Origin of the sequence: Marinomonas sp. UCMA 3892 (genome assembly GCF_012726345.1) — a bacterium.
Classification (GTDB): domain Bacteria; phylum Pseudomonadota; class Gammaproteobacteria; order Pseudomonadales; family Marinomonadaceae; genus Marinomonas.
On record NZ_PTXN01000008.1, the window covers coordinates 115,343 to 170,936 of the forward strand.

The following is a 55,594-nucleotide window of genomic DNA, read 5'->3' on the forward strand; positions in this document are numbered from 1 at the left end:
GCTTTGGTGGCACAAGGCGATCATGTGTCACTTAAAATGTTTGATGATCAGAACACCGCGCTGGAAACCCATCGAAAAGGGGTGGTCACTTTGCTTAAACTTACATTGAGCAAAGAAATGCGTTATCTACAAAAGAACCTACCGCATCTTAAAGAATCTATGCTAATTTTTTCGCCATTAGGTCAAAAAGAAACCTTATTGGATGATTTGCTCAATGCGGTCTTAGACAAGGTTTTCTTGGATGGGCGTGCTTTGCCCCGCACAAAAGCAGAGTTTGAAAGTTGCCTAGTGAAAAATAAACCGCAATTGGTGAGCGTGGCGAACGATATGGCAGGACAGCTTTATCGCGTATTGTCATCTTATCAAGGTGTGGCAAAAAGGATGAAAGGCAGTATTCCTCTGCCTTGGACACGAATTTACGGTGATATTAAAGTCCAACTAGAGCAGCTTATTTACCCTGGTTTTATTGGTAATACACCCTTGTTTTGGTTAGGGCAATTACCGCGTTATTTTAAAGGTATTGAAGTGCGTTTAGAGCGCTTTCAAAATCATCTGAACAAAGAAAACCAATATGTGTCTGAATTAGAAATCCTTTGGCAAACTTATTTTAGACAGAAAAAAGCCCATGACGAAAAAGCCTTATATGATCCCGAGTTGATCAAATACCGTTGGATGTTAGAGGAATATCGTATTTCTTTGTTTGCTCAGTCGGTTGGCACGTTAGAGCCTATTTCAGAGAAGCGCTTAAATAAGCAATGGCAAGAAGTTAAAAAATTGGTTTGATTTTATAAATAAGGTTTTTTAGTCAGACGCTGGGCGTGAAGTCTAACAAGTTAAGGATAGTGAAAATGTTTAAAGCAATCGGCACTTTACTTTTTGGCTCTTTGTTGTTGCTTGTGCAATCTTGTGCACAGGTGCCAGTAGAAACCAAAGAAGATCCATGGGAGGGCTTTAACCGTTCTATGTTTATCTTTAATGATGCGGTTGATGGTGCCATTTTAAAGCCTGTTGCTGAGGGATATAAGGCTATTACGCCTAACCCCGTACAGAGAGGTGTGAGCAACTTTTTCTCTAACCTTGGAGAAATCGGCAATATAACCAACAATCTATTGCAAGGGAAATGGGATGCAACAGCGTCGTCAACATTCCGCTTTCTGATCAATAGTACCGCTGGCTGGTTGGGTCTTTTTGATGTGGCTAGCGAAATGGGGCTAAAAAAATACGATGAAGACTTTGGCCAAACGCTTGGCTATTGGGGTGTGTCATCTGGCCCTTATTTGGTATTACCATTTCTTGGTCCTTCTACTGTGCGTGATGGTTCAGGTTTGGCCATTAAATATGCGTACCTTGATGAAACAAGCATTCTCGACTTAAATGATGATGAGGAGCTTGGTTTATTAGCCTTAGACGTTGTGGAAACAAGAGCACGTTACCTCAATGCAGAAGGCATGATTGTTGGGGACAGGTACAGCTTTATCCGAGATGTGTATTTACAAAATAGAGCATATGAAGTTTACGATGGAAATCCACCAAAGAAACAAACTATCAAAAATACTGATTCAGCAGACGATAGTTGGGGTGATGAAACTGAAAACGATAGCTGGGGTGATGATTCTGCGAGTGATAGCTGGGGGGATGAAGCTGAAGTCGATAGTTGGGGCGATGACTCTGCCGCAACAACGGATGGCAATATTTCGGTAGAGGGTGATATCACCGCAGACAGTAGTTGGTCCGAATAATCGAATTGATATGAATGAATAAGCGGCTGTCGACATCCCATTGGTTTAATGAAAGCCTTTTTAATGAAGCGCTAGTAAAAGGTTTTTTGCTAGTGATAGGCAGTTCTTGCCTTGTGCTGATAGTGCTTAATGTAATGGCGGCAAAGTATCAAGTCGCATTGGCAGAAGCTATTCTGCTAATGCTGACCATCTGTGTATGGTTTTGCCCTATACAGTGGCGTCATTACAAGTGGGTTGTTTCGCTTTATGTAGCGTTTATCTTTGCCTGTATTTTAATCGGAATCAGCTTTTCTCCTTTGTATTCTGGTCGACAGGTTTGGGTGCTTATTTTCCCCATGACCTCCTATCTTATGTTGGGTAAACGCACAGGCTTTTGGTTGAGTGCTGTTTGCCTTTGTCTGGTTAGCACCATTCTATTTTTGCGCTTTTATGATGATTTTAAAGGCGGGCTAATTAGTATTGTCGTGAACTTGTTTCTAGCCTATGTCTTCTTATGGGGGCTAACTCACGGTGCCGAGCGAGTTCACAAGAAAATGTTATATGCTTTAAAGAAAATAGCTTCCACCGACCCTCTAACAGTGCTTGCCAATCGCCGTAATGTTAGTCAAAACTCGCAATATCAACTTCAGCAAGTTACTGGGATGGGGGATGAATTAGCACTTTTTTTGATGGATCTAGATAATTTCAAAAAAATAAATGATATACATGGACATGAAGTTGGTGACGCGGTGCTGGTGGACTTTGCTGAGCGATTAAGGGCGCATTTTGCTAGTATGTAGATGACTCTCTATTTTATTTTGATGAGCTGGAAATTCATTATACTGTGAGTATTGGCGTGTCTTGTAGTCAGAAAGGGCGTGGTGATTTTAAGCATTTATACAAAATTGCCGACCAGCAGTTATGCAAAGCAAAAAGCCTTGATCGGAATTGTGTTGTTTTAATGAATTAAGAGTTTAGGTGTTTTTGATGAGTTCATTTAATGAATCATTAGACGCTAGTAATAGATTGAGCCCAACATGAAGGAGCATTGTTAATGCTCCTTAGCTTGCTTTCTTGAGACCACTATCTATTGCTAATGTGATCTTTAATAGTTTTCCAGAGTCCGTACCAATGTACAGCACACCCGCTGAATCCTGAGCAATTGAGCGAAGACGTTCATCCAAATGTTCTAGGTAACGAGTTTCAGTTGTCTTGCCATTCTTATCAATTTTGATCTTGTTTAAATGTCTCAAAGCGAGCGCGGTAGAGAGGAAATCCCCGTTCCAGTTCGAAAATAACATGCCTTTGTAGCGCAGTAAGCTGCTTGGCGCGATGGAAGGAATAAACACCTTAATAGGATTATCTATACCATCCTTTTCGATACCATCCCCTACGCTAACAGGTCCCCAATACTCTTTCCCATGGGACACGATTGGCCAGCCGTAATTCGCACCTGGGCGTATTAGATTTATTTCATCTCCGCCTCTTGGGCCATGTTCATTTGACCATAACGTATGGGTATCTGTGTCGTAAAAAAGGCCTTGAGGATTGCGATGTCCGTAACTCCATATCTCATTACGAATGTTGGCATGAGTCACAAAAGGGTTGTCCCTTGGTACACTTCCATCTAAATTTAAACGAATAACGCTGCCCGCATGGTTTGTTAAATCTTGAGCATTCTCACGAACACCACGATCACCAACCGAGAAAAAGACATGCTCTTGGTTATCAAAGGCAATACGTCCACCATAGTGCTTAGTTTCGCTTGTCGCTGAGTCTGTGACCAATAAATCATGCCATTCAGTTAGCTTGTTGTCAGCTAGTTTGGCTCTGGCTAATGTGGTTTTTGCACCATCATCGGTTGGTTTTGAATAAGTGAAATATAACCAACCTTGTTTTTTAAACTGCGGGGATTTTGCCACGTCTAGCAGGCCGCCTTGGCCTCGGTTATCCACTTCTGGAAGTCCTGTAAGGGCCTGCTTTTTACCCGTAGTTAAATCGACTTTATAGGCAGAACCTTTTTTGATTGTGACAATAGCTTCTTGATCATTAATTATGGCAATGCCCCAAGGTATGCCATCAAATTGAGTGATCTGATCAATGTTTAGTGAATCGTCAACGATAGCATCCGAGGCGCTAACATTTAGCGCCATCAGGCCTGCTAAAAATAGAATCCAAGTTTTCATAAAGGCGACCTCTTACCGCGAATTTCAGTGAAGTATATAGAAAATAGTCGCAAGATGAGGGTTTTGGAAGGCATTTCCTTAACAATTGCCGATTGCTTGCCTAGTTGGATAAAGTATTCAGCGAAGCGTTAATTAAGGTCTTAAAGCATGTTTTTTGATGGGATCATGCAAATAGTAGCTACTTAAAGTAACTATCTAAATTGAAGATCTAAAGTGACGATCCGAAGTAGCGTTCGTTTTCAGCAACATGTCGAGTCACCACTGCATTAGCGGCAATAATGGCATTATTGCCAATTTCAATACCGGGTAGGATTTTGGCTCCGCCGCCAATCCAGACTTTATTGCCAATAGTAATAGGACGAGCAAAGCATTCGCCAGAGGCCCGTAAGTCAGCATCCCTAGGATGATCAACCGTATAAAAGTGAACGCCGGGACCGATTAAGACATCGTCACCGATATGAATTTTAGCGCTGTCTAAAAAAATACATTGGAAATTAATGAACACTCGTTCACCAAGATGAATTTGCGAACCATAATCACATTGAAAGCCCGGTTCAATCACCACACTACCAAATTCTGCAAACAAACGCGTAACATGACGAAGATTACCCTTACTTGGGTGCGCATTGAATTTAGCACAGGCAAGACGAGCCGCTTCCCGTCGTAATCTAAGATCAAGGTCGATCCCATTGAAGGATTCACCTTGAACCATCTTTTCAAATTCTGTCTGCTTGTTCATCGATTCACTGTCTAAAAGTATGTAAAAGCCTACAAAAAACGCGACCTAAGTCGCGTTTTTAAAGAGCGCCGAAACGCAGTCGTGCTGATTAAAGCATAGAACGTAGTGTTTCTTCTAGCTTACGCTGATCGGCAGCGAAGTTACGAATGCCTTCAGACAATTTCTCAGTCGCCATCGCATCTTCGTTCATTGCCCAACGGAATGCCGCTTCTGTGATTGCTGCAGGCGCTGCTTTCACGTCTGTAGTTGGCACTAATTTACGCTCAAGTTTGCCTTCGTCTTTTTTCAACTCTTCAAGCAGGTTAGGGCTGATAGTCAAACGGTCACAGCCAGCAAGTTGCTCGATTTCACCGATGTTACGGAAGCTCGCGCCCATTACTACAGTTTGGTAGCCGTGCTGCTTGTAGTAGTTGTAGATTTCAGTCACAGATACAACACCTGGATCAGTCTCAGCTGTGTACTCTTGGCCAGTCGATTTTTTGTACCAATCAAGGATACGACCAACGAATGGAGAAATCAGGTAAACGCCAGCTTCAGCACAGGCTTGCGCTTGAGCAAAAGAGAAAAGCAAAGTCAGGTTACAGTTGATGCCTTCTTTTTCTAGCTCTTCTGCTGCCTTGATGCCTTCCCAGGTAGACGCGGCTTTAATCAACACGCGGTCACGTGATACGCCAGCTTCTTCATATAGTGCAATCAGTTTACGTGCTTTCGCTAGTGTCGCTTCTTTGTCAAAAGACAAACGTGCATCTACTTCTGTAGAAATACGGCCAGGAACGTATTTTAGAATTTCAGTACCAACAATAACGGCAAGTTTGTCACCTGCGTCTAGAACTTGTTGATCTTTATCGTTGCTTTGTGTTTTTGCCCAAGCAACCGCTTGATCTAGGAAAGGGGCATACTCTGGAATTTGTGCAGCTTTAAGCATCAAAGACGGATTTGTTGTCGCATCTTGTGGTAAAAAATCTTTGATTGCCGTGATATCACCGGTGTCGGCCACAATGGTCGTGAACTCTTTTAACTGAGATAACTTATTGCTCATTGCTCTTATCCTTTGCGTTGATGATTTTTGACCAATTCAATGGCCTCTAATAATACATTTACCTGTGCGTCAGCTTTATGACCATTTTCAGACAAGTAGCGACGGAACTGTTTGCCGCCGGCTTCACCCTGAAAAATACCCAAAATGTGTCGGGTTAGGTGCATCAAGCGTTCGCCTTCTTGCAGCTTGCGTTCAACATAAGGAACGAAAGCTTCTAGTGCCTCGTAGCGATCATTAACCAAAGCTTGACCGCCAAATAATACTTCGTCGACTTGGCTTAAAATCCATGGATTATGGTATGCCTCACGGCCAACCATAACGCCATCTACGTGCGCTAACTGTTCTTTGCATTCATCTAATGTTTTTATGCCACCGTTTATAATGATTTCAAGGTCTGGGAAATCTTTCTTTAACTGATGCACATAATGATATTTGAGCGGCGGTACTTCGCGGTTTTCTTTCGGGCTCAAGCCTTCCAAAATTGCATTGCGGGCATGGACAATAAAAGTCGTCACGCCAGTAGTGGCGACATCGCCAACAAAATCTCGTACTACGCTGTAATCTTCCTGATCATCCAAACCAATGCGATGTTTGATCGTCACTGGAATAGAGCAGTTGTCCTGCATGGCGCGCATGGCATCTTTTACCTTATCAGGGTAAGCCATTAAACAGGCACCGATTAAACTATTTTGCACTCTATCGCTTGGGCAACCGACATTAAGATTAACCTCATCAAAGCCAGCTTGCTGCGCCATTTTTGCGCATTTACCCAACGCAACAGCGTCAGATCCACCTAATTGCAGCGCAATAGGGTGCTCACACTCATCATAACGTAAGAATCTTTCAGGATGATTGCCCTGAAGCAGCGCGCCAGTGGTCACCATCTCAGTATAAAGCAAGGTATTCTTGCTCAAAGTTCTCGTAAAAACTCGGTAATCGGACGTAGTCCAATCCATCATCGGGGCAATGGAAAAGCGACGATCAAGCTTATTGCTTGGGTTTACTGGGGTTGCCCCGTTATCTAGTGACATGCTTCTACTATCGAATTAATTCAAAAAAGCGCCGCAACCTAGGGAAATGCCCCCAGCGACTGATGAGTCACATTATGTCATAAAATTACAAGATATCTAAGAGTCTAAGGGAAACATTGAGGTTTAAAAGGTGAAAGTGGCATGAAAGGCAACTGGTCCATCGACAACGCCACCGCACGAGCCGACAGCAAAGTAGGGTATAGGTGTGTTGAGGTGGTTTGGGTTTAATATTTTGGGGATTTAAATGAAAAATAGCTTAATTTTTATCTGATCCCAATAGATTCGATATAAACTAATACTTTTCCCGAAATCTCTTAGCGGCGGCAATCATGTTGCTTTGAATAATCGCATCATTGAGCTTGTCATGAGCTGGTGGGTCTTCAACAGCTAAGATGCAAAAATAATTTTGATTAAATAAACCTCTGCAATAGATTATAAAGCGATCACTAGTGCGAAACTCTTGGGCTTTATTGCGCCAGTTTTTGTGATTTAGTTCAGTGCTGGTAGTAGCTATATGGATATGCCAAATATCTGAATAAACTGCTTCATCAGGCCTATCGTTCGGCTTGTCTTTGCCAAAGTAGGGTATATCAAGTGGGTAAGAGGTTAAGTTATGTTCGGCTATTAGATTTGGTTTTGCTATTTTATTAGCTACCTCACGAACTAGGCGATCTAGCTTGTACGCTTTGAGATCTAACTGAAACTTATTAAGTTGTTCACGGGCTGTATAATAATGCTCTAAAGACGGGTAGTTATCGGGCTCGTTTAGTTCTGGGAACAAAAATACTTTTACTTCCATGTACTTTAATTAAGAAGTTAAACGAAACTCCAATCCTCATCTTTGTAATCCGAATTAGGCTTTTGGCTGTAAGCTTTTATGCTAGCTTCAGCTAAGATACGAACTGACTCATCAGATGGCATATAAGCTCTAGTAGATTCGTTACGCGCAGAAACGCCCCCTGTTATTTCAGGGCTAACTTTTGGTGCTGAACGACGAGAAAGCCCTTTCATACGATGAAATCCTCTTTTTTGTTCAGCTTTAACAAAGTTAAATGTTGTAGCGCTCATAGTCATCACCATTGTGTTAATACATCTACAAGTATCGTATTAATATAATCAAAGTGCAAATTTACCAGAAGGCTAAATTGTGTTCAATTGAAACAATGTGCAAGCAGTAAAGATTGATATTTTCCATCTTGCTTTTCCTGATCTACTATCCGTTTTGAGGCGTCGAAGCCTCTTTGCACAAGTCGGTAAGCCCCAACCCCGTTAGCGTTGGTTTTTCTGTGTCTGCAATTTATGCAGTTGCAAAGGCGCATTATTGCGTTGGGAGGGCGAGGAATAAAATACCCGCAAGGGAAATAACTTCGCCTGGACTTGTGCAGGTTTTGAATCTCCCGACACCCTTCTTCGAAAGAGGGTGAAATTCGAAATAAACACAAGGAGTCCAGACATTGCTACGGACATTATCTCAAGCATTGACGCACCCGTTGTACAAATCATCAATAAACAAATCACCACGACTTCAACTGATCTCGCCAAATGCTTTGGCAAACACCATAGAAACGTTTTACGCAAAATAGAAAGCCTTGAATGCAGTGCAGAATTCAGCGAACGCAATTTTGCGTTGGCTGAATACAAAGATGAACAAGACAAGACTCGCCCTATGTATCGCATCACCCGCGACGGCTTCGTCTTCTTGGCCATGGGCTTCACCGGCACCAAAGCCGCCCAATTCAAAGAAGCCTACATCAACGCCTTCAACCAAATGGAAAAGCAGCTCAACGAGCAAAAACACCTTCCCGCCACCACAGACAACCTAGCCCTAGCGGAAAAGGACAAGTACCAACTGCTCAACAACATCGTCAAATCCATGCAGATACAAAGCGACCCCGTCGTCGTTCCATCAAAAGAACTCATCGACCTAATCCAAGCCGTCCGCATGTACCAACAGCAAATAGCACGACTCCAAACACCAGACTGGGTAAACGACAACATCACCCGCGTCAAAGACTACGCCCAACGCAACTTTGTAGACTTCTAAGCCGCAAGCAACTAAAGCCCCGATGTGGGCTTTAGTTGTTGTTTGGGCTGGTGATAGCCTAAAAAGCGTTCTAGTATGAACGGGTAACTTTTTAAAACATTAATCTATATAAGGAAATTAAAATGAGCGATAAAACATCTAATGCTTATAGCAACTCCACTGGCCTTAAATCAAATAAGGGAGCAACGGCTGCGGCAGTAGATATGATAACTGCTGCATGTGGTGCAGGGGATGACACTGCTAAACAAGAAATTTTGAATTGGGCTGCTGAAGGGGATAACCTTAAAAACCTTCGAGATAAGATTAAAGAAGCGGCGGCAGAAGAGTAAATACTGCTTCTATACTAAGAAGCCCACGATTGTGGGCTTTTTGTTGTCTGATCTAGTTTAGAGACACAAAGCCATCAATGGCTTTACTGAGTTCGATGATTTCTTTGGCAACTCGGAGTTGTTCTTTCGTTTCAGATTCATTCACTGAAATAAGTAATTTGTAATCCGCTTTCGTTCGGGATTTTTTCGCTTGTGCTAGAAGTTGGGCTAAGAGTCTTAGCTGTTCTTTTTGCTCAGGGTTGTAGTTTGTAGCCGCTTCTTTAAAAGTGTTAATGACGGTCTGGTGAACTCCAGACTTTCTAGCTGGCTCAGGAAGCTTTGAAGCAATGGGTTGGCAAGTGTTGTAAGCCGCGTAGTAGGCTTTATGCAGGCTGGTTCTTAAATACTGATTGCTATGTACGCCTGAATTTGTATGTTGATCAAGTGCGTATTCAGAGAAAGAAAGTAGTTCAGTGATCGCCGCATCCATGTGGTGGCTTCCTTAGTAAATGCTGGTGACAAAATGGTCAAAGGCTTTATCTGAAATATCGCTTTTAGCTAATAGCTTTAATAACCCCATGTTCATTGAATGGATCTGATCTGAGCTTAAATCATCCTGAATATGAAATTCAGTCGAAATCCAGTTTTCACCTTCATCATCCTCCATTATGCTGCGCGAAAATTGGTATTCTTTTATGCGGTTAGAGTGAAAAAAATTATTTACAAGAGTGAAATAGTATTCAGACTCTTCTTGGGTAATACCATGTTCTGTAAGATATTCATCGAACCCGATAGTAATTGGTAGGTGAGCATCGATTTTAGAATCTTTAAGTTTAGAATAGGTTTTCATGAGTTTTGCGTCCTCTGAAAATAAACCAATAGCTCTATAAAGCACGCTCAATAACCAAATGATTTTCAAAGAAGGGCTATTGGTTTCTAGGTATGTTTCTAGTGCTTGTATCGCCTTTTTTGTGTGTCCTATTAAGTTTAGCCGACCAGCATAATTAAGATAAACAGCTTGCTCATCAATGTAGTTAAGTGATTGATTGTGGGCACTAGTCATTGCTTTCTCGTTGCCTAATGATGCTTCTAAACACATCATAGCTGCATGGCCAAGCCCTTTAGACAGCTTGCTTAAGTCATCAATCTTGACTCGTATGTCTCGCTCAATACGGGCTTTTTCAAATTCGCCTAAACCACTAAATGGTCCCAATTTAAAATAAAATCGCTCGCATTGAACCATTATATCATCCATGAGGGCGTTTGCTGCTAATTCGGGCTGTGCCATTGTTCTTCCTGAGTTGTTTGTTTTCTAATCATTAATAATAGTCTGATACTAACAAATATGGGCTTGCCCATACTATAGCTAGTTACAAAAAACCTAATTCAAGCCCATCCCTGATGGGCTTTTTCGTTTCTGTCCTTCCATTTTTATCTAAGGAGTATTTATGCGTCAGATGATGTCGCTCGGTGGTTTTGTGTTTTCGCTGAGCGAAGGCACGCCATACGAGGGTTTGCAGCGCACTAGCGACGGCGGTTGGGTCGCGGTGGCGCGTTACGGTCAAAAGCCCATGAGCCAAAACACGGGCCAACAATTGGAAAACATCACCGTCACAGGCACATGGTTTCAAGGTGATGGCATGGCGAATCTCAACGCTTTACGCGCCTTACAAAACCAGCGAGCGCCCTTGGTGCTGGCCGATGGCTACGGCAATAACTTAGGCCAGTGGACCATCAAACGCTTGCAAGAGAAGCAAGACAAGATCATCGACGACGGCACGGCCTTCGTCCTCGCTTTCACCCTAGAGCTAGAAGAGTACGCCAATGACAACCATCCGTAGCCGCGACGGCGACACCATATCCAACATTCTGTGGATCGCCCTAAAACGCAACGACGACCAAGCGGAAGAAGCCTTGTTTGAACTCAACCCCCGGCTTAGAAGCCTACGGGCCAGTGCTTCCCGCTGGCGTTGTTATTGAAATCCCCACCTTGCCAAACAAAGCAGCCGAGACGGTAACCAACCTATGGGACTAGACAATCCATCCAACTACTTGCCAAGAGTGCGCGTGAGCGGAGCAGGCGAGCGCATCATCAATAACCGCCTGACCTCGTGGGAGCGCATCGACGCCGCAGGGACGCAAAGCGACCAACTCACCTTGCACATCGACACCACAGGGCAAACAGGCTTGCCGAAAGAGGGCGCGGTGCTAATGTGGCAAGAAGGCTACGGCGACAACCTCATCGACAAAGGCCAGTTCAAAATCACCCGCATCGTGCCGAAACTGTTTCCGCCCAGCGTCACCATCGTGGCCACCGCCGCACCGTTTCAGGTAGAAGACAAAACCGGCTTTAAAGAGCGCCGCACACGCACCTTCGAAAACGTCAGCCTTGCCGATCTGTTCCGCCAAATCGTCACGCCCCACGGATTCAGCCCACGGGTGGCCAAAGAATTTGAAAGCGTCGTCCTCGAGCACATGGACCAAACCGACGAAACCGACAGCGCCTTCTTAACCCGCATCGCACGGGAACGGGACGCCATCGCCAAACCCGTCAACGAGCTTTACGTCCTCGCCAAACGGGGCCAAGTGAAGACCATCACAGGGCAAACCATGCCCCCCGTCGTCGTGGGCGTACCGAGCCAGAATAAACCAAGCGAAGGCCAATTTATCAACTGCCAACTCGACCGACCCAGCCGAAGCGCCATCACCGGCGTCAAAGCCAACTGGACAAACAACAACACAGGGGAAGAGCACACCGTACACGTCGGCACCGCACCGTATAAAAAACTACGCCAAAGCTACGACAACCCAACCACCGCCCAACAAGCCTGCCAAGACGACCTCATCAAAAGCCAACGCCAAGGCACCATGACTAGGTACGGGCAACCCCAAACTCGTCGCAGAAGGCATCCTCACCCTAAACGACACCTTCCCACCCGAAATGAAAGGCAACTGGTCCATCGACAAAGTCACCGCACGAGGCGACAGCAAAGCAGGGTATAGGTGTACCGTAGTGGCGAGTGAAGTGGTGTAGGTGTTTTTGCAGGTTACAGACCTAGAAAACTGTATTAGATGGGCGTCGTTAGAAATGGGATTTACAAATTTTTATTGAGTAAACAACTAGTATCTTGATGCTGTTGATGATTTTAATATCAAATGGGATTAAATAATTTAGGTGAAAGGTTTTATAGTATCTAAATAGTTGTAACATTAATCTTACGAACTTGATAATTCCACTAGGATCTACTTCACACAATGAATCCAAAATTAACTCAATTAAATTATTTTCCATAAATTACTCCTATTTTTTGGAGGTTATTCTCCTATAGGGTAACTTAGCTATTAGATACGGATAATTTTGAGTAGTAAGTGCAGCCAGTAAGCCTGACAACATACAATTTTAAAAAGTGCTAAGTAGGCATGTTGGCAATCGCTAAGTAAGGTTGGAGGTGAAAGCCAACGCCAAGGCACCAGCGCTACACTCGACGCTCTTATTGACTAGATACGGGCAACCCAACTCGTCGCAGAAGGCATCCTCACCCTAAACGACACCTTCCCACCCGAAATGAAAGGCAACTGGTCCATCGACAAAATCACCGCACGAGGCGACAGCAAAGCAGGGTATCGGTGTTCCGTAGTGGCTAGTGAGGTGGTTTAAGTTCCCGAATATTGGCTCGCTTTGTCTAAAAATAGCGTCTATGCTCATTTTTCTGGTTAAAAATAAAAAAGGTTTTTAGAGTAAATAGATAAGAATTTATAGAATCGAAGTTAAATTCTTTGGATAAGTATATAAACGCAATTACGCATTATTAAGCTGTTAGGCTTTCTGCTTTCCTAAGGTTGAAGAATGGAATCAGTATTAGAGTTTCTAGAGAGTAATGATAGTACATGGTCGATGGATTTTGATCGTTATAATAATTACATAGATGTTGCTGAAGTGTTCGGTTATGAATTTAGATCTCATAAAACAACGAGTGAAGTGCAAAATTACCTACTGGAAAAAATTAAAGAAACTCTATACGGAGATGAGCTTAGTCAGGTAGATTTTGAAAAGGTGCAAGATCATCTAGCGATAAGATATTTTTCATCAGGAGAGCTTGAGTGCAAGAATGTAATTAAATTTATAGGATTTATTAGATTCGTTATTAATCGCTTGGAGTCTTATTCTGCTACCCAAGAATCATGGTGTTTAGCTAGAGACTACCTAGAAGCATACTTATCTATTTCTAATCATATTATTGATGATTATCATTTGGATTGTTATAAAGAAAAGAAATTAATTTCAAAATCCATAATTTTTTTAAATAAGAATGGCTACAATACCAAGATTGAGGCTGGAAAAATTATCGTAAGCGATGAGTCTGAAAAGAGGTTACTATCAGCAATTAGCTATAGATTCAAAAGAATTGGATATCACGCAATATGTTTAACTCTAGAATGTATTTCACAACACTATAATTATGATTCTAAACGCTATTTCTTGCGGCCTGAACCCTCTCATGTTCAGGAGTACAGTGCTGATATACCATGGGGTTACTTGTTTAATGTGAGCTTGGCTAACTTACATAATGTTAAGAAGATCAAAAGACCTGATAAATTATTTCTTGAATGTATTGAGCTATCAAAGCATTATTTTTGTATTAAAAATTTGCAAACATTCAATAAATTCAGTGATGTAAATCATAGGCATGACACTATTTTACCTGCCATACAGAAGCATATTCTTTATGATCAATACTTTTCAATAGACCAAATTAAATCAGAGCACATCATCGACATGATTGAAGGTATGTTTACATCTTCATTAATTGGTTCCCTGAGTCTTAACTTAAAAGTTTATATAGATATATTGCAATGGGTGTCATATAAAGCCAAACATAATGAACCATTAGTGTTTTCAGTAGATGATTTTTTCCATGCCTTGAATTACAAGTATCTTATGAAAGATATTGAAGATGCTTTTTTATTTATGTCATTCCAGATAAATGAAATCAATGCTTCATATTTGAAGCCGGATGACATATCGAAACGAAATTATTTTGAAAAGCCTTTTTTAAAGGTTGATAGTAAATACGTATATGTAAACCCTATTATATGTAATTATGGTTTTTATAACTGCCTATTAGAACTGTGCAAAAGGAATGGAGCAGATGGAAACTTAATAGGTAAAATAGCAGAGGAAATGGTTGAAAAGCTGTTTGAGCGAAGCGGAGTGAAGTTTCACTCAAATAAGGAGTATAAAGTTCCGAAAATTGTATCGAAAGAGCTGTGCATTCAAAGCCAAAAACGTGAATGTGATTTCATTATAGAAACTGATGATGCAATTATAATTATTGAGCTAAAGAGAAAAACTCTTACTTCTGATGCAAGAGCTGGTGATACATTAAAATCAATAATTGACTTGTCACAGTCTTTTCTTCATGCATTGGCTCAAACAGGTTGCCATGAATATATGCTAAGACGAAATGGAAAAATTGAGTTTGATGATGGTTCAATAATAGAATTATTAGGCAGAAAAGTTGAGCGTGTAGCATTATCCCTGTTTGGTTTTTTTGGGATTCAAGATGGTGCTTTTATACACCAAATACTTAACAGTTTAATAAATGCTAAAATTGATAGCGGTAATGTAGAGGAAGATAAAAAAATAAATAAACACCTTACTGAACTTCATAATCAATATCGAACTGATATCTTCGCTAATTTATATTGTGGAGGAGGGAGCCCCTTTTTTAATTGTAGGTTTTTTAGTGTACCGCAACTTATTGAAATGCTATCAAACACCACTAACAATGACCAATTTGAGCTGGAATTAAATCGTACAAGACACCTTACAACTGGTTGTAAAGATTGGTTCAAAGAGTATCAATATTTTCGAAAATTAAAAAACCAATAAGCACCATTGACCCCACTCGCATCTTGATCTAACATTCTCCTTGCACTGGCAAAATCCAGTGCCGGGAATCTCACCCCGTATCTATTTCCACAGCGGCCTAAAACACGCACCGCGTGTTTTTTTGTGGCCGAGATTCGCCTGTTATGGTGGGTCTTTTTTGGGCCAGCTTCGGCTGGGCCGTTCCTGTGGGCGGTAGTGAGATCCTGATTTAGACCCACCACCTTATTGAGCATCTCACCTCAATAAAGTGGTCAAATTGACTCACAGGAGGCCAAACATGGCTATGCAACTGATTCCGCTTCACACTCGCTCTATCAACGAGCAAACTCTTGATACTGTAAACGCCCGTGAACTTCACTCATTCCTAGAAGTAGGCCGTGACTTCAATACTTGGATAAAAGCTCGCATCAATCGATATGGCTTTGAATTGGGTGAAGATTACACCATTATTTCCCAGTCCCCCAAATGGGGGAGCGGGAATCGTGGTGCAACAAAAGAGTATTTTGTCACCCTAGATATGGCAAAAGAACTGGCCATGGTTGAGCTGAATGATAAGGGCAAGCAAGCCCGTCGCTATTTTATGGACTGCGAAAAACAACTCCACGAGCAAAAACACCTTCCCGCCACCACGCCCAACACGGCAACCCTCGAAACCAGCTTCCAAGAAACAGAAAAGTACCAAGTCCTCAACGACATGATTAAATCCCTGAAACTGGAAAGCAACCCCGTCGTCATCCCTTCTAAAGAACTCGTCGACCTAATCCAAGCCGTCCGCATGTACCAAACCCAAATCGCCCAACTCCGCACACCAGACTGGGTAAACGACAACATCACCCGCGTCAAAGAACTCGCCAAACGCAACTTTACGGACTTCTAATTGATAAATCGTTTTTAAGCGGTTGAGTTACCGCCACCTCATTTTTGAGGGGGCGGTCATTGTCATTCTTTATTTGGTTATTTAACGCCCTCAATTTTGAGGTGGTTGGGGAATTGGCAAGCATCTTAGAAACGTTCTACGTAAGATTGAAAGCTTAGATTGCAGTCATGAATTTAACGCGCTCAATTTTGAGGTGATGGCGCATTAAGCCCACTTCACGATGTGGGCTTTGTATTGATTGTTGATGCGCACCACGCTACACTTCTTTTATGATCAAAACATTCAAACACAAAGGCCTTAAGAAATACTTCGAAACAGGAAGCGTTTCCGGTATTCAAGCAAAGCATCAGCGTAAAATACGTATGCAACTTGCTGCCATTGATACCGCCCATGAGATTGATGATATCAATTTACCTGGCTTCAACTTGCACCCTTTGAAGGGCAATCGAGATGGTATTTGGTCTATTACCGTGAACGGGAATTGGCGTATTACTTTCGAGTTTATTGATGGTAATGCTTACATTCTCAACTATGAGGATTATCACTAATGAATATGCACAACCCTCCGCACCCAGGCGAATTTATTTACGATGTTTATCTTGAACCAGCGGGTTTGAGTTGCCGCTTTTTGGCTAAGCAATTGGATGTTGCCTCGTCCACATTAAGTCGTGTGCTGAAAGGGCAGAGCGCTGTCTCGCCTGAAATGGCATTGCGTTTATCTAAAGCGCTTGGCAGAACGCCAGAGAGTTGGTTGGCCATGCAAGATGCCTACGATCTTTGGCAGGCTAAGCAACATCTAAATTTAGCGAATGTTCATCCCGTTAATTTTCAAGCGAATTTTTAGCACTTATTAGCCCATATCGAATCCACAAACTCAGGATGATCGATAAACGGATTACGGTTGCCTTGTAGTTCTTGTACTCTGTCGTTACGGCGTTTTTCAAAGTCGGTAACGGCAAACTCTTCATTCCATTTCACCAGCGTGCAAAGGTCGCCTATGGTTGGTTGGCCGCTTTGCTTTTCGTTACCTTTGACAATGCGTAGGTCTGGCATGTTTTCTGGTGAGGCGTTGTCGCCTATTTCGTAGTGGGTGGCCATGTAGAAGACCATACGGGCGATTTGGCCAGACGTCTTCTCTGTCCCACGCATCGCCTTTGCTTTTGCCTCGGTTTGCCTGGTCAATGTGTCTTACATCGTCTAGATAGAGCATTTAGAGCATTTGTACTAGACCGCATTTGGGCTTGTCATCGGGGCAGGCGGAATCGTTATAAACCAAGGCTTCCCATACGTCGATTTTTACCCAAAAAATTAATGCAGTTCTAAAATTCGTTCAGTTTTTGGGAAAACCCTTGTAATACTTTTAGGTGCAGGTCTTTCAAGCTCACTTATTTCCTTATAAACATTCACTTCTCTAGAAGCAGAAGCAATTTCAAAAAGTGTTTCATCAAAAACATGCTTTTGCGCATGCAGATTACTCCACTTTAAGATTTTTATTAAATGCCAAATTTGAGTTGTTCCTGAATGGACGGGAGCAGGAAAGGTATCTGAAAAGTTTTTAACCATTTTCTGAATGGCTTGGCGGCTCACTTTAAAAATAGATGCAATTCCGCTTACACCTACAAGGTCTGGGCCACATTCTATTAGAGTGGCTTTTGGAATGGCTTTTTGCACATCACTAATCGCAGAAAGGATTGCTTCCATCGCACTTTCGGCCTCTCTAATAAAGTCTAAAGCGATTCGGCCATTTGTACCTAGGCCAATTAAAGCATCATCACATCCAGCTTCCATCAAATTATCTATGTAGGTTTGTGGATTTGCATCAGCATCAGGTAATGCAAATTTCAAAGTGAATTCATACTCTTTCATGGCTTAATTTCCGCTTTCTTTATCTTTATAAATACAGTTATCGACAATCCTAACAATTTGCTTTGCATGATTTTTAGGATTTTTCGGTGTGCTCCAGATACTAGTAATACAGAACTCTCCGCAGCGACAATCTTTTTTATTTTTTGGGCATTTTAACATTCCCCATGCATGAGCACTTTTCCCTGCATCCTTGAATGTCCATTTTTTACTTTCAGCGTAGGCAACTGCTGCTTCAATATCCTTATCAGGGTGTTTCTTCCGTTTGCTCATTAAGTATCCATCAATAAGTTGGAGTTTAGTGCGTGAAATAGAAGGTTGTCAATTGACAACCTGAAAAGTATTAATATTAAATTTCTATTTTAAGTATATCTTCATTATTGCATTTGCTGCCAATATGCCGTTTTCATAAAAAGCGAGAACGACATTTTTTTTGCGTGTGAAAGGATTATAAGGCACGCCATACGAGGGTTTGTAGCGCACTAGCGACGGCGGTTGGGTCGCGGTGGTGCGTTACGGGCAGATAGCGTGTGTGGGGAAAGATCCATCCGTGGATCATGTGATTATAGCGGTGGGTTAGGCGGCATTTTTGTTGATGTCGCTTTGTTCCCATTTGGAATAGAGTGAGCTGTGTTTGCTGTTCCATCGCACTAATACGGTGGAACCTGGTGCTAGATCAGGCTGTTCCGTGGCGATGTTTTTACTGATGATTTTTTCACCAGAAGAGACGGTGACACTGCACGTTAGACTTTCTCCCAGAAAAACCGATTCGTTTACTACGCCTGATATCTGGTTAAATCCCGCCATTAAAGGCTGGTTTTCCGCTTGTTCTGGGGTGAGTATTTGTAGGTTTTCTGGTCGAATCATTAGTACCGCTTTTTGGTTGATCGGTGCTTCATGTTGATCGTCCACTATGATGGTTTGTCTATCAAGTATTGCGGAGTCGCTTCCCGTTACTTCTACTTTTAAGAAGTTTGAATTTCCTAAAAAAGAAGCTACAAAGGCATTAGGTGGTTTGCGGTAGAGGTCTTTGCCTGTACCTAAGCCAACAATTTCGCCTTCTTTAAAAATGGCAATTCGCTCAGACAATCGCATGGCTTCATCTTGGTCGTGTGTTACGTAGACTATGGTGATACCGAGTCGTTTATGAAGCAAGCGAAGTTCATCTTGTAGGTCTTCTCTAAGTTTTTTATCCAAGGCTCCTAAGGGTTCATCCATGAGAAGGATTTCTGGTTCATAAACCAAGGCTCTTGCAATGGCGACTCGTTGTTTTTGACCACCAGATAACATGGAAGGACGACGATCTGCGAAGGCTTCCAGTTGTACAAGTTTGAGTATGTCATCAACTTTTTTGTCGCGTTCTGGTTTTGCGACTTTACGAATATCAAGCGGGAAGCCGATGTTGTCTCGCACTGTCATGTGGGGGAACAATGAATAGTGCTGAAAGACCATGCCAATACCACGTTTGTGGGAGGGAATGTTTATTAGGGAAGAATCATTTAATAAGATTTCACCTGAAGTTGGCGTTTCGAAGCCAGCAATCATCGAAAGGGTTGTGCTTTTGCCCGATCCGCTGGAGCCTAAAAAGGTTAAAAACTCGCCTTTTTTAATCTCTAGGTTAATGTGATCCACCGCCGTAAATTTACCATATTCTTTATTTAATTCTCGTAAACAAACTAGAGGGGATTGGGTCATTGAATGTGTCTGAACGCTCATAATATGTCTCCTAACGATGATTACTTTGTTTACGAACAAAGCTGGCAATAATCATGATGAACAATGAAAGTAGAATCAGTAGTGTGGATGCAACGGCAATAACAGGGGTGAGATCCTGTCGAAGGGTCGACCACATTTTCACTGGCAATGTTTGTAAATTCGGACTGGCCATCATCACGCTAATCACCACTTCATCCCATGACACTAAAAATGAGAACAAGGCCGCGGAAATCACCCCAGGTTTTATCACAGGAAAGGTCACTTTTAGGATGGCTTGAATGCGATGTGCGCCACAGATGACGGCTGCGTCTTCGATGGATTTATCAAACAGTCGAAGTGAATTGATGATTGAGATAATAGCGAAGGGCAGCGCTATGATGACATGACTGGTCACAAAGGCGAATAAGGTGCCAGTAAGACCTAAATTCAGAAATGTTCCATAGACGGCAACGGCAATGATTACCACAGGCACAACCATAGGGAGCGTGAAGAAGGTATATAAATAGTCTCTTCCGCGAAATTTACCTCGAACCAAAGCAAAGGAGGCGGGAATGGCAAGCAGTGTCGCAATGATGGAAGTCAGGCTCGCAACTTGTAAGCTGGTCATAGCCGACTCCATCCATTGAGGATTATCAAAGAATCGCTCGTACCATTTCAATGTCCAAGATGGCGGTGGAAACACAAGCCATTGAGACGATCCGAATGACAAGGCCATGATGAAGAATATTGGCAATGCTAAAAAGGCGGCAATCACTCCCGTAATAATGTACAGAGAGGACTTAAGCTTCCAACCAAGTGAACCATGAGAAAGTAACATAGCTAGGCTCCTGTATTCGAAGAAACGGGTGAGTCTGTTTGTACTTTTAAATAGAGGTAAAACAGCACAAGTGTGATCATGATCAGAAGTACCGCAGATGCACTGGCCATGCCCCAGTTTAAGAAATTCTGTATTTGCTGAACGATGAATTCAGGCAACATCATATCGCTCACTCCACCAAGCAAGGCGGGCGTGACGTAGTAACCTAGCGACATTACAAAAACCATTAAAGCACCAGAGAAAAGACCGGGTTTACACAAGGGTAAAAAGACACGGAAAAACACCGTTTTTGCAGAAGCTCCGCATATAGAAGCCGCTTGTAATACCATAGGATCGATGGCAGCCATGCAGGCTTGTAGAGGCAGAACAATGAAGGGCACCATAATATAGCTCATGCCAATGATGACGCCGGTTAAGTTGTGCACCATTTCCAATGGTTGGTCGATGATACCCAACGCCATTAATGTCTTATTTACTATGCCGGATGATTGCAATAAAACCAGCCATGAATAAGTCCGCGCGAGTAAGCTTGTCCACATGGAAAGTAAGATAACGCTAATTAAAAAACGCCCCCAACCTTTTGGCATCAATGTAATGCACCAAGCCAAAGGAAACCCAATAAGCAAAGAGATTACCGTCACGAGAGTGCCAACAAGAAAGGTGTTGTATAGCACTTGTACATAAGTAGAAGTGGCCAATAACTGCGCATAGTTCTGTAGCCCAAAAGTTGGCTCGGTTAAGCTGCGTAGCAGCAGACTGGCCAAGGGCATTAAAAAGAAGAGGAACAAGAACAGAATTATTGGAAATAACAGCGTCACGTTGTTCCATTTCTTTCTCGAAGAAATCATAAGCATCGTGAAAATCCCCTAAGGTTAGGGGATGGTGCGTAAACACCATCCAAAAGAACAATAAATTAGAGCGAGGATTTACCGATTATTGTAACAACCAGTTATTCCAGCGTTGGGCGATTTGTGGCCCATTTTCTGCCCAGTATTGATAGTTAAGAGATACTTGGTCTGCTGAGTAGTTGGTTGGTAAATAAGCCGATAGGCCTTTATCTAATAACGCTTCACTTTTTGTATTAACAGGTGAATACGCTGTGATGGTGGCGAAGTCTGCTTGGCCTTGAGCGCTAGATGAGTATGCGAGGAACTTCATGGCAGCTTCTTTGTTTTTTGCGCCTTTTGGGACGACTAGGAAATCAGACATAACCAAATTTTGCTTCCAGCTGTTGCCAATTGGTAATCCATCGGCTTGCAATGAGAAGATACGGCCATTCCAGAATTGCCCCATGGACACTTCGCCAGATGCGATAAGTTGCTGAGACTGTGCACCGCCGCCCCACCAAACGATGTCTTTTTTAATGGTATCAAGTTTTTTAAAAGCACGATCCAAATCAAGAGGGTATAAATTAGCGGCGGAAACGCCATCGGCTAATAAAGCCAGTTCTAATACACCTGGGCTAGGCCACTTATACAAGGCGCGTTTTCCTGGGTAGGTTTTGGTATCAAACAGAGCATTCCAATCTTGCGGCTCTGCCGATGAGAGTTTGCTTTTGTTGTAGGCAAGAATAAATGAGAAGTAAAAAGAACCAATGCCATATTCTGAAACGAAACGCGGATCAATATTGGTTTTATCAATGACAGAAAAATCCAGAGGTTCTAGCAGTCCTTCAGCAGCTGCGCGATAGGCAAAGTCGGCTTCCACATCCACAATGTCCCATTGAACGTTGCCGCTTTCTACCATGGCTTTCAATTTACCGTAATCGGTTGGTCCATCTTGAACAACTTTAATTCCGGTTTTGCCAGTAAAAGGCAGAGCCCAAGCTTCTTGTTGGGCATCTTGAGTGGAACCACCCCAACTGACAAAGTTGACAGAGTCCTGAGCATAAGCATGGATTACGCTTGTGCTGCATAGCGCTGCGACGGCCAAGTGTTTTAGTTTAGTAATCATTGTTTATATTCCTCTTATTATTTTTGTGGAACCATTTTTGGGCAGTAAGATTGCCTGGTGAGACTGAACAAAAAACAACCTCATAAATATGATAATATGGTATACCATATTATATGCAAGTATATTTTTGACTTTTTTTAGCCAAGCAATACCCAATTTGATGTCTCTAAATGGATGACTTGTTGAAATTTAGGTTCTGGAAAGGGTGATGCTATTTGGCTGGGGAAGTTGGATATTGCTTAGATAATGAGATAAAAAGACAAGTTTGGTAGAGCAGAGCAGAAGAAATAACGCTCTACCAAACTTAAAAGAATAGGGCTTAACTTGAGTTAAGCCAGTCCATTCATAATAAGAATATTTGCGGTTGCACAATCGTTGCGGTGCTGTTTGGCCGCTTGATATTCTGGCGAGTGGTAACACTCCAAAGCTTTTTCATAGCTTTCAAATTCAAACACGACGGCTCTGTCTGGTGTCGTAGGAAAACCTTCAATGACTGTGATGTCTTCTCCCCTAGACAGTAATTTGGCTCCATACTTTTGCAAAGCCGCAGGGGCAAGCGCTAAGTAATCTTGATATTTTGCTTTATCGTCAACATTTACAAATGCAACCCAGTACCCCTTCATATGGAGGTCTCCTATTTTTATTAGAATTTAAAGCAAGCCTTTTTCTGTTAGTACCGTGCGTGCAATTCGGAAACATTCCACACCTTGTGGTACGCCACAATAGATAGCAATCGCATGAATGATGGCGCGTATTTCTTCTACGCTGACGCCATTATTTATGGCTCCTTTGAGGTGTAATTCCCATTCTTCCATTTTTCCTAGTGCGGCGATCATGGAGAGATTCATCATAGAGCGGGTTTTCGCGTCTATGGTTTCGTCACCCCAACCAAATCCCCAACACCATTCCGTCATGGCTTCTTGAAAAGGGCGATTAAACGCGTCTGCTTTGGCTAAGTTTTTCTCAACATATTCAGCGCCTAGGGTTTCTTTGCGCTTGCTAATGCCTAGTTCAAATAGTGCTTTATCCATTACGTTGCTCCTTGTTCAGTATGCATGGCGATATCATAGGCTTCTTGTAAATGACGAGTACAAATCTCGCCTGCTTTTTCGGCATTTTTTTCTTCCATTGCTTTAACAATATCAAACAGATCTTTTGGACCAGATGTCTTACGTCCGGTAGAGCTGAGAGTGAGTGCTCTTAGTCGTGAAATGCGCGAATTTAGTTGTTCAACAAGATCCCATGACACGTGTTTTTCTGCTGTTTTAAAAATGAGTTCGTAAAAATCCTTGGTCATTTTTAGACTGGTTTTCACATCATTGTTTTGCAAATGTTGCGCAATATCGTCATGCAGGGCATAGAGCTTTTTAATTACGGTAGGTGTGGCTTTTAAGCTGCATGCTTTTACAGCGGAACATTCGAGCAAGGTTCGAATTTCATAAATTTCTTTGACTTCTGCGTTGCTAATAGAGGCAACCACGAAGCCGGAATTAGGTATACCAACGACAAGTCTTTCACTCTCTAGGTGTCGAATACATTCTCTAACTATGGTTCGGCTCACGCCCATACTTTCGCATAGTGTTCGTTCAACCAGTCTGTCACCGGGTTTTAAAAGGTTGCTTGTAATGGCTTCTCTTAAAGACTCTAGTGCGTTTTCCTTCAGTGTTTTAGGGCGCTCAACTTTTTGCATCCAAGTTTCCTCTAATAAAGTCCCAATCAAATATTTCACGATAATAGCACATTTATTGTTGCACCTAATAAGATAGTATGTTTAATATTGTGTCATATGGTATACCATATGACAAATAAATATTTCATTGTAGGAAAGCATATGTCTTTAGAAATCCGCAAAATCGTTAGCTATGAAGAAGAGACCCTGATCGAAGGTTTTAAAGAGACAGATAAGCCTTTGCGCATGTTTGCCGTTGCTGCTGTTATCAAAAACCCTTGGGCAGGAAGATATGTTGAAGATTTAAGACCTATTGTTCTGGAATACGGCCCACAGCTAGGAAAGATACTTACCGATAAAATCTGTGAGTTGGCTGGTGGCGCAGACAAGATTGAAGCCTTTGGTAAGTCGGCGCTGGTTGGTTTAAATGGCGAGATCGAGCATGCTTCCGCTCTGATTCACACCTTACACTTTGGTAATTTCTATAGAGAAGCGGTAGAAGCTAAATCTTTCTTATCTTTCACGAATACCCGTGGTCCAGCCAATGCGCCTATCTCTGTACCAATGATGGACAAAAATGACGGCGGTAAACGCTCTCATTACCTTACTGTGCAGTTCAATATTAATGATGCCCCTAGTGCCGATGAAGTAGTGGTTGTATTGGGTGGCGCAACCGGTGGTAGACCTCATCATCGTATTGGTGATCGTTACCAAGAACTAAAGGAGCTGGGTCATGATATTGAAAACCCTGCAGCGGTTTAAGTCTCCGTTAGGCTTATCTTATGTGAAGTTAGGTCAAGGTCCATCTCTTGTGTTGATTCATGGTGTGGGACTGAGATTAGAGGCTTGGGTTAATCAGTTCGAAGCCTTGTCACAAAATTATACCGTTTATGCTGTCGATATGCCTGGTCATGGAGAGAGTAATCTGATGAAAGAATGTACTGATATTTCTAAATATACCGATGTCATTGCTCGTTGGATAAAAACAGAGTTGAAGTCATCTGTGGTGATCGCAGGTCACTCAATGGGATCTATGATTGCGCTTAATTTCGCTATTCGTTATCCAAAATTGTGTTCTGGAGTGATAGCACTCAATTCTGTTTATCGACGCTCTGTAGAAGCTAAAAAAGCGGTATTGGCGCGAGTTCAGCAGATTAAAGCGGATATTAATCCAGAAAACGTCACCGCGCCTGTCGCCCGTTGGTTTGACTATCCTGTACAAGGTAACGATGTAATTTATGCGGACTTATGTTGCCAGTGGTTGAGCCAAGCGCCTTTAGATGGCTATCGGCAAGCTTATGAAGTGTTTTGTTTAAATGATGGACCGGACGAAGCGGACTTAATGCATCTTGATGTGCCCGCTATCTTTATTACGAGTCGAGATGACCCGAACTCACTGCCTTCGATGTCGGAGGAAATGGCTAGAATTTGTCCCCATGGTCGGTCGTATATCGTTGAAAATGCGAGACATATGGCGCCTTTGACTCATTCAAGCGAAATAAACCCTAAGATGATTGATTTTGCGTCCAGCTGTTTTAGTCAATCAGAGGAGATGTCTTATGAGTGATTTTGATGCACGTGAACTGCGCAATGCGTTCGGTTCCTTTATGACAGGCGTGACCATTGTGACGGCTGTTAGCAAAACGGGTGAAAAAGTGGGTTTTACGGCTAACTCATTTACTTCCGTTTCTATGGATCCACCTTTGTTATTGGTTTGTCCTGCTAAACGATTGTCGAGTTACGACATTTTTGAATCATGTGATCATTTTGCTGTTAGCGTGTTGGCAGAAGATCAGCAACACGCTTCGAATACCTTTGCAGGTTCAAAAGACGATCGATTTGCACAAGTAGAATGGTCGGCAGATGCCTTTGGTACACCACTGATAACTGGCGCTGTCGCACATTTTTCCTGTTCTTCTTTTCAAAAAATAGAAGCTGGCGATCATTTAATGCTGATGGGCAAAGTTGAGCAGTTTTCGAGCAATGAAAAATTCGGTCTTGGTTATGCAAAAGGCGGCTATTTTAGTTTAGGGATGGAGCATAAAGCCGAAGAAATTAGCCATGAGCAATGTGCTCAAGTGGGAGCTTTGCTGGAATGTAATGGCAAGTTGCTGTTGGCTAAAACGGACAAAGGTTACAGCTTGCCACAAAGTAAAATGCAAGCCGACGTTTCTTCTTTGCAAACGCTAAAGAACATGCTGATTTCATTGGGTGTTGCCGCCGAAGTGGGTCAGGTATTTTCGGTTTATGAAAAATCGATCACAGGAAATTTTGTGGCTTTCTACCGCGCCGAGAGCACGGAAGAAAAAGAGATGGATGGCTATGAGTATGTGGCAATCGATGCGTTAACAGAGCTTAACTTTGCCTCCTCTGATATCACATCCATGGTCACTCGATTTGTTCATGAAAAGAATAATGGTGTTTTCCGTTTATATGTCGGTAACGAATTGGAAGGAGATATAAGATGAAGTTTTCACTTTTTGCTCATATGGAGCGAGTCGACGAGCAACAACGTCAGAAAGATCTTTATGATGAATTTATATCACTTTGCCAAATGGCTGATGAAGGTGGTATGACAACCATATGGACTGGGGAGCATCATGGCATGGACTTTACTATTGCCCCCAATCCTTTTTTGAATTTGATCGATATTTCTCATCAAACTAAAAGTATTCGCTTGGGAACAGGTACTGTCGTTGCGCCGTATTGGCACCCCATTAAGTTGGCGGGCGAAGCGGCCATGACGGATATTATTACCAAAGGGCGTCTTGAATTAGGTATCGCGCGTGGGGCTTATTCTTTTGAATATGAACGCATGGTACCAGGTGGCATGGATGCGTGGGCAGCAGGTGAATGTTTACGAGAAATGGTGCCAGCTATTAAAGGATTGTGGAAAGGCGATCATACCCAAGATAGTAAACACTATAATTTTCCTAAAACCACGTCGTCACCAAAACCGCTCACAGAAGATGGTCCGCCAATTTGGATTGCAGCCCGTGACATTAATAGTCATGAATTTGCGATTAGCAATGACTGTAATGTTCAGGTCACTCCTTTGTGGCAAGGTTTGGAAGAAGTGGAAGGCTTGATCGAGAAATACAATGAAGCCTGCGCTAAGTTTGAGCGTCGTACTAAAATTATGATTCTGCAGCATGCATTTGTTGCAAAAAATGACGCGGAAGCGGACAAAGCAGCAGCCAAATTGCATGAGTTCTATTGCTATTTCGGTGCCTGGTTCAAGAACGAACGCCCAATTAGCCAAGGTTTGATCCAGCCGCTGACTCAAGAAGAAATTGACGGTCATCCATTCTATAAAAAAGAAGCGATTAAAAATGATCTGATGATAGGTACGTCCAAGCAGATTATTGAACGTCTTAAGCACTATGAAGCGCTTGGCTATGATGAATTTGCGTATTGGTCAGATTCCGGCATGAGCCGTGAAGAGAAAGAAACCTCATTACGTCGATTTATTGATGAAGTGATGCCTGCTTTTAATTGAGGATTAAGCTCATGATGTCTAATAATAAAAATACACATTATAAGTTGTTCATTGATGGGGTTTGGACCGATGGTGCAAAGGCTCGTTCTATGGCAACAATCAACCCAGCAACGGGTGAAACGTGGGCAACCTTCGCTATGGCTGAAGCGGAAGATGTTGATCGCGCTGTTAAAGCGGCTCGACAAGCGCTATCGAAGAAAGAGTGGGGCGGATTAACCCCAACACAGCGAGGCGGCTTACTGCATAAATTAGCAGATCTTTTAGAACAGCACTCAGCAGCCTTAGGTGAAATTGAAACCACTGACAGTGGCAAATTAGCGGCAGAAACACAGAGCCAAGCTAAATATGTTGCCAGTTATTACCGTTATTACGCAGGTTTGGCAGATAAGATAGAAGGCCATACTTTACCTATCGATAAGCCAGACATGCATGTCTTTACCAAGCCTGAACCGATTGGCGTTGTGGCCGCGGTTGTTCCTTGGAATGCGCAGATGTTTCTCACTGCAACCAAGCTTGCTCCTGCATTGGCAGCGGGTTGTACCGTGATTATCAAGGCTTCTGAAATAGCGCCAATTGCTATTTTGGAGTTTGCCAAATTGATTGAAAAAGCGGGTTTTCCCAGCGGCGTTGTTTCCGTTATTACCGGAGATGCAGAAGGTTGCGCCATTCCGTTAACGTCACATCCCGATATTGATCGCCTTGCTTTTACTGGTGGGCCAGAAACCGCAAAACATGTGGTTCGAAATACTGCGAACAACTTTGCTGTGACCTCACTCGAGTTAGGCGGCAAATCCCCAATTTTGGTATTTGATGATGCCAATATTGAAAGCGCTGCCAATGGCATTATCGCAGGGAATTTTGGTGCATCGGGCCAATCTTGTGTCGCTGGGTCTCGAGTTTATGTTCAGCGAGATATTTACCCTAAGATATTAGCCCGTTTGTTAGAAAAAACAGCTGCTATTGTGGTGGGTAATCCACTTGATGCGAGCAGTCATATTGGGCCGCTTTGCACATTGGCACAAATCGATGGCATTGAGCGCGCCTTAGAAAAAGCCAAAGAACAGGGTGGAAAGATCCTCGCGGGAGGCGCTCGTTTGGAAGGACTTGGGTCAGATTATTATTTTGCCCCAACCATTGTTGAGTGTCCGACAAATGACATTGAAACCTTACATGTTGAGTTGTTTGGCCCCGTGCTATCTATTGCTTGTTTTGATACCGAAGAAGAAGCCGTTGCATTAGCTAATGACTCTGAGTTTGGTCTTGGATCAGGCGTTTTCACGGAAAATTTAGCGCGAGCGCTTCGTGTTTCTCAACAAATTCAATCTGGCATATGTTGGGTGAATACCTATCGTGCCGTTTCTCCTGTTGCACCCTTTGGTGGTGTGAATCAATCTGGCTATGGACGTGAAGCCGGTATTCAGGCGATTCAAGATTACATAAGAGTTCGTACAACTTGGATTAGTACTTCAAGTGAACCTATGGGGAATCCCTTTGTAATGCGGTAAAAACTAAACGTTATTTGTGCCTTTTAAATATCAAGACTCCAACACTGAGTAAGTGAGTCAGTAAGCTTAGCTGACTCGCTGTAGACTCGGCTGAGTTAAATGTGGGTCTGATTTTTAAAACTAAGCGCTGTAACAGCCTAAACCAATAAAAATAACACTCAAATACTATATTTGAAGGCTTATGCTTAGGAGTTGTAATGAAGCCAAGCAGTACAGAACATCAAAATAACCACCAAAAAATGTACAAAATCATGTCCTATGGTTCCATTCTTATGGTCGGGGCATTCGTACTTTTTTCCATCTTAAATGTAGATCTATCTAATGCTATCGCGAATGGCATTAACGCTTGGATCCAGAGTAACCTGAGTTGGTATTACATTGCTGTTGTTTGCTTTGTACTATTTTTCTCGATATGGGTGGCATTTAGCCGCTTCGGAAATATTCGCCTCGGCAAGGATGATGAGAAGCCTGAGTTTGGTTTTACCGCTTGGTTCTCTATGCTGTTTAGTTGCGCTATCGGTACTGGCTTACTGTTTTGGAGTATTGCTGAGCCGATTACCTACCTTCAAGGCAATCCATTTATAGAAATGGAAAATGTGCAGCCCAATACTTTAGAAGCGGCGCAAGTCGCACTACGTATCACCATGTTCCATTGGGGACTTCATGGTTGGGCTATCTATATTTTAGTCGGCCTTTGTTTGGCGTATTTCTGTTATCGCAGAGGTTTGCCACTGACTGTTCGTTCCGGGTTATATCCTCTTTTGGGCGATAAAATTTATGGCCCAATTGGTCATGCTGTGGATTTTCTAGCCATCTTTAGCACGCTTTTTGGAACGGCCACGACGTTAGGCTTGGGTGTTTCTCAAATGAACGCTGGTCTTAACTATCTTTTTGGTATCGACATTTCGCTAACAACTCAAATTATTTTAATCGCTGTAGTTTCTGTTATCGCCACTGTTTCCGCCATTTCAGGGGTTGGGAAGGGCATTAAAATATTGAGTATATGGAATATCCGCTTAAGTGTTTTGGTGATTGGCTTTTTTGTTGTAGCAGGACCAACTGTATTCTTATTAGAAACAACGGTTTCCAGTTTGGGTGATTATTTCTCTAACTTCATACCGATGGGATTTTGGGTAGATACGGATCCGACTCGCCAGTGGCAAAGCTGGTGGACCATTTTTTACTGGGGATGGTGGCTATCTTGGGGCCCATTAGTTGGGATGTTTATCGCACGAATCTCTCGAGGCCGTACTATCCGCCAGTTTATGTTGACCGCGTTAGTTATTCCTCCGTTAGGAGGCTTCATTTGGATCATTGTTTTTGGTGGAACGGCATTAAACATCCAGCTATTTGGTGATGGCAGTTTAGCGGGCGTTGTGAATGACAATATAACATTGGCTCTGTATAGCACGATTGAAGCGATTAATGTGCCTTCGTTGACCCATCTTGTGGCTGGTCTTGCGACATTCCTCATTGTGACTTGGTTCGTGACGTCGGCTGACTCTGGCACCTTGGTGATTTGCACCATTGTTTCTTTAGGCGATAAAAATCCACCTCGCTTCCTACGAGTTATTTGGGGACTCGGGCTTGGCGCTGTTTCTGCGATCTTATTGATTGCGGGCGGTCTCGATTCATTAAAAACGGCTTCTATTGTTGCGGCGTTACCTTTTTCCGTTGTCTTGCTGTTTATGTGTTGGGCCTTGGTGAAAGGCTTGCAGGATGAAGCTCGTGGAACCAGTTATAACCAAGACGACCTTGCTGGTAAGCACTCTAAAATAAGCGAACATCAATATAACCCAAGCTCGGTCTCTTAGTCTGATTTAGTGGCATTAAGCTAAGACTGAAGTTTGTCAAAAGTTAAATGGAGTACATATGTTAGAGCAAAAATTAAAAGATCCTTCTTTATTAAGATCGGCTGGGTTTATCGATGGGCAATGGATTCAGGCACCTAATGGAAATACGTTTGAAGTATTAAATCCATCCACGGGAGAAGTGATTGCCAAGGTAGCGGATTTGGGAGCACAAGAGACGAAGCAAGCCATCGCCGCAGCAGAAGTTGCTTATGATCACTGGAAGACGATTCCAGCAAAACAGCGTTCTTCTATATTACGTCGCTGGTATGAACTGGTACTAGAGAACCAAGAAGACCTTGCTTTAATCATGACGTCTGAACAAGGCAAAGTGATGTCAGAGTCCCGTGGTGAAGTGATATATGGCGCTTCCTATATCGAATGGTTTGCAGAAGAGGCGAAGCGCATTTATGGCGATGTGCTTCCAAGTACCAGTGCGGATAGACGCTCAATTGTTATTAAGCAACCCGTTGGTGTGGTGGGGGCTATCACTCCGTGGAATTTCCCTAATGCAATGATTACTCGTAAAGTGGCTCCGGCACTTGCGGCTGGTTGTTCTATCGTATTGAAGCCCGCTGCTGAAACACCTTTGTCTGCGTTAGCTTTGGCCGAGTTAGCTTCTCGTGCTGGCATTCCTGCTGGAGTGTTTAATGTTGTGGTGGGTAAAGATTCAAAATCCATTGGCGCGGAACTGACCTCTAATCCTATTGTGAAGAAAATTACCTTCACAGGCTCAACCGCCGTTGGCAAGCTGTTAATGGAGCAATCAGCTAAGACCATTAAAAAGACATCAATGGAACTAGGTGGTAATGCTCCCGTATTGGTCTTTGAGGATGCGGATTTGGACAAAGCCGTGACTGGCGCTCTTGGCGCTAAGTTCCGCAATGCTGGCCAAACCTGTATTTGTGCCAATCGTATTTTAGTTCAAGACACCATTTACGATGAATTTATCAAGCGTTTTACCAATCGCGTTGGCGAATTTGTTTTGGGCGATGGCATGGCTGATCAAACAACCATGGGGCCATTGATTACTAAAAAAGCAGTAGAAAATGTTATCGCTTTGGTGAATGACGCTGTAGAGCAGGGAGCAAAGGTGTGTATTGGGGGCAAAACTGATGCGCAGGGAGATCACTTTTATCAGCCAACGGTTATTAGAGATTTAACTACTTCTATGCGATTAGCCAAAGAAGAGGTTTTTGGTCCGGTCGCTCCAGTATTTAAGTTTAGTACCGAAAAAGAAGCGGTTGCGATGGCGAATGACACGGAATTTGGTCTTGCTGCGTATATGTACACTAAAGATCATTCACGTATTTGGCGAGTCGGAGAAGCGCTTGAATACGGCATGGTTGGTATTAATGAAACAGCGATCAGTTCTGAGATGATTCCTTTTGGCGGCGTAAAAGAATCGGGGCAGGGGCGTGAAGGCTCAAAATATGGATTAGAGGATTACTTAGAAATTAAATATTTATGTTTGGGTGATATCTAGCCAAGAGAAAGCCTAAATGACGAGGGCGCTTTTGATTGAATTATCAGGAGCGCCCTTTTCTTTATAACGCCTCTATAAAATAAAGATCTAATATCCAGTAAATATGCAAACTGGCCGTTTGGGGTTTCATCCTTGTCTCATGTCCTTATAGTGGTAGGTAAGACTTTAAAGGCGAAACTTTTTTTACAGGTTTCGCTCCTTAAAACGTTAAAGGAGGCAAGTTATGAGTAAAACTCTTGTTATAGGTGCAAGTGGTCAAATTGGCCAATTGATAACCAAGACACTTGTTGAGACGGAAGAGGATGCCCGTGCTTTGGTACGAGACAAATCTAAGTTGGATCATTTAGAAGACAGTGATCTAGAAATTGTCGAAGCGGATTTAGAAGGTGACTTTAGTCATGCTTTTGATGGTATTGATAATGTGATTTTTGTTGCTGGCTCTGGTGGTTCAACAGGTGCTGATAAGACCTTGTTGATTGATTTATGGGCAGCTAAGAAAGCCGTGGATTATGCAAAAGCAGCCAATGTTAAGCAGTTTATTATGGTGAGCAGTATTGGTGCTGATGATCCTGAGGCAATAGAGTCAGATATCAAGCCTTATTTGGTTGCTAAGCATATGGCAGATCAATATTTGATGGCATCAGGTGTGCCTTTTACTATTGTTCGTCCTGGCCCATTAACGAATGAGAAAGGCCAAGGGAAAATCACTATTAAACGGCCGAATAGTCGAGAAGAGATGGCGATTCCGCGAGCGGATGTTGCTAAATCGGTTTTATTTATCCTAAGCAAGGATGACTTGAATGGTAAGATATTCGAGCTGTTTGGTGGTACTTATGATGTTGATAATGTTCTTGTCTAACAGTGTGAGTTTATTCGAATAGCCAAAAGGGCCCTAATGTAACGTGATCCCGAATAGTTGGTAAGACTGCATTGGGGCTCTTTTGTATTTGTTGCTTTTATGTGGTTTTTGTTGAGAGTTTAAGTTTCTTGGCAAACCTTTCTAAGTAGGTTGGTTTTCTTTGACCTGCTCACTGTAAGTTTCCAGTAGTTTTTCTGCTTGAATACGTTTGTAAATTTCTTCTCGATGAACGCTTATCTTTTGCGGGGCTTTGATGCCGATGCGAACTTGAGTCCCTTGTACCCCTAATACGGTAACTTCCGTATCATCACCAATGTTAATGGTTTCACCGGGGTGTCGAGTAATGACTAGCATAATTCCTATCCTTTGGTTGTTGTCGACATTTTTAAAATACAATTTATGTTGTTAGTGTGTCAACAGCTTAAGGTGTTTTTCTTGTTTAATAGGTCAAACGTTACGTTAGTATGAAGCAGGGAGGTTGTAAATAGTCTAAAACAAGATTCGAGCTTGGGTGACAACACCTATGACGGTTAGGTCATTGGGGACTTCAATTGGTCTATAGTTCGGGTTGAGTGGTGTTAGATAAGTTCGACCAGCGTCGATGACTAATTTTTTAAATGTCACGTCTTTGCTGTCTGCAACTTTTGTGATGATCAAATCACCATTTTTGGCTGTTAAGCTGGGGTCAACCAGAATTAGGTAGCCTTCTGGAACGCTTGTGCCAGAAGGTGACATCATACTGTCTCCCACAACATTAAGCCAAAATGCTGATTTGGAAGTGGATTCAGGGGTTTCTATCCAGTCAAATTTTCTTTCGTCTAAATCCGTAATATTAGGCCATTGGGCTGCTTGTAGCGTTGTAATTATAGGTCTTAAATTAGTTTCTAAGGATGTGGAAGCGCTGTTGTTATTGGTGTAGCTAGAAGCGCTTTCTCTTACTTCACAGGCTGTTCCCAGTAGTAACCATTCTGCATCACAATCTAATGCCTTGGCTAAATTGAGTAGTTTGCGCGGATTTTGTGTTCTACCGTCTTCAATTTTTTGCAGCGATTGTTGGGAGATGCCAACACGCTTCGCTAACTCGGCTTGAGTCAGTCTTAGGTCTGTTCTTTTTTGTTTAACGCGTTCTGCAATAGTCATAAGCGAATAATTACAACTTTATCTGTATTTGACAAACAATAAAAACTGTCATCAAATACAATAAAGGTTGTTAAGGAGGTTATATGTCAGCCATTGCAAAAGCAGTCGAAATTGTAGGAAGCCAAACTGCACTCGCGCAAATTTTAGGAGTTAAACAAGCACATGTCTGGAATTGGTTGCATATCCATAAGCGTTCACCTGCGAAATACATACGGCGGATCTCGTTGGCGACGGGAGGGGTGGTCAGTGAAAGTGATTTGCTTAGGGATCACGAACTCTAGTTTGATGTTTGTTAGAGGGGATTAATCTATCGTCTTTACAAAAATTTGCTAGTTTATTTGCGTACTTTAAAACATACTGTACGAATATACAGTTTGGATGTTTTTACTATGCGCGTGTCTTATCTTGGTACTTCTGAGTCTGCTGCTTTTATTGCGGCAAACAGTGTTCGAATTCCACTTTATTCTGAGTCTATGAAACCTTCGGATCTCGGTAAACAGCCTGAAGATAAATCTGTGGATCTGAATGCCTTGTGTATTCCCAATCCTACAACAACTTTCTTTGTGCGTGCTCAAGGTGAGCCGATGGAAAGAGAAGATATTCAAACAGGTGATGTACTGGTTGTGGATCGATCATTAACTGCCCGTCATGGGGACATCGTGATTGCATTTGAACATGGAAAAATGGCGGTAATGACGTTGCAATTAAAACCAGACGTGCTGCTTCGTCCAAAGAACAAAGCTTACGCAGCAACAGTTACGCCAATTGTTGAAGATGAAGCATCTAGTTTAGAAGTATTTGGTGTCGTAACGAGTGTAGTGCGACAATTAGAGCGTGGCTAATAACTTCGTTGCTATAACGCTAATATAAAGACTATAAAAAACGCCTTTCACTACTTAATAATGAAAGGCGTCGTGGCCATCCGGCCTAGTGCTTTACCGTCACCCTAGAGCCATCTAAGGTGACGGTCTACTCATCCGTCGCTCGGTTGTTCTCCTGGTGGTATTTGAGCTTTTCCTTTCTGATCACTTTCTAAATCTTTGTTACCTGCTAATGGACGAATGTGTCCGTTATCGCGGTAAAAACCAATGTCTTTTAAGTAATGGTCATCAAGCTGACGAAATAATTGATTGGTGCGACGAGCTTCAAAATATTCTTTAGCGGCGTTGAATAGGGCGATGATACTCATAAGTTTTCTCCAAAATAATAGCTTTGGCGGAACTTACGGGGTGATTTCTTACAGAGGTGACCGCGTAAATTCCGCGGTCAATGGTGTATTACACAGGCATTGAACGCGAGGACAAAGTTTTACGTACTCGATTATTGCAGCGAGTAGCCATAGGGGAAGTAGAATGATTTAGCGTATATGTAGTCATCTTGCTTCTCCTTAACTTTGTGTTCTATTGGTTGCGTTATGCATTGCGTAATTTTTGCTCTTTTTCGAGCTTTTTTATTGAGCCTTTTTTTGTGACTTATGTCAATCATTTATATTGATATATCTTTTATTTTTTTACATTACCAATGTTTTCATGATGTGAAAAAAACAGTTTGTTTGTAGCGGTATTGTCGGTGTTTTTTGCTGTACAATTCGTCGCGATTTTCTTGTCCTTTTTTGTAGTTAATAATGTAGTAAGTGACCCCATGGCGACGAAAGCAACAATTTATAAAGCATCGGTTCAAGTGTCCGATATGGATCGAAACCATTACCAAAGTTATGAATTGACCTTGGCATTACATCCTTCTGAAACCGAAGAGCGCATGATGGTGCGTTTAGCGGCGTTCGCTTTATTGGCTGACGAGAAAGAAGGCGGCGAGCAATTAAGTTTCAGCAAAGGTATTAGTACCGAAGACGAACCTGATCTTTGGCAGAAAAATTACTCAGACGAAATTTTGCTTTGGGTAGAATTGGGTCAGCCTGACGAGAAGCGTTTACGTAAAGCTTGTGGTCGAGCTCAGAAAGTGATCGTCGTTAATTACAACGATAAGTCCGATATTTGGTGGGAACAAAACAAAGGCAAAAATAGTCGTTTTGATAACATGCGAGTCTTGCAGTTCCGCGAATCTCAAGTTGAGGCGTTGGCGAAGATCTGTACTCGATCTATGCAATTGAACGTCACTATTCAAGATGGCGAAATGTGGATCTCTGGTGAGCTAGGCGAATGCGCAATGACGCCAATGTGGCGAGGCGAGCAATAAGCTCACCTCGGTTCGGTCGAATGGCTTTTTGTCATTAGGCTTTATGCAAGGCACGTTGAAACAAAGACACCGCTTTGTTGTAGCATTCTAAGGCGAGAGCCGGGTCGTAACGATCGCCTTCGTCGCGCATGAAAGCATGCTGGCCGTTGAATTCATGCCAAGTGAATAGACGGTCAGTATCGATCAATTGCTGATAAATCTTCTGACGTCCTTCTGTTGATACATGGGGATCTTGTTTGCCCCATACCATCGTCAATTCCCCTTGAATTTCTTTCGTGCGAGTAAAAGAATCATTGCCTTCGTCGCAAGGAATGGTATTCGAATGAATGTCTGTAGCGTACAAGCAGAAAGATGATTGAATACGAGGGTTTAAGGCTGCACGATAAGCCAAATGACCGCCCAAGCAAACGCCCATGGAACCAAATTGACCCGTGCAATAATCTTGCTGTTCGAAATATTCGAGCATAGCTACAGTATCGCTGTCATGAGCTTCTAGTGTTTTAGTGAATTTGTCTGCGTTGCCTTTGTCTTTGCCTTCATCGTCATAGCCTAATACTGTGCCGATTGGGTTAAGTTCATGAAACACTTCTGGCACAATAACCACAAAACCATGGCCAGCCATTATGGCGGCAGAGCGTGCAATCGGTGCGGTTTGTTGGAAAATTTCAGAATAAAAAAAGATACAAGGAAAGCGCCCTTCGGCCTGAGGACGATAAACGGTGCAGCGCATAGTGCCTGTTGGCGTGTTAATATCTTGATCGTGACGTTGAATGATCATGGTTTTCCTTAAAGTGATTTGTAATTTTCCTACATGATATTCGACCCAACCATGATGAGCCAGCCACAAAGCTCTCAAATAGACCCAAAAGCTCTCAAATATAGATAAAAGCCAAATTTAGCCAACGAGTAGAAAGAATCCGTGCGAATTTTATTGATCAGTGCCTACGAAGCCAGCAGCCATAAAGCTTGGGCAAATACCTTGATGAATGGTTTAAGTCAGCATGATTGGAGTTATTTGTCTTTGCCTGCTCGGCATTTTGCATGGCGGATTCGTGGTAATGCTATGAGTTTTGCTTTTGACCCAAAATTTAAGCCGATACTAGAAAAGCCTTATGACTTGGTCATTGCCACCTCAATGACGGATTGTGTTGGTCTAAAGGCCTTTTGCCCTGATTTGCAAAACCTACCTTGGTTGCTGTATTTCCATGAAAACCAATTTGCCTATCCTGCGAGTGATAAACAGCAAGGCCTTATCGAAATGCAAATGGTTACTTTGTACAGTGCCTTGGCGGCTGATTTGTGTGTATTCAATAGTCAATTTAACAAAGCCTCGTTCTTTGCTGGTGCTCGCGCCTTGTTAAAAAAACTGCCTGATTATGTCTCTCCAGATTGGTTAAATGGTACTGAAGCAAAATCTCAAGTTCTTCCTGTGCCTTTGGATATGCTTGTTTCTATGGAGGCTTTGGTTTCGGCAGAAGAAAGCACGAACTTGATATCTCAGCCAGGGCGAATAAAGTTAGTTTGGTCGGCACGTTGGGAATTCGACAAAGGGCCAGATCGACTGCTGGCTATTTTAGAAGAATTAGAGTATCGCAAACTAGATTACGAAATTGCCATTTTAGGCGAGCAATTTCGTTCCACGCCAAAAGAATTTGACCAGATTCAAGCTAAGTTCGCCCATCGAATTACACAGTTTGGCTTTGCGCCAAGTCGAGCCGATTATCTGCGCTTTCTTTCATCGTCAGATATTGTGCTCTCTACCGCTTTACATGAATTCCAAGGTCTTGCGGTACTAGAGGCGGTTACTCTTGGTTGTGTGCCAGTGTTACCAGATCGGCAGGTTTACCCAGAGCTGTTCGGCAAATACCAGAACGAAAAGCATCAGAGTGAAAAGTACCAGAACGAAAAACAATACCTTTATCAAAGTGATCTAAGCAACATACAGCAAGAAGCAAAAAACGCAGTGGATTTGATTCAATATATTGTTGTAAATGATGTAAAAGCCCCAGATGTAAGTCAGTATCAAGCCAAAAATTTACTGGTGAAGTATGCCGAACTGGTTGAAAAGAAGGGTGGTTCAACTCGCCTATAAGAGTTCTGATATGGCATTAGGATAAAACTACGTTAGCCGCTTAATTTTCATGCTATGTATAGACAACCTTTCTTTTATTACTCTTATTCAAATTTCTTTTTCCTATAAGTACGCCTATCTATTTTGGATTGATATGATTCAAAATAGCGCATAAGTCTTTATATTGCGCTTATTCTGTGCGATATTTGCCTTGTTAGCGTTGAAAAATAAAAACAAACTTATCTTAATCTCAAGTGAATAGGCCTTATTGCAACATTTTAATATGTATATACATGTTGGTATGTATGTTGCTATTTATCTTGTGATTAATAACGTTCTCATAGGAAGTCCTCATATGAATGCTACAGATTCAAAGTCCGGAGTTGTGTCTCCGTTGTCTCTTCTTAAACTCATTGCTTATAGTTGTGTTGGTATTTTTGTCTTTTTTATTCCGATTAGTATTGGTGGAAAAGAAACGATTCCCCTTGATCATATTGTGTCGTGGCTCAGAAATGATTACGGTCAAATGGCTGAGGTTTACGCTATTTTGGTTGTCTTAGCCGGTGGTGCTTATCCTTTTATTTCGGGTAACTGGCGTGCAAGTAAAACTCAAACCGTATTGTCTATTTTTAAGGTGTTGGGTGTTGTTACTGCTGTAATGGCTTTTTTCTCTGTTGGCCCAGCTTTTTTACTTGAGAAAGACATGTTGCCTTTCTTGTTCAGTAAGTTGGTTGTGCCTGTTGGTTTGATCGTGCCTATTGGTGCGGTATTTCTCGCATTTTTAATTGGTTACGGGTTGCTTGAATTTGCAGGTGTGCTGTTACAGCCTATTATGAAGCCGTTGTTTAAGACACCGGGTAAGTCTGCGATTGATGCGGTTGCATCGTTTGTAGGTAGTTATTCTATTGGTTTGTTGATTACCAACCGAGTTTATAAGTCTGGTCAATATTCCGCGAAAGAAGCGGCCATTATTGCCACTGGCTTTTCCACTGTATCAGCTACATTTATGGTGATTGTGGCGAAAACATTGGGCCTAATGGATGTTTGGAACGTATTTTTCTGGGCAACCTTGTTGATTACTTTCGTGGTAACGGCAATCACAGTAAGACTTTTCCCGCTTAGCAAAATGGATAACACCGCAGAACGTCGTGAAGTGGAAGAGTTTCAGCATTCTCGTTTTAAACAGGCTGCTTTAGAAGGGCTTGAAGTGACGAATAATGCAAATCCACTTGCTAGCAACATCCTGCAAAACATCAAAGAAGGCATGATAATGGCGATGAGTATTTTGCCTTCTATTATGTCTGTTGGTTTGTGTGGTTTGCTCTTGGCGAAATACACGCCAGTATTTGAGTGGATTGGTTATCTGTTTTACCCGTTTGCGTGGGTTGCACAATTACCTGATCCAATGATGGTTGCTACCGCGTCAGCGACAGGTTTGGCGGAAATGTTTTTGCCTGCTTTGATCGCAGCGAAAAGCGTATTCGTCGTGAAGTTTGTGGTTGGTGTGGTGTCGATTTCATCCATACTTTTCTTCTCTGCGTCGATTCCTTGTATTTTATCGACCGAGATTCCGTTGAGCATCAAGCAAATGCTGATTGTTTGGTATCAGCGAGTAGCTTTGACCATTCTGCTTGCCTCGCCAGTGGCGTTTTGGGCAGAGCAGTTTATTAAGTAAATACTTAACCGGAAAAAGCGAAATAAAACACGCTGAATTGGCACTATTTCATCAATTTGGTGTGTTTTATTCTTTCTTGTAAAATGTCGAATTTCTTCAATTAATATAGGTTCGCAGGCGTTAGGATTGAGCTTCAAATTTATTCTTTGGAGGTCTCATTATGTTAAAACGCATTAATTATTATGCTGTTGCACCACAAGCGTTTGAGCTTTTGCTTAAGCAAGAAGAAGTCTTAGGTCAGCAATTTGCACAGATACCAAGCCTAGGTAAGACTCTCTTGGAGCTAGTGAAGCTTCGCGTATCACAGATTAACCAATGTGCCTTTTGTTTGGATATGCATAGCACGCAAGCATTAGAAATGGGCGAGACGTATGAACGAATGATTGCTTTGAGTGCATGGCAAGATTCTCCATTATTTTCAGATCAAGAACGTCAAGCCTTGGCTTGGGTGGAGCATCTTGTTGCAGGTCATTCTGTTGATGATGCTCATTACGAAGAAATGCTAGCAAATTTTGGTGAATCTGGATTAACCTATTTAACCGTTGCGATAAATGCTATTTCTAGTTGGAATCGAATTGTAAAAGTCTTTAAACCTGAGGTTGGCAGTTTTCGCTAAATAAGCCGTTTCTACTTACCAGTAAGTTAGAGGATTAACATGACATCGCCCTTGTTGTTTAATATCCATTTTCCTCAAGGGCTTCTTTCTTTGTGGTTGCAAGCTATTTGGTCGGCACAAGTCCCAATGGATCAACCTGGCGTGACTCGTCGTTTGGTTGCGGATGCCGGTAGTGGCATCTTGTTTAATCTGGGAGTGCCAGTGCTGATCGATCAGCAAGAATTCCAAGATCAGGTGATGTTCCAAGCAACTAATCAACGTGCTCATCTCATTCATTTATCATCTGGAACAGATCTAATAGGGGTGCGCTTTCAGCCCGGAATGGGGCGCTTATTTCAGACAAAATTGGCAAAACAACAAGACATGACAGGTCCACTGCAAACGTCTGAATTTATTCAATCTTTACTGGTGCAACTAAAATACTGTTTGAATACTGAAGAGCGTATAGATTTATTGGATAAGGCTTTTTACCAAAGGGTTTCTAGCATGACCGATATCCATGATCCGGTGTTGAAAGCGGTAGAGTTGCTACAACAATCTTCTCGAGTTGATTTGTTAGATGCGCTTCCACTTAGTCAGCGCCAAATAGAGCGCCAGTTTCAGCACCGCTTGAGTATGTCGCCAAAATACTTCCAACGATTGCGAAGAGTTCGGGCAGTTTTGCTGGCTTTAAAAGAAGGGAAAAATCACACCCGACTAGCGGAGCTTGCTATCGAATACGGTTTTTCTGATCAAGCTCATATGACGCGTGAATGCCAGTTAATCGCAGGTATTACACCAAAGCGTTATATTAATCGTAAGCTATTACCGTAAGTAGTTTGTTTTTGATGGTGTCAGTCGTTAAGTTTATTTATCATTTGCAAATGATTTCAAAACTCAAATATAAATCCATCTATATTCCTGTGCTCTTGATGCTCTGGCTTGGTTTGTTCATTGACAGCCAGTCATTAGCTGAGCAGGTTCATTACAGTCAATGGATCACCAATGGTTTAGTACTGTTGTGCTTTGCTTGGGTGTATTTACGCGTGACCAGTAAAATCAAAAAGCTGATGTTATATGGTGTTGTCTTGGCCTTATTTGGTGAGGTGGTGTTTTCCCTTCTTTTGGGAATGTACGAATATCGTTTAGAAAACGTACCGCTTTATGTACCTCTTGGTCACAGTCTTATTTATGCCGCCGTGTTTTATATTCAAAAAGAAAAAATCATCCAACACAACAAAGTGTGGGTTGTTACGATTTTGTATTGGGGAATGATCGTCTATTCAAGCCTTTGGTTGCTACTTGACCAAGATAGATTGGGCTTTCTTTGTATGCTTGGTGTTGTGCTTTTTTTGAAAACGAAATCGGGCAATGAACTGTTCTTTCTTATCATGTTTTTCATGGTGGTGTATTTAGAATTGCTGGGAACCTATTATCAATGCTGGGTGTGGCCAGATACGTGGTTTTCAACGGTTCCTTTCATTACCAGCAGTAATCCACCAAGTGGGATTAGTGTGTTTTATTTTGGGTTTGATATTGGTTGTTTGTGGATTTATAAAAAGCTGAATAGGCAAATGTGGAGCCGGATGAAAGCCATTCGGCAGTTAAGGAGTGCTTAGTTGGGAAAGCAAGCCACTGCGTAAACAGTGGCTTGCTTCGCAAGATTTATAGATCAGCTTCAATGGCTGCTACAAGTGCATCATCTTTCGGTGTCACATCAGGCGAGAAACGTTCTACTTTGCCATCTTTGGTGACTAGGAATTTTTCAAAGTTCCACACCACCTCTGGTGCTTTGGTCGCTTCGATTTTATGACCTGCCAACATGGTAACCATGGCGTCGCGATTCGGCGTAACCGGGGCTGCTTCGATCAAGCCTTTGTATAACGGATGCTTGTCTTCACCTGTAACAGCAATCTTGCTGAACATTGGGAAAGTCACATCGTAAGTTAGGCTGCAGAACTGTTGAATTTCTTCATCGCTGCCTGGTTCCTGTCCAGCGAAATCATTCGCGGGGAAACCAAGGATTTCTAAGCCTTGCTCATGGTATTTTTTGTACAAGGCTTCAAGGCCTTCGTACTGCGGTGTTAAACCACATTTTGACGCAACGTTAACAATCAAAACCGTTTTGCCTTGGTAAGTGGATAGGTCAACGTTTTCGCTCTGGATGTTTTTAACGCTAAGATTGAGTGGATGACTCATAAAAACTCCTTATTAATTTATATTCGATGTATCGATCTTATCGGTTTGTCGCTTAAACAATGCGGAAAAATTGCATAACATTGTGATTGTCTTATTTTGAGTTTTTTAAAGGACCGCCTTGGTCTAACAATAATTCACGTAATTTGCAGAACACTTCTGGCGACTGACGAACGCCATCGTGTTCGTAGCTATTAGTCAGCCAAACTTGCGTGTTGGCAACTTGCTTCGCCGTTTTTAGTGACAGCTCACGTGGCACGTACATATCGTTGTGATACACCGCGGCTACGACGGGGACTTTGTTTTTGGCAAGTTTTTCAAGGTCATAAAGTGGCGCGTAGTCCTTGTAAGTTGCTAGGGCATTCGCGGCCTCAGCAAAAGGGCGCAGTGAAGAAATTTGATCAAACATCCACGGGTAGATCATTTCGCCAGTTAACATCAAAGGCGAGTGTGACGCGTCAAATTTACTAAACTGATCTCGCAGCTGGTGTGCGGCCCAGCTAGTGCTTTCATTAGGTCGACCATAAATGCTTTCATGGATGACTGCAAAAAGTGGACCTTCGTGATAGCTGGTTATGTTCATGACTTGCTCTAAAAATACATCGCTAAGTCGAGTTTTGTCACTGCCAGCAAAGGCTTCATCTACTAACCAATGGACCTGATCAATACCTGGACCCATTCCCAAAAGAATGCCGATACTTTGGAAACGTTCTAGAGTAAGTTGGTCACCATCAGGTAAAAGTACTTTGTCGTTTTTTAGGCATTGTGCGATCTTCGCCATGACCTTGGCGTCTTCTGGATAATGAGCATAATAGTCTTGGTTCTTCTCGATCACGCGCTGATAAGTTAGCTGATAAACCTCTTGTGCCGATTCCTCTAAACCTGCCAATCCGCCCGTGACATAGCACGCTGCTAGACCTTCAGGGGCTTGGGATAAATAAGTCAGAGTGATAAAGCCACCGTAGCTTTGTCCCAAAGTTTCAAATAAACGGCCGCCATATACCGTTTTACGTAAGTGTTCGCAGTCGGCCACAATGCTATCGGCGCGAAATTTAAGCAGGTAATCTCGGCCTTCTTCGGCAGACAATTTACTGATCAGATTGGTGTCGATACGGCTGCTACGACCCGTGCCACGTTGATCGATTAAAATAACGCGGTGCGTTTTCAAGGCTTCCGCCATCCATGACGGCGAACCTGGCATGGGGCGAGGGGACTTGCCACCAGGACCACCCTGTAAAAACAGTAACAAAGGCAGCTCTTCATTGGCGCGGTTTACGTCAACCACTTCACGAGCAAACAGCGTAATCATCGAACTGTTGTCAGGGGTCTTATTAAGGCTTTTGTTAGAACTCCTGTTAAAGCTCTTGTTAAAGGAGACCCAATCCAACGGAACCTCTAGTTCGTGATTGGTAATAAGCATTCCTTTCATTTTGTACTGTTGGCTGACCGTGTTCATATTTCCTCGTTATCTTGGCATAGCGATTTAAATTGTTTGCCACTTTAGCATCGGCTGACATGGAAGTTCGAATATTTTTATTTATCAGTCTTGATTATTAAGGTGTTTTTGCTTTTGCTGAAAAACGACGCAGAATCTGTTGTAGCGTTGTTCTCTAACCTTGAAATTGTTATTTTTAGTAGCAATCTATTACTCTAAGCAAAATGATTAGATATGCTTATGGATAGACACGGTCCATATTAGATTTACGATAAGATAGCGCTACGGAGTGCCTTTATATGAAAATACTAGATTTTTACCCTACAACAGAAATAGATGAATTGGCTTGGCCTGAAGAAAACTACGACTTAACAATTGATTCTTCTGCATTGCTATTTTTCACAGATTTTAAAAACAACAAACCTTTGGTCGTTGAATCCACAATACCTGTTCTCACTGCCAAAGAGCTGATGCAGAAAGAACACGTACGTTTAAAATTTGTTATCGATGAAAAGAAGCATTTTATTGGTGTGGTCAGTTCTGACGATATCATCGAGCGCAAAATCGTACAGAAAGTATCTGAAGGCTTGGAGCGATCTGAAATTGTCGTAGCTGATTTGATGACGGCTAAAAAGAACCTAAAAGCATTGGATTGGCAGGATATTTCTAAAGCCACCATTTCTGATGTAATTACCGCGCTTAAAAACAACGGTGAACGTCACTGTTTGGTTCTTGATCGTGAAAATCATGAGATTCGTGGTATTTTCTCTGCCAGTGATATTTCTCGTAGATTGCGCCTAAATATCGATATCCAAGAAAAAACCAGCTTCTCTAAAGTATTTACCGCAACACTTTAATATCCCAAAAAGACATTTTTTTGATTGTCTGAATTTTTCATAGCTCTTATTGCCGACTATTCATAGGCAATAAGAGCTATTTGGTTTCATACCGTTCATTTAATCAAGCTTTTGATAGCATCTTCAACACCATTTACATACAAAGCCATGCTGTCTCCTTCCTATGAAAACAATTCTCTCAACATTGGCTCAGGGTTATTTAAGAAGGCTTTGGTAACTCCGTAATGTTCGGTGTCTTCGTATTTGACTGGGTAAATGCCTGTTTTATCGATTTGATAAATTTTCGCTCCAGGATACGCCATAAGAATCGGTGAATGTGTTGCTATGATGAATTGAGATTGATTGTTTATCAGTTGATGCATTCGACTCAATACCGCCAGTTGCCTTGTCGGTGAAAGCGCCGCCTCTGGCTCGTCAAGGAGATAAAGCCCGTTTCCGCCAAAGCGTTTCAACATAAGTGCTAGAAAAGATTCACCATGGGATTGATGATGCAGCGATTTTCCGCCATAGCTGTCTTTAATAAATGGTGCTGGTGAGGGGTCTTCATCTAATTCATCAATATTAGTGGCAACGTTATAGAAGCTTTCTGCCCGTAGGAAAAAGCCGTCTCGGTAGCGTTTAAAGGATTTCGAAAGGCGTAGGTAGCTGTGCAGGTCCGAATGAGTACTGCGTGTACCGAAGTTGAAGTTTTTGGTGCCGCCTTCTGCGTTGAAGCCCATACTTACCGCAATGGCTTCGAGTAAGGTGGATTTGCCACTGCCGTTTTCTCCAACAAAAATAGTCACAGCTTTATCGAACTCAATAAAATCCAGTTCCTTTACCGCTGGGATAGAGAAAGGATAAACGTCAAAAGAGTCGATTAAATCCCGTTTAAGTTCGATGGTTTTCAAATATGGTAGCGGTTCCATGCTCATTACTCTTGTTGCTTTTTTAAGGGTTGTTCACATACAAAAAGAGCCTCATGGGAGGCTCTTTTGATGAGTTTTAACATAATAGCAATATAGCGCTAAGCAATCCAAATCTGTTGTACGTTGACAAATTCGCGTATGCCCTGTGGGCCAAGTTCACGACCATAGCCGGATTTGCCAATCCCGCCTGATGGCAACCTTGGGTCACTTTTGACGATGCCGTTGACAGCAATTTGCCCAGATTCCAGTGTCTCAATGGCTCGATCGATGGCCACTTGGTTACTGGTCCAAATGCTGGCGCCTAAGCCGTATTCGGTATCGTTTGCTAGCCCCAGTGCTTGATCAATAGTATCAATCGGCGTCACGCTGAGTACTGGGCCAAAGGTTTCTTCTTCAAAGACTGTCATGCCGGGTTTTACGTCGACCAATAAAGTCGGCGGATAAAAGAAGCCCGAGCGAGATGGCAAATCGCCGCCTGTTAAACAGCGCGCACCGGCGTCGATGCTTTCTGATACTTGGCGATGCAGTTGATCTCGTAAGTCTTCCCTCGCCAATGGCCCGAGATTATTACTTTCGTCTCTTGGATCGCCGCATTTTAACTTGCTGAAACGTTCTCGTAGCGCTTCACAAACTTGGCTATAAATGGATTTTTCGATGAATAAGCGTTTTACTGCAATACAAGATTGCCCTGCGTTGATCATGCGCGACAGGGTAATTATATCGAGCGCTTTTTCCAAATCCGCATCGGCCATCAGAATACAAGGATCAGAACCACCCAGTTCTAATACAGCAGGTTTTAATCCTGCTGCGGCTTGCGAGGCAATGAATTGTCCTGCTTTGCTAGAACCAGTAAAAGATACGGCTTTGACTTTTGGGTGATCGATCATTTTACTCGCCACCGAATTTGCTACCGCTAAGTTAGCAACCACGTTTTCTGGAACGCCTGCTTGATAAAAGCATTCGACTAATTTCTTTGCCGTGGCAGGCACATTGGGATCAGCTTTTAGAACACAAGTGTTACCCGCCATTAAGGCTGGTGCCAGAAAGCGCAATGCCAACCAAACAGGCGCGTTCCAAGGCAAGATACCTAGAACCGTTCCAAGAGGAGGGTATTGCACATAGCTGTGGCTGGCGTCCGATTCTAACGTTTCAGGAGTCAGGAATGCTTCGCCATTGTCGGCGTAATATTCTGCGCACCATGCGCTTTTCTCAACCTCGGCAACGCCTTCTTTAACTGGTTTGCCCATCTCCAGAGCCATTAAATCGGCCAGCTCACCTTTGTTTTCTCGTAATTTTGCGGCTACGGCTTTTAATATGGCTGCGCGTTTTGGGTAACTTGTGGCTTTCCACCCAGTAAAGCCCGCTGCCACCTTATCGATGGTGGAACGTGCTTCGTCTAACGTCAAGGCTTCACAAGAAGGTAAGGCTTGTCCCGTCGTCGGGTTAATGCTTTCAAGCGTTGTGTTTTCTAATTTGGCTGCTGTTAACATGGTCACCTCCTATTAGCTGGCCGCTTTTTCGGCTTGCTTGGTGTTCGATTTGGTTTTCTTGGCTTCCTCTTTAACAGACAAGGTGTCGGACTCTTTAACAGGTACGCTGCCGGACAGCTCAATGGCTCTTCTTTCCTGAGGTTCGGTCATAGCGGATTTCACTGTAAAATCTCGATCCATGCTAAAGAAAGAACGGCAACCATCTTCGGTGATCTCGATGGTGTCCGAAATGCCGCAGGTTTTATCGCCTTCAATGCCCCACATCCATGGAATCATATGAAAGGTCATGCCCGGTTTTAACACCGCAGAATTACCTTGTTTTAAGCTGATGATATAGCCTTCATCCCAGCTTGGCGGGAAGGCGATACCAATAGAATAACCAGAGCGTGTAATCAAACTGGCGCCCACTTGGTTGTCCATAATGATATTTCGCACCATGTTATCCACGTCCGACACTGTCATTCCAGGCTGTACCACTCGATGAATTTCATTGAGCGCACGCTTCATTATTTCTTGGGATTGATACATGGCATCAGACAGTTCACCCAGAATAACGGTGCGCATCATGGCCGTATGGTAACGACGATAACAACCGCCTACTTCTAGAAAGACATGTTCGTCGGGCAGAACGGTACGACCTTCGAATGTCGCGTGACCAATCATGGTTCTTGGGCCAGAGGTGACGTACGGCATGACGGCGGGCGTTTCACCGCCAGCGCGGAACATGGCGGCGGCGATTTCCGCTCCTATTTCATTTTCGGTGATTCCGGGGCGGCACACTTCAATACCTGCTTTCATACCGGCTTCGGTGGCGAGTGCCGCACGACGCATGACCATGATTTCTTCTTGAGACTTGCAGATCCGACCTTCTTCCACAATGCCGAAGCAGTCCATCAGTTTAGCGTTTTTCAATGTGGTATGAATGCAATCCTGCTGATAAGCAGGGAAGAAATAACTATTGCGTTCATAACCAATGCGTTTGTCAGCTAAACCAAACTCACGTAGCGCATCCACCAGCATTTGAATCGCATCACCCGTGTCTGGATAGGGGCGGGTTAATTCCACCCATGTTCGAGCAAATATATTGGATTCTTCCAACGCTCGCGTGATCATGAATGGCTCTTTTTCGAGTGGAATCACTAACGCTTGAAAGAATGAATAACCCGTCGTTTGGTAATCCGTTAAGTACGTTATGTTTTCTGGGTCTGTGACCACGACGGCATCCAGTCGGCGTTCGGCAATGCGAGCGCGCAATTCACCCAAGCGACGCTGATACTCAGCGAAAGTAAATGTCATATCATCGCGTTCAATCATGCGGCTTCCTCCATTACAAAACGTACGGCGTCTTTCAAAATATCCAAGCCTTCTGCAAGGTCTGCTTCTGGGATGGTCAATGGTGGAATAATCTTCAGTACTCGACCGCCACTACCGCATGCTCCCAGCATCAAGCCATTTTTGAAGCAGCGTTGTACCACTTTAGCGGCTATGTCGCCGCAGCCCATGTCTAGGCCAAGAATCAAGCCTTTGCCACGCAGTTCTTTAGCGCTGTTTTCGCTAACTAGCGGCTCTAATGTATTGCGCACCGTTTTTACTTTTTCCATGACTTCGTTCATCAATTTGTCATTGTCAAAGTAGCTTAAGGCGACTTCGCCTGCGACGAAGGATAAATTTTGTCCACGGAAGGTGCCTGTGTGCTCGCCTGGTGACCAATGCTTATCCAAATCTGGATGAACCAGATTCATTGCCATTGGCGTCCCCGCGCCGCCAATGCCTTTGGCTAAGGTAATAATGTCTGGGTTAATTCCCATGTCATCAAAGCTGAAATACGACCCAGTACGACCGCAGCCCACTTGGATGTCATCGACGATTAGTACAGAACCAAACTCTTTGGCGAGCTTTTCCAATTTTTGCATCCATTCTTTGCTGGCGACGTTAACGCCGCCTTCCGCTTGGATAGTTTCGACCATAAAAGCTGCTGGTGGCTTGATGCCACTGGATGGATCACGATACTGACTCGCCAATGCATCTAATGCCGCAAGAGAAGCTGCTTGATCGTGTTCCTGATCGAATAACTCATGACTGACATGCAGCAAAGGCACGCCAGAAGCTTGACGGAAATACTCGTTGGCCGTTGCTGCCAAAGCGCCTAACGTCATGCCGTGAAAGCCTTGGCTAAAGGCGACAATGTTGTGACGGCCTGTGGCGTTACGTGCCAGCTTCATAGCCGCTTCGACGGCGTTAGTGCCAGTAGGTCCCATGAATTGCATGCGATGAGGCATGTTTCGAGGTTTTAAAATCACATCCGTAAATTTCTGCATAAAATTGGCTTTGGCTTCAGTTTGCATGTCTAAGCTGTGCAGAACGCCATCTTTTTGCATGTAATCGATCATGGCTTCTTTCATGTAGGGATTATTGTGCCCAAAGTTCAGCACCCCAGCCCCCGCGAAGAAATCAATGTATTCCTTGCCGTTCTCATCCGTTTGGCGAGCGTTTTTTGCCGTAACAAAAACCGTTGGGTACGTGCGAGCGTATGCTCGAATGTTGGATTCTCGTTGTTCGAAAATAGTCATAACGTCTCCTATCAACCCTATTACTAGAGGTTGTTGGTTAGTGTTTTTTGGGTTGTTACTGTTGTAGTGAGTGCTTGGGTAGTGATTGATCGGCAAGGCCTGCGAGTTGGCAAAACCAACGGCAGACATCGGCAATCAATCGATCATTGAAATCGTAATGTGGGCTGTGGCAAGCCACGTTGTGACCCTCGCCGTCATCACTGCCTATCAGAGCAAAAGCACCGGGAATAGCTTGTAGGTAATAGCTGAAATCTTCCGACGCCATGATGGGCAAGGCTTGTCCATGATTAAGAGTTTGTTCGCCATAAAGCGATTGCCAAACCTCGCGAGCATGAATTGCTTGATCTTTATGATTGATGGTTGCTTGATAGCGCATGTCGTGTTCTACAACGCATTCCACGCCATAAGCCGCCGCAGTTTGCGTGGCGACATCGGTAATATGTTGGTTGATGAGTTGGCGAGTTGCTTCATCAGGTACACGAATGCTGCCGCTTAACGTCGCTGTTTCTGGAATCACCGTTGGCGCGGTTCCGCCGTGTATTTGCGTGACGCTGATCACCGCAGTAGCTTGTGGTGCAATGCGTCGACTGATAATTTGCTGTAACGCCACATTTACCGCGCTCGCGGCTAACAATGGATCGGCGCATAGTTCTGGTTGGCTGGCGTGACCGCCGCGACCTTTGAATGCCATGCTGAAGGTACCATTGCCGCACATCACAATATCGTTTGGACAAGCAATCGTGCCATATGGAAGAGCAGGCCAGTTGTGCCAACCGTAAATTGCGCCGACGTTTTCCAAAGCTCCGTCTTTGATCATTTCGCGGGCACCATGAAAGCCTTCTTCGGCAGGCTGGAAAATCAACACCACAGGCTGAGGAAGTTCTGCTTCAAACTGTTTTAACCAACGTGCTGTTGCTAGCAGAGTGGCTGTATGTCCATCATGACCACAAGCGTGCATGCAGCCTTGGTTTAGTGATTGCCATGCTTTGCCTGTCTGCTCGTCAATCGGCAAGGCATCCATATCACCGCGCAAGGCAATCGCATTACCTTTGGCTGCTTTGTTCAGCCATGCGATGGTGCCAGTATCGGCACAGGTGCGCCATGGAATATCCATCGCATCAAGTTGGCTGCGAACCAATGCCGCTGTGTTTTTTTCTTGCCAACTAAGCTCGGGATGAGCATGCAATTGCTTACGTATGTTTTCCGCATAGATAATATTTTCTTGCCATAGATCCTGCATAATGACTCCCTGAACATTATCAAAATAAAGTCTGAATATTTTGAAGAACTTCATACAGTAGTAATTAATTAATAGCGGGGTTGCAAGTAGTCAAAATTAAAACAGCTGCGAGAATGAGCGTAAATAAATTAAAATATGATCCAAAAGAACCAAAAAAAACGCTCAAAACAAATAGATAGGAAAATAGGAGAAAACTTCAAAAAAATATGAAAATTCACATTTCAAACAAGAAAATAAACGTTTTTAAGAGGCACCAAAAATGCACGTATTGCTCTTATTTTGGGCGTTTAGCGGTGTAAGTATATATAGCTTTAAGTTGTCACATCTAATGATTAGTTATATAAATTTTTTATTATTTAAATTTAGAGGTCTAATTACTTTTTAGTTATTTATTTGTTCTCAAAGTTTTTTATCGTTTAGGTTTTTTGATTTAAAAAATAGGTTGGATATTTTTATTGTTGGCTAAATGGACTGGCTGAAAATGTTCTGGCGCTATATAAAAACATAGCGCCAAAAATAATGAGGATTACTGTAACCAATGAAAGGATTTTTTTAAAAAACTGACGGCGTTTTTTTGAATCCATTCTCCATGGGCAAGAATAATTTTGTCTGGCTGCCAATTTATCATGGTTTGTAGGCAGTCTCTCGCTGCTTCTTTTCGTCCTATAAAAGTCATCCGCCAAATTTTGCCATTTGGGCTTATGATGCCAGTCATTTGTGCTAGCAGCTTCTTAATGCCTTTGAAGTGATCAGGGTGAAAGTTTTCAATTAAATCTGTCACGATTAGGGTCTTCGATTCTCTGTGGAAAAAAATCACCTCTTCCATGACCTTACTGCCTTTGAAAATCAATTGCTCTATTTGTTCTTGCCACTCAGGTTCAGGTGCATCTTTCAATGCTCTATCAAAGTGTAAGTCTGGGCGCTTTTCTTCTAAACCTGGGGGAGCGTAGGACTTCGCTTCAGGGTATTGTTGCATCCACTCTTGCATGAACAAGTGATGAATTTTATTCGGTGAGACAAGATAAGATACCTTGCCCAGAGCGTTCACGTCGCTGATTAGCTCGTCACTGATTTTTGCTGGTGAATGAATCCATATCTCCCCAGAATTTAAGCGAATGACGGTCATTCTAGTGGTGTAGGGCATGGTGTACCAAGAAACAGTAGCACCATCATGGATCCAAATATTGTCTCCGATTTGTTGTAGCATTTTCATGATTATCCTTAGCAAAACAAGTAGTAGATGAGTAACTCATTGTTTCCAAGCAGGATAAAAATAACACATGAATATTGTGTTAAATAGATTAAGGTCTTAAAAATAGGTTGAACTTTGATCTGCCTCCAGAAAACGCACAGTTTTCGGATATAGATGAAAAGCTTGAAGTGATGAGCAGTGGCCATTGTTTAGGCTATTTTTTGCAGAAAGGTGAGGTTGCAAATAGGGCTTTTTTCATCTCGGCGTGGCTCAAAGAAAGGAAGATTTCAAAGGTTGCTTGAAAAATGGGCTTCTGAAGCTGCTATTTTTATCGCATATTTGTTGGAAGTTAGGCTAAGGTAGATTCGTCTTTTTATCTTTTCTCAGGTGACTTATGCATAAACTCCCGCCTCGTGCGTTGGAATACCTTAATGCTATTGCTCGGTATAAAACATTACGAAAGGCTGCCGCTAGGCTGAATGTTGATCCATCTGCTGTAAGTCGTTTGTTGTCACAGTTAGAGGAAAGTTTGCTATTACCTATCTGGGACAGAACGAATAATCGCAATCCAATTACACCAGCAGGAGAGGAATTACTTCAGTACTATCGAAAAATGTCTGCCAGTGAGCAGGCAACTTTATCGAGAATCGATGACTTACTGAACCTACGAACTGGCGAAGTCCGTATTGCGGTAGGTGAGGGGATTTTAGGTGATCTTATTTCATCTTCATTGCAGTCATTTTTGGAAAAGCATAAAGGGATTCAACTTTCGGTAGAAATGGCTGGAGCACAGGATGCAGTACAGTTACTGCAGGAGGAACATATTGATTTTGCGTTAACCTATGCGTCGGTGAATAACCCTAAATTATATTGTCATTTAGAAACCAGCCATCCTCTTGAATTAATAGTACCGCCGGGGCATGCTCTAACCAAGCAAGAAAAACCTGTTACTTTCCATTCTGTTGCCGAGTATCCTTTTGCGTTGCTTGATAAATCTACTGGTATGGGGCGTTTGGTCACACTTGCAGAAGAACTAAATCATTTAAAATTAACACCGCGTTTGCGAACCAACTCAGTTGCGGCGTTGAAGAATTTTGTGATGTCGGGCCTTGGTATTACTTTTATGCCGTTGTTAACAGTACGTGAAGAAATTAAACAAGGAAAAATCGTCGTTATTCCTATGGAAAGTAATATTTTTTCCCAAGCAAAAGTTCAGGTTTTAAGCATAGAGAGCAGAGAGCTAACGCTGGCTGCTCAGGCTTTATTGAATCATCTTAGCGAAACAATGGAATTCTTAGCTCTTAAATAGTGTGATAGATTTTGTTTTGCCTTACGTGTTGACTTAATTGCAACGCTTTGATGCTTGTGATGTCAACAGCTCAAGTTTAAGTTGGTTGTGTGGATAATAAAATGATAGAAAACACACATGACTTTACCATCATAAAGGAACTCAAAAATGACAGTTATCAATCAAGTATTAGGTAAAACTCGTTTGTTTAAAGCAATGGCATTGGGAGCGGCGATTTCATCCATGTCGTTTGCCGTCCAAGCTCAAACAATCAACCTAAGTTATAACGGTGCGGCTGATGTAGATAAGAATGCCGTGCATTTATTTGCGACGAATCTGCAAAAATTAGTCGATCAGAAAACCAATGGTGAGCTGACTTTAAAGCTTTATCCAAATAGCATGTTGGGTGAAGAGGAAGAGCGCATGGAGCAGGTATTAAATACGCCAAGTCTAAATGTTGCTTCTTTTGGTGGTGTTTCTCCTTTATTTCCTGAAATTTTTGTCAGTGCAATTCCTTTTCTATTCAGTGATTTTGATCAAGCCCGCCAGTTTTTTGATGAAGGTAATTACTGGAAAGCAGTGCAGAGCGAGTTTTATAAGCGCACTGGTGGACACCTAATGGCTGTAGTGGAAGAGGGTGGTTTTCTTGCCTTTACCAATAACAAACACCCAATTAAATCTCCGAAAGATTTTGAAGGTCTTCGTTATCGTGCCATGGATAAAAGTCAGGTTGCTCTTTACAACGCATTTGGTGCGTCTGGTACACCAATCCCTTGGACAGAAGTTTATCTTGCACTAAAAACAGGTGTCGCTGATGGTCAGATGAATCCGCCTATGTACATTATTTTAGGCAGTTTATTTGAGGTGCAAAAATACGCAACTTTGGCAAATATCCAATATTCAGACCAGTTCTTAGTAGGTAATGATGAATTGCTAAAAAGCTTATCAGCTAAAGACAAAGCGGCTTTGCTAGAGGCTGTGAAAGAGGCTAATGACATCAACAGAAAAGCGGTACAAAGTCAGGTTGAGTCTCGTATTGCTTTCTTGGAAGAGAAAGGGATGGAAGTATATCGCCCTACAGCTGCAGAGTTAGAAGAGTTTCGTACAGTAGGTCAGCCTTCTTACTTTCAGTGGTTAGAAGAGGAAGGTATTGATCAAAAATGGGTAGATTTAGCATTAAAAGATGTAGGTTTTAAAAAGTAAATCCCATTTAGTTCGGCGCCTTCGGGCGCCGTTACGAGGCAATTATGACTCTGAATACTATACGTGCATCAGCGTATCGCTTGTTGTTGCTTATATCTGCATCCATTCTCGCTATGAATGTATTGCTTATTTTGTATAGCGTATTTACTCGCTATATTTTAAATCATTCGCCTATTTGGTCGGATGAACTTTCTCGGTATGGAATCATTGCCAGTGTCATGTTGGCGATGTCTTGCGCTTATGTAGACTCACGGCACATGAGAGTCTCTTTTGTCGAACAAAATGTCGGTCGTACTGCTCGTCAGTTGATTCGTATGTATCAATGGTTAGTCGTGTTGTGCGTCTCATTATTTTTTACTTACGTAAGTGCACGTTACTCAATATCCATGGGTAAATTTGCCAGTATGAGTCTTGGCGTGAGTAAATCGATTCCTTTGTTATCTGTGCCTATTGGCTTTGGTGCACTGTTTCTGATGGTATTTATAC

General features: G+C 42.7%; 63 protein-coding genes (2 of these 63 cut by a window edge). 33 read left to right on the top strand and 30 right to left on the bottom strand.

Features of this window, described 5'->3' with window-relative positions:
* The 4 genes from hrpA to B6N13_RS23580 form a co-directional block, all read left to right on the top strand.
* Positions 1-783: the 3' portion of an ATP-dependent RNA helicase HrpA gene (hrpA, locus tag B6N13_RS12640; protein WP_211172857.1), read on the top strand. The gene continues 3,093 nt to the left of window position 1, outside the view; 783 of the gene's 3,876 nt are visible here — the last part of the coding sequence; the start codon falls outside the window, past its left edge; it ends in the stop codon at positions 781-783.
* 65 nt (positions 784-848) lie between these two features.
* Positions 849-1,739 (top strand): VacJ family lipoprotein, encoded by an 891-nt coding sequence (locus tag B6N13_RS12645; protein WP_169459532.1) that lies wholly within the window; start codon positions 849-851, stop codon positions 1,737-1,739.
* 14 nt (positions 1,740-1,753) lie between these two features.
* Positions 1,754-2,518 carry a GGDEF domain-containing protein gene (locus tag B6N13_RS23575; protein ID WP_282434080.1) on the top strand — a complete coding sequence of 255 codons (765 nt, stop codon included), beginning with the start codon at positions 1,754-1,756 and terminating at the stop codon, positions 2,516-2,518.
* Positions 2,519-2,574: 56 nt separating this feature from the next.
* Positions 2,575-2,688, top strand: a complete 114-nt coding sequence (locus B6N13_RS23580; RefSeq protein ID WP_348981547.1) for a hypothetical protein — start codon at positions 2,575-2,577, stop codon at positions 2,686-2,688.
* 91 nt (positions 2,689-2,779) lie between these two features.
* Here B6N13_RS23580 and B6N13_RS12655 read toward each other — a convergent pair whose 3' ends face one another.
* The 6 genes from B6N13_RS12655 to B6N13_RS12680 all read right to left on the bottom strand — a co-directional run bounded on the left by B6N13_RS12655 (position 2,780) and on the right by B6N13_RS12680 (position 7,781).
* Positions 2,780-3,904: a PQQ-dependent sugar dehydrogenase gene (locus tag B6N13_RS12655; protein ID WP_169459533.1), complete on the bottom strand. Its 1,125-nt coding sequence runs from the start codon at positions 3,902-3,904 to the stop codon at positions 2,780-2,782.
* Positions 3,905-4,112: 208 nt separating this feature from the next.
* On the bottom strand, positions 4,113-4,643 hold the full coding sequence (locus B6N13_RS12660; RefSeq protein WP_169459534.1) for a sugar O-acetyltransferase: 531 nt from the start codon (positions 4,641-4,643) through the stop codon (positions 4,113-4,115).
* An 88-nt stretch (positions 4,644-4,731) separates the two neighbouring features.
* Positions 4,732-5,682: a transaldolase gene (tal, locus tag B6N13_RS12665; RefSeq protein WP_169459535.1), complete on the bottom strand. Its 951-nt coding sequence runs from the start codon at positions 5,680-5,682 to the stop codon at positions 4,732-4,734.
* A 5-nt stretch (positions 5,683-5,687) separates the two neighbouring features.
* Complete coding sequence (gene dusA / locus B6N13_RS12670; RefSeq protein ID WP_169459536.1) at positions 5,688-6,713, bottom strand: tRNA dihydrouridine(20/20a) synthase DusA; 1,026 nt, start codon at positions 6,711-6,713, stop codon at positions 5,688-5,690.
* A gap of 292 nt (positions 6,714-7,005) precedes the next feature.
* Positions 7,006-7,512, bottom strand: a complete 507-nt coding sequence (locus B6N13_RS12675) for a type II toxin-antitoxin system YafO family toxin (RefSeq protein WP_169459537.1) — start codon at positions 7,510-7,512, stop codon at positions 7,006-7,008.
* Positions 7,513-7,529: 17 nt separating this feature from the next.
* Entirely contained in the window at positions 7,530-7,781 is a 252-nt protein-coding gene (locus B6N13_RS12680; RefSeq protein WP_048814029.1) for a hypothetical protein, read from the bottom strand.
* Between the two features lie 352 nt (positions 7,782-8,133).
* Between B6N13_RS12680 and B6N13_RS12685 the strand changes: the two genes are divergently transcribed.
* Entirely contained in the window at positions 8,134-8,757 is a 624-nt protein-coding gene (locus tag B6N13_RS12685) for a Rha family transcriptional regulator (protein WP_169459538.1), read from the top strand.
* A 122-nt stretch (positions 8,758-8,879) separates the two neighbouring features.
* Positions 8,880-9,086, top strand: coding sequence for a hypothetical protein (locus B6N13_RS12690; protein WP_169459539.1), 207 nt, complete (start codon positions 8,880-8,882; stop codon positions 9,084-9,086).
* 52 nt (positions 9,087-9,138) lie between these two features.
* Here B6N13_RS12690 and B6N13_RS12695 read toward each other — a convergent pair whose 3' ends face one another.
* The gene (locus tag B6N13_RS12695; protein ID WP_169459540.1) at positions 9,139-9,555 is read right to left on the bottom strand and encodes a hypothetical protein; all 417 of its coding nucleotides are present in this window, start codon (positions 9,553-9,555) and stop codon (positions 9,139-9,141) included.
* 12 nt (positions 9,556-9,567) lie between these two features.
* Entirely contained in the window at positions 9,568-10,353 is a 786-nt protein-coding gene (locus B6N13_RS12700) for a hypothetical protein (RefSeq protein ID WP_169459541.1), read from the bottom strand.
* A 160-nt stretch (positions 10,354-10,513) separates the two neighbouring features.
* Here B6N13_RS12700 and B6N13_RS12705 point away from each other — a divergent pair, with 160 nt between their 5' ends.
* From B6N13_RS12705 to B6N13_RS12735, 7 genes are all read left to right on the top strand, one after another.
* Complete coding sequence (locus tag B6N13_RS12705; RefSeq protein WP_024022801.1) at positions 10,514-10,906, top strand: phage tail protein; 393 nt, start codon at positions 10,514-10,516, stop codon at positions 10,904-10,906.
* A gap of 77 nt (positions 10,907-10,983) precedes the next feature.
* Entirely contained in the window at positions 10,984-11,100 is a 117-nt protein-coding gene (locus tag B6N13_RS23405) for a tail protein X (protein WP_248280322.1), read from the top strand.
* Between the two features lie 32 nt (positions 11,101-11,132).
* Entirely contained in the window at positions 11,133-12,068 is a 936-nt protein-coding gene (locus B6N13_RS12715; protein WP_348981545.1) for a phage late control D family protein, read from the top strand.
* Between the two features lie 844 nt (positions 12,069-12,912).
* Positions 12,913-14,958 (top strand): hypothetical protein, encoded by a 2,046-nt coding sequence (locus B6N13_RS12720; RefSeq protein ID WP_169459542.1) that lies wholly within the window; start codon positions 12,913-12,915, stop codon positions 14,956-14,958.
* 277 nt (positions 14,959-15,235) lie between these two features.
* Positions 15,236-15,835 (top strand): antA/AntB antirepressor family protein, encoded by a 600-nt coding sequence (locus B6N13_RS12725; RefSeq protein ID WP_211172858.1) that lies wholly within the window; start codon positions 15,236-15,238, stop codon positions 15,833-15,835.
* Between the two features lie 269 nt (positions 15,836-16,104).
* A complete protein-coding gene (locus B6N13_RS12730; RefSeq protein WP_169459543.1) occupies positions 16,105-16,383 on the top strand; it encodes a type II toxin-antitoxin system RelE/ParE family toxin in 279 nt (92 codons plus the stop codon).
* Positions 16,383-16,679, top strand: a complete 297-nt coding sequence (locus tag B6N13_RS12735; protein WP_169459544.1) for a HigA family addiction module antitoxin — start codon at positions 16,383-16,385, stop codon at positions 16,677-16,679. The genes B6N13_RS12730 and B6N13_RS12735 overlap by 1 nt, the downstream gene beginning before the upstream one ends.
* On the opposite strand, the gene B6N13_RS12740 is transcribed toward B6N13_RS12735, so the two are convergent.
* From B6N13_RS12740 to B6N13_RS12785, 10 genes are all read right to left on the bottom strand, one after another.
* Positions 16,676-16,984 (bottom strand): endonuclease, encoded by a 309-nt coding sequence (locus tag B6N13_RS12740; protein WP_248280323.1) that lies wholly within the window; start codon positions 16,982-16,984, stop codon positions 16,676-16,678. The genes B6N13_RS12735 and B6N13_RS12740 overlap by 4 nt on opposite strands.
* Positions 16,985-17,143: 159 nt before the next feature.
* The gene (locus tag B6N13_RS12745) at positions 17,144-17,701 is read right to left on the bottom strand and encodes a DNA-binding protein (protein ID WP_169459545.1); all 558 of its coding nucleotides are present in this window, start codon (positions 17,699-17,701) and stop codon (positions 17,144-17,146) included.
* 3 nt (positions 17,702-17,704) lie between these two features.
* The gene (locus B6N13_RS12750) at positions 17,705-17,971 is read right to left on the bottom strand and encodes a hypothetical protein (RefSeq protein WP_169459546.1); all 267 of its coding nucleotides are present in this window, start codon (positions 17,969-17,971) and stop codon (positions 17,705-17,707) included.
* Positions 17,972-18,274: 303 nt separating this feature from the next.
* Positions 18,275-19,414 carry an ABC transporter ATP-binding protein gene (locus B6N13_RS12755; RefSeq protein ID WP_012070187.1) on the bottom strand — a complete coding sequence of 380 codons (1,140 nt, stop codon included), beginning with the start codon at positions 19,412-19,414 and terminating at the stop codon, positions 18,275-18,277.
* Positions 19,415-19,424: 10 nt separating this feature from the next.
* Positions 19,425-20,231 carry an ABC transporter permease gene (locus B6N13_RS12760; protein ID WP_012070186.1) on the bottom strand — a complete coding sequence of 269 codons (807 nt, stop codon included), beginning with the start codon at positions 20,229-20,231 and terminating at the stop codon, positions 19,425-19,427.
* A gap of 2 nt (positions 20,232-20,233) precedes the next feature.
* A complete protein-coding gene (locus B6N13_RS12765) occupies positions 20,234-21,085 on the bottom strand; it encodes an ABC transporter permease (protein ID WP_169459547.1) in 852 nt (283 codons plus the stop codon).
* Between the two features lie 79 nt (positions 21,086-21,164).
* Complete coding sequence (locus B6N13_RS12770; protein ID WP_169459548.1) at positions 21,165-22,184, bottom strand: ABC transporter substrate-binding protein; 1,020 nt, start codon at positions 22,182-22,184, stop codon at positions 21,165-21,167.
* 329 nt (positions 22,185-22,513) lie between these two features.
* The gene (locus B6N13_RS12775) at positions 22,514-22,807 is read right to left on the bottom strand and encodes a DUF1330 domain-containing protein (RefSeq protein WP_012070183.1); all 294 of its coding nucleotides are present in this window, start codon (positions 22,805-22,807) and stop codon (positions 22,514-22,516) included.
* 27 nt (positions 22,808-22,834) lie between these two features.
* Positions 22,835-23,215, bottom strand: a complete 381-nt coding sequence (locus B6N13_RS12780) for a carboxymuconolactone decarboxylase family protein (protein ID WP_169459549.1) — start codon at positions 23,213-23,215, stop codon at positions 22,835-22,837.
* Entirely contained in the window at positions 23,215-23,874 is a 660-nt protein-coding gene (locus B6N13_RS12785; RefSeq protein WP_169459550.1) for a GntR family transcriptional regulator, read from the bottom strand. The genes B6N13_RS12780 and B6N13_RS12785 overlap by 1 nt, the downstream gene beginning before the upstream one ends.
* A 141-nt stretch (positions 23,875-24,015) precedes the next feature.
* Here B6N13_RS12785 and B6N13_RS12790 point away from each other — a divergent pair, with 141 nt between their 5' ends.
* The 8 genes from B6N13_RS12790 to B6N13_RS12825 all read left to right on the top strand — a co-directional run bounded on the left by B6N13_RS12790 (position 24,016) and on the right by B6N13_RS12825 (position 33,052).
* Positions 24,016-24,615 carry an amino acid synthesis family protein gene (locus tag B6N13_RS12790; protein WP_169459551.1) on the top strand — a complete coding sequence of 200 codons (600 nt, stop codon included), beginning with the start codon at positions 24,016-24,018 and terminating at the stop codon, positions 24,613-24,615.
* Complete coding sequence (locus B6N13_RS12795; protein ID WP_012070179.1) at positions 24,587-25,420, top strand: alpha/beta hydrolase; 834 nt, start codon at positions 24,587-24,589, stop codon at positions 25,418-25,420. The genes B6N13_RS12790 and B6N13_RS12795 overlap by 29 nt, the downstream gene beginning before the upstream one ends.
* Positions 25,413-26,321: a flavin reductase family protein gene (locus B6N13_RS12800; RefSeq protein WP_169459552.1), complete on the top strand. Its 909-nt coding sequence runs from the start codon at positions 25,413-25,415 to the stop codon at positions 26,319-26,321. The genes B6N13_RS12795 and B6N13_RS12800 overlap by 8 nt, the downstream gene beginning before the upstream one ends.
* Positions 26,318-27,352, top strand: coding sequence for an LLM class flavin-dependent oxidoreductase (locus tag B6N13_RS12805; RefSeq protein WP_012070177.1), 1,035 nt, complete (start codon positions 26,318-26,320; stop codon positions 27,350-27,352). The genes B6N13_RS12800 and B6N13_RS12805 overlap by 4 nt, the downstream gene beginning before the upstream one ends.
* Before the next feature lie 11 nt (positions 27,353-27,363).
* On the top strand, positions 27,364-28,857 hold the full coding sequence (locus B6N13_RS12810; protein WP_248280324.1) for an aldehyde dehydrogenase: 1,494 nt from the start codon (positions 27,364-27,366) through the stop codon (positions 28,855-28,857).
* Positions 28,858-29,054: 197 nt separating this feature from the next.
* The gene (locus B6N13_RS12815) at positions 29,055-30,671 is read left to right on the top strand and encodes a BCCT family transporter (protein ID WP_169459553.1); all 1,617 of its coding nucleotides are present in this window, start codon (positions 29,055-29,057) and stop codon (positions 30,669-30,671) included.
* Between the two features lie 58 nt (positions 30,672-30,729).
* On the top strand, positions 30,730-32,193 hold the full coding sequence (locus B6N13_RS12820; RefSeq protein ID WP_169459554.1) for an NAD-dependent succinate-semialdehyde dehydrogenase: 1,464 nt from the start codon (positions 30,730-30,732) through the stop codon (positions 32,191-32,193).
* A gap of 223 nt (positions 32,194-32,416) precedes the next feature.
* Complete coding sequence (locus B6N13_RS12825; protein ID WP_169459555.1) at positions 32,417-33,052, top strand: SDR family oxidoreductase; 636 nt, start codon at positions 32,417-32,419, stop codon at positions 33,050-33,052.
* Between the two features lie 141 nt (positions 33,053-33,193).
* Here B6N13_RS12825 and csrA read toward each other — a convergent pair whose 3' ends face one another.
* Both csrA and B6N13_RS12835 read right to left on the bottom strand, forming a co-directional pair.
* A complete protein-coding gene (gene csrA / locus B6N13_RS12830; protein ID WP_012070172.1) occupies positions 33,194-33,406 on the bottom strand; it encodes a carbon storage regulator CsrA in 213 nt (70 codons plus the stop codon).
* Positions 33,407-33,541: 135 nt separating this feature from the next.
* Positions 33,542-34,192 carry an XRE family transcriptional regulator gene (locus tag B6N13_RS12835; RefSeq protein WP_012070171.1) on the bottom strand — a complete coding sequence of 217 codons (651 nt, stop codon included), beginning with the start codon at positions 34,190-34,192 and terminating at the stop codon, positions 33,542-33,544.
* Between the two features lie 83 nt (positions 34,193-34,275).
* Between B6N13_RS12835 and B6N13_RS12840 the strand changes: the two genes are divergently transcribed.
* Together B6N13_RS12840 and B6N13_RS12845 are read left to right on the top strand one after the other, a co-directional pair.
* Positions 34,276-34,473 carry a YdaS family helix-turn-helix protein gene (locus B6N13_RS12840; RefSeq protein WP_048814024.1) on the top strand — a complete coding sequence of 66 codons (198 nt, stop codon included), beginning with the start codon at positions 34,276-34,278 and terminating at the stop codon, positions 34,471-34,473.
* A gap of 108 nt (positions 34,474-34,581) precedes the next feature.
* Positions 34,582-35,034, top strand: a complete 453-nt coding sequence (locus B6N13_RS12845; RefSeq protein WP_012070170.1) for a S24 family peptidase — start codon at positions 34,582-34,584, stop codon at positions 35,032-35,034.
* Positions 35,035-35,165: 131 nt separating this feature from the next.
* Here the strand turns inward: B6N13_RS12845 and B6N13_RS12850 are convergent, their stop codons facing one another.
* On the bottom strand, positions 35,166-35,381 hold the full coding sequence (locus B6N13_RS12850; protein ID WP_048814023.1) for a hypothetical protein: 216 nt from the start codon (positions 35,379-35,381) through the stop codon (positions 35,166-35,168).
* Positions 35,382-35,833: 452 nt separating this feature from the next.
* On the opposite strand from B6N13_RS12850, the gene B6N13_RS12855 reads away from it, so the two are divergent.
* Positions 35,834-36,388: a YaeQ family protein gene (locus B6N13_RS12855; RefSeq protein ID WP_012070169.1), complete on the top strand. Its 555-nt coding sequence runs from the start codon at positions 35,834-35,836 to the stop codon at positions 36,386-36,388.
* A gap of 34 nt (positions 36,389-36,422) precedes the next feature.
* Here the strand turns inward: B6N13_RS12855 and B6N13_RS12860 are convergent, their stop codons facing one another.
* On the bottom strand, positions 36,423-37,166 hold the full coding sequence (locus tag B6N13_RS12860) for a dienelactone hydrolase family protein (protein ID WP_169459556.1): 744 nt from the start codon (positions 37,164-37,166) through the stop codon (positions 36,423-36,425).
* A gap of 141 nt (positions 37,167-37,307) precedes the next feature.
* Between B6N13_RS12860 and B6N13_RS12865 the strand changes: the two genes are divergently transcribed.
* From B6N13_RS12865 to B6N13_RS12885, 5 genes are all read left to right on the top strand, one after another.
* Positions 37,308-38,480 (top strand): DUF3524 domain-containing protein, encoded by a 1,173-nt coding sequence (locus tag B6N13_RS12865; protein ID WP_169459557.1) that lies wholly within the window; start codon positions 37,308-37,310, stop codon positions 38,478-38,480.
* 334 nt (positions 38,481-38,814) lie between these two features.
* Positions 38,815-40,134 carry a YjiH family protein gene (locus B6N13_RS12870; RefSeq protein ID WP_248280325.1) on the top strand — a complete coding sequence of 440 codons (1,320 nt, stop codon included), beginning with the start codon at positions 38,815-38,817 and terminating at the stop codon, positions 40,132-40,134.
* Between the two features lie 160 nt (positions 40,135-40,294).
* Positions 40,295-40,750 (top strand): carboxymuconolactone decarboxylase family protein, encoded by a 456-nt coding sequence (locus B6N13_RS12875; RefSeq protein WP_169459559.1) that lies wholly within the window; start codon positions 40,295-40,297, stop codon positions 40,748-40,750.
* 39 nt (positions 40,751-40,789) lie between these two features.
* Complete coding sequence (locus tag B6N13_RS12880; RefSeq protein WP_169459560.1) at positions 40,790-41,563, top strand: helix-turn-helix domain-containing protein; 774 nt, start codon at positions 40,790-40,792, stop codon at positions 41,561-41,563.
* Between the two features lie 50 nt (positions 41,564-41,613).
* Positions 41,614-42,348: a hypothetical protein gene (locus B6N13_RS12885; protein ID WP_248280326.1), complete on the top strand. Its 735-nt coding sequence runs from the start codon at positions 41,614-41,616 to the stop codon at positions 42,346-42,348.
* Between the two features lie 46 nt (positions 42,349-42,394).
* On the opposite strand, the gene B6N13_RS12890 is transcribed toward B6N13_RS12885, so the two are convergent.
* Together B6N13_RS12890 and B6N13_RS12895 are read right to left on the bottom strand one after the other, a co-directional pair.
* Positions 42,395-42,928, bottom strand: a complete 534-nt coding sequence (locus B6N13_RS12890; protein ID WP_169459561.1) for a glutathione peroxidase — start codon at positions 42,926-42,928, stop codon at positions 42,395-42,397.
* Between the two features lie 91 nt (positions 42,929-43,019).
* On the bottom strand, positions 43,020-44,381 hold the full coding sequence (locus B6N13_RS12895; RefSeq protein WP_169459562.1) for an alpha/beta fold hydrolase: 1,362 nt from the start codon (positions 44,379-44,381) through the stop codon (positions 43,020-43,022).
* A gap of 278 nt (positions 44,382-44,659) precedes the next feature.
* Here B6N13_RS12895 and B6N13_RS12900 point away from each other — a divergent pair, with 278 nt between their 5' ends.
* A complete protein-coding gene (locus B6N13_RS12900; protein WP_012070160.1) occupies positions 44,660-45,217 on the top strand; it encodes a CBS domain-containing protein in 558 nt (185 codons plus the stop codon).
* A 161-nt stretch (positions 45,218-45,378) separates the two neighbouring features.
* Here B6N13_RS12900 and B6N13_RS12905 read toward each other — a convergent pair whose 3' ends face one another.
* The 6 genes from B6N13_RS12905 to B6N13_RS12930 form a co-directional block, all read right to left on the bottom strand.
* Positions 45,379-46,125 (bottom strand): AAA family ATPase, encoded by a 747-nt coding sequence (locus B6N13_RS12905; RefSeq protein WP_048814021.1) that lies wholly within the window; start codon positions 46,123-46,125, stop codon positions 45,379-45,381.
* A 98-nt stretch (positions 46,126-46,223) separates the two neighbouring features.
* Positions 46,224-47,615, bottom strand: a complete 1,392-nt coding sequence (locus B6N13_RS12910) for an NAD-dependent succinate-semialdehyde dehydrogenase (protein ID WP_169459563.1) — start codon at positions 47,613-47,615, stop codon at positions 46,224-46,226.
* A gap of 12 nt (positions 47,616-47,627) precedes the next feature.
* Positions 47,628-48,929, bottom strand: coding sequence for an ectoine hydrolase (doeA, locus tag B6N13_RS12915; protein ID WP_169459564.1), 1,302 nt, complete (start codon positions 48,927-48,929; stop codon positions 47,628-47,630).
* The gene (locus tag B6N13_RS12920; RefSeq protein WP_012070156.1) at positions 48,926-50,185 is read right to left on the bottom strand and encodes an aspartate aminotransferase family protein; all 1,260 of its coding nucleotides are present in this window, start codon (positions 50,183-50,185) and stop codon (positions 48,926-48,928) included. The genes doeA and B6N13_RS12920 overlap by 4 nt, the downstream gene beginning before the upstream one ends.
* 55 nt (positions 50,186-50,240) lie before the next feature.
* Positions 50,241-51,425 (bottom strand): N(2)-acetyl-L-2,4-diaminobutanoate deacetylase DoeB2, encoded by a 1,185-nt coding sequence (gene doeB2 / locus B6N13_RS12925; protein WP_169459565.1) that lies wholly within the window; start codon positions 51,423-51,425, stop codon positions 50,241-50,243.
* A gap of 526 nt (positions 51,426-51,951) precedes the next feature.
* Entirely contained in the window at positions 51,952-52,638 is a 687-nt protein-coding gene (locus tag B6N13_RS12930) for a DUF4336 domain-containing protein (RefSeq protein ID WP_211172859.1), read from the bottom strand.
* A gap of 373 nt (positions 52,639-53,011) precedes the next feature.
* On the opposite strand from B6N13_RS12930, the gene B6N13_RS12935 reads away from it, so the two are divergent.
* The 3 genes from B6N13_RS12935 to B6N13_RS12945 form a co-directional block, all read left to right on the top strand.
* On the top strand, positions 53,012-53,926 hold the full coding sequence (locus B6N13_RS12935) for a LysR substrate-binding domain-containing protein (protein ID WP_012070153.1): 915 nt from the start codon (positions 53,012-53,014) through the stop codon (positions 53,924-53,926).
* Between the two features lie 147 nt (positions 53,927-54,073).
* On the top strand, positions 54,074-55,108 hold the full coding sequence (dctP, locus tag B6N13_RS12940) for a TRAP transporter substrate-binding protein DctP (RefSeq protein WP_169459566.1): 1,035 nt from the start codon (positions 54,074-54,076) through the stop codon (positions 55,106-55,108).
* Positions 55,109-55,152: 44 nt separating this feature from the next.
* A protein-coding gene (locus B6N13_RS12945) for a TRAP transporter small permease (RefSeq protein ID WP_169459567.1) crosses the window boundary here: on the top strand, positions 55,153-55,594 show its 5' portion. Its footprint extends 44 nt past the window's final position; the window shows 442 of its 486 coding nt (coding positions 1-442); it begins with the start codon at positions 55,153-55,155; its stop codon lies off the right edge, out of view.

Excerpts from the sequence above, each read along its gene's own strand:
- B6N13_RS12935 (WP_012070153.1), top strand. The coding sequence starts at position 53,012 with ATGCATAAACTCCCGCCTCGTGCGTTGGAATACCTTAATGCTATTGCT.
- B6N13_RS12885 (WP_248280326.1), top strand. The coding sequence starts at position 41,614 with ATGATTTCAAAACTCAAATATAAATCCATCTATATTCCTGTGCTCTTG.
- B6N13_RS12795 (WP_012070179.1), top strand. The coding sequence starts at position 24,587 with ATGATATTGAAAACCCTGCAGCGGTTTAAGTCTCCGTTAGGCTTATCT.
- dusA (WP_169459536.1), bottom strand. The coding sequence starts at position 6,713 with ATGTCACTAGATAACGGGGCAACCCCAGTAAACCCAAGCAATAAGCTT.
- B6N13_RS12840 (WP_048814024.1), top strand. The coding sequence starts at position 34,276 with ATGTCAGCCATTGCAAAAGCAGTCGAAATTGTAGGAAGCCAAACTGCA.
- B6N13_RS12910 (WP_169459563.1), bottom strand. The coding sequence starts at position 47,615 with ATGTTAACAGCAGCCAAATTAGAAAACACAACGCTTGAAAGCATTAAC.
- B6N13_RS12810 (WP_248280324.1), top strand. The coding sequence starts at position 27,364 with ATGATGTCTAATAATAAAAATACACATTATAAGTTGTTCATTGATGGG.
- B6N13_RS12725 (WP_211172858.1), top strand. The coding sequence starts at position 15,236 with ATGGCTATGCAACTGATTCCGCTTCACACTCGCTCTATCAACGAGCAA.
- B6N13_RS12875 (WP_169459559.1), top strand. The coding sequence starts at position 40,295 with ATGTTAAAACGCATTAATTATTATGCTGTTGCACCACAAGCGTTTGAG.
- B6N13_RS12735 (WP_169459544.1), top strand. The coding sequence starts at position 16,383 with ATGAATATGCACAACCCTCCGCACCCAGGCGAATTTATTTACGATGTT.
- B6N13_RS12860 (WP_169459556.1), bottom strand. The coding sequence starts at position 37,166 with ATGATCATTCAACGTCACGATCAAGATATTAACACGCCAACAGGCACT.
- B6N13_RS12730 (WP_169459543.1), top strand. The coding sequence starts at position 16,105 with ATGATCAAAACATTCAAACACAAAGGCCTTAAGAAATACTTCGAAACA.
- B6N13_RS12745 (WP_169459545.1), bottom strand. The coding sequence starts at position 17,701 with ATGAAAGAGTATGAATTCACTTTGAAATTTGCATTACCTGATGCTGAT.
- B6N13_RS12920 (WP_012070156.1), bottom strand. The coding sequence starts at position 50,185 with ATGACTATTTTCGAACAACGAGAATCCAACATTCGAGCATACGCTCGC.
- B6N13_RS12815 (WP_169459553.1), top strand. The coding sequence starts at position 29,055 with ATGAAGCCAAGCAGTACAGAACATCAAAATAACCACCAAAAAATGTAC.
- B6N13_RS12765 (WP_169459547.1), bottom strand. The coding sequence starts at position 21,085 with ATGCTTATGATTTCTTCGAGAAAGAAATGGAACAACGTGACGCTGTTA.
- B6N13_RS12855 (WP_012070169.1), top strand. The coding sequence starts at position 35,834 with ATGGCGACGAAAGCAACAATTTATAAAGCATCGGTTCAAGTGTCCGAT.
- B6N13_RS12895 (WP_169459562.1), bottom strand. The coding sequence starts at position 44,381 with ATGAACACGGTCAGCCAACAGTACAAAATGAAAGGAATGCTTATTACC.
- doeA (WP_169459564.1), bottom strand. The coding sequence starts at position 48,929 with ATGATTGAACGCGATGATATGACATTTACTTTCGCTGAGTATCAGCGT.
- B6N13_RS12695 (WP_169459540.1), bottom strand. The coding sequence starts at position 9,555 with ATGGATGCGGCGATCACTGAACTACTTTCTTTCTCTGAATACGCACTT.
- B6N13_RS12850 (WP_048814023.1), bottom strand. The coding sequence starts at position 35,381 with ATGAGTATCATCGCCCTATTCAACGCCGCTAAAGAATATTTTGAAGCT.
- B6N13_RS12820 (WP_169459554.1), top strand. The coding sequence starts at position 30,730 with ATGTTAGAGCAAAAATTAAAAGATCCTTCTTTATTAAGATCGGCTGGG.
- B6N13_RS12705 (WP_024022801.1), top strand. The coding sequence starts at position 10,514 with ATGCGTCAGATGATGTCGCTCGGTGGTTTTGTGTTTTCGCTGAGCGAA.
- B6N13_RS12770 (WP_169459548.1), bottom strand. The coding sequence starts at position 22,184 with ATGATTACTAAACTAAAACACTTGGCCGTCGCAGCGCTATGCAGCACA.
- B6N13_RS12675 (WP_169459537.1), bottom strand. The coding sequence starts at position 7,512 with ATGGAAGTAAAAGTATTTTTGTTCCCAGAACTAAACGAGCCCGATAAC.
- B6N13_RS12750 (WP_169459546.1), bottom strand. The coding sequence starts at position 17,971 with ATGAGCAAACGGAAGAAACACCCTGATAAGGATATTGAAGCAGCAGTT.
- B6N13_RS12800 (WP_169459552.1), top strand. The coding sequence starts at position 25,413 with ATGAGTGATTTTGATGCACGTGAACTGCGCAATGCGTTCGGTTCCTTT.
- tal (WP_169459535.1), bottom strand. The coding sequence starts at position 5,682 with ATGAGCAATAAGTTATCTCAGTTAAAAGAGTTCACGACCATTGTGGCC.
- B6N13_RS12880 (WP_169459560.1), top strand. The coding sequence starts at position 40,790 with ATGACATCGCCCTTGTTGTTTAATATCCATTTTCCTCAAGGGCTTCTT.
- B6N13_RS12755 (WP_012070187.1), bottom strand. The coding sequence starts at position 19,414 with ATGAGCGTTCAGACACATTCAATGACCCAATCCCCTCTAGTTTGTTTA.
- B6N13_RS12890 (WP_169459561.1), bottom strand. The coding sequence starts at position 42,928 with ATGAGTCATCCACTCAATCTTAGCGTTAAAAACATCCAGAGCGAAAAC.
- B6N13_RS12805 (WP_012070177.1), top strand. The coding sequence starts at position 26,318 with ATGAAGTTTTCACTTTTTGCTCATATGGAGCGAGTCGACGAGCAACAA.
- doeB2 (WP_169459565.1), bottom strand. The coding sequence starts at position 51,425 with ATGCAGGATCTATGGCAAGAAAATATTATCTATGCGGAAAACATACGT.
- B6N13_RS12760 (WP_012070186.1), bottom strand. The coding sequence starts at position 20,231 with ATGTTACTTTCTCATGGTTCACTTGGTTGGAAGCTTAAGTCCTCTCTG.
- B6N13_RS12655 (WP_169459533.1), bottom strand. The coding sequence starts at position 3,904 with ATGAAAACTTGGATTCTATTTTTAGCAGGCCTGATGGCGCTAAATGTT.
- B6N13_RS12780 (WP_169459549.1), bottom strand. The coding sequence starts at position 23,215 with ATGGATAAAGCACTATTTGAACTAGGCATTAGCAAGCGCAAAGAAACC.
- B6N13_RS12790 (WP_169459551.1), top strand. The coding sequence starts at position 24,016 with ATGTCTTTAGAAATCCGCAAAATCGTTAGCTATGAAGAAGAGACCCTG.
- B6N13_RS23575 (WP_282434080.1), top strand. The coding sequence starts at position 1,754 with ATGAATAAGCGGCTGTCGACATCCCATTGGTTTAATGAAAGCCTTTTT.
- B6N13_RS12845 (WP_012070170.1), top strand. The coding sequence starts at position 34,582 with ATGCGCGTGTCTTATCTTGGTACTTCTGAGTCTGCTGCTTTTATTGCG.
- B6N13_RS12785 (WP_169459550.1), bottom strand. The coding sequence starts at position 23,874 with ATGCAAAAAGTTGAGCGCCCTAAAACACTGAAGGAAAACGCACTAGAG.
- B6N13_RS12680 (WP_048814029.1), bottom strand. The coding sequence starts at position 7,781 with ATGAGCGCTACAACATTTAACTTTGTTAAAGCTGAACAAAAAAGAGGA.
- B6N13_RS12825 (WP_169459555.1), top strand. The coding sequence starts at position 32,417 with ATGAGTAAAACTCTTGTTATAGGTGCAAGTGGTCAAATTGGCCAATTG.
- B6N13_RS12645 (WP_169459532.1), top strand. The coding sequence starts at position 849 with ATGTTTAAAGCAATCGGCACTTTACTTTTTGGCTCTTTGTTGTTGCTT.
- B6N13_RS12835 (WP_012070171.1), bottom strand. The coding sequence starts at position 34,192 with ATGACTATTGCAGAACGCGTTAAACAAAAAAGAACAGACCTAAGACTG.
- B6N13_RS12900 (WP_012070160.1), top strand. The coding sequence starts at position 44,660 with ATGAAAATACTAGATTTTTACCCTACAACAGAAATAGATGAATTGGCT.
- B6N13_RS12700 (WP_169459541.1), bottom strand. The coding sequence starts at position 10,353 with ATGGCACAGCCCGAATTAGCAGCAAACGCCCTCATGGATGATATAATG.
- B6N13_RS12905 (WP_048814021.1), bottom strand. The coding sequence starts at position 46,125 with ATGGAACCGCTACCATATTTGAAAACCATCGAACTTAAACGGGATTTA.
- B6N13_RS12930 (WP_211172859.1), bottom strand. The coding sequence starts at position 52,638 with ATGAAAATGCTACAACAAATCGGAGACAATATTTGGATCCATGATGGT.
- B6N13_RS12690 (WP_169459539.1), top strand. The coding sequence starts at position 8,880 with ATGAGCGATAAAACATCTAATGCTTATAGCAACTCCACTGGCCTTAAA.
- B6N13_RS12720 (WP_169459542.1), top strand. The coding sequence starts at position 12,913 with ATGGAATCAGTATTAGAGTTTCTAGAGAGTAATGATAGTACATGGTCG.
- dctP (WP_169459566.1), top strand. The coding sequence starts at position 54,074 with ATGACAGTTATCAATCAAGTATTAGGTAAAACTCGTTTGTTTAAAGCA.
- B6N13_RS12775 (WP_012070183.1), bottom strand. The coding sequence starts at position 22,807 with ATGAAGGGGTACTGGGTTGCATTTGTAAATGTTGACGATAAAGCAAAA.
- B6N13_RS12870 (WP_248280325.1), top strand. The coding sequence starts at position 38,815 with ATGAATGCTACAGATTCAAAGTCCGGAGTTGTGTCTCCGTTGTCTCTT.
- B6N13_RS12660 (WP_169459534.1), bottom strand. The coding sequence starts at position 4,643 with ATGAACAAGCAGACAGAATTTGAAAAGATGGTTCAAGGTGAATCCTTC.
- csrA (WP_012070172.1), bottom strand. The coding sequence starts at position 33,406 with ATGCTAGTCATTACTCGACACCCCGGTGAAACCATTAACATTGGTGAT.
- B6N13_RS12740 (WP_248280323.1), bottom strand. The coding sequence starts at position 16,984 with ATGCGTGGGACAGAGAAGACGTCTGGCCAAATCGCCCGTATGGTCTTC.